At 66.0% G+C, this 54,867-nt stretch carries 53 protein-coding genes and 1 tRNA gene (2 of these 54 cut by a window edge); 33 read left to right on the top strand and 21 right to left on the bottom strand.

What is annotated here, in order from left to right; translation table 11 throughout:
* From ybaK to BLP96_RS05775, 4 genes are all read right to left on the bottom strand, one after another.
* Window positions 1-226 carry the 5' portion of a Cys-tRNA(Pro) deacylase gene (gene ybaK / locus BLP96_RS05790; protein ID WP_089684030.1) on the bottom strand. The gene continues 254 nt to the left of window position 1, outside the view, so the window shows 226 of its 480 coding nt (coding positions 1-226); it begins with the start codon at window positions 224-226; the stop codon falls past the left edge of the window.
* Window positions 223-636 (bottom strand): acyl-CoA thioesterase, encoded by a 414-nt coding sequence (locus tag BLP96_RS05785; protein ID WP_089684028.1) that lies wholly within the window; start codon window positions 634-636, stop codon window positions 223-225. The genes ybaK and BLP96_RS05785 overlap by 4 nt, the downstream gene beginning before the upstream one ends.
* Before the next feature lie 84 nt (window positions 637-720).
* A complete protein-coding gene (locus BLP96_RS05780; protein ID WP_089684026.1) occupies window positions 721-1,533 on the bottom strand; it encodes a hypothetical protein in 813 nt (270 codons plus the stop codon).
* Window positions 1,534-1,588: 55 nt separating this feature from the next.
* A complete protein-coding gene (locus BLP96_RS05775) occupies window positions 1,589-2,023 on the bottom strand; it encodes a hypothetical protein (protein ID WP_089684098.1) in 435 nt (144 codons plus the stop codon).
* Between the two features lie 43 nt (window positions 2,024-2,066).
* Here BLP96_RS05775 and BLP96_RS05770 point away from each other — a divergent pair, with 43 nt between their 5' ends.
* Window positions 2,067-3,245: a MalY/PatB family protein gene (locus BLP96_RS05770; protein ID WP_089684024.1), complete on the top strand. Its 1,179-nt coding sequence runs from the start codon at window positions 2,067-2,069 to the stop codon at window positions 3,243-3,245.
* 24 nt (window positions 3,246-3,269) lie between these two features.
* Here the strand turns inward: BLP96_RS05770 and BLP96_RS05765 are convergent, their stop codons facing one another.
* Window positions 3,270-4,205 carry a tetratricopeptide repeat protein gene (locus tag BLP96_RS05765; RefSeq protein WP_089684022.1) on the bottom strand — a complete coding sequence of 312 codons (936 nt, stop codon included), beginning with the start codon at window positions 4,203-4,205 and terminating at the stop codon, window positions 3,270-3,272.
* 174 nt (window positions 4,206-4,379) lie between these two features.
* On the opposite strand from BLP96_RS05765, the gene BLP96_RS05760 reads away from it, so the two are divergent.
* From BLP96_RS05760 to BLP96_RS05750, 3 genes are all read left to right on the top strand, one after another.
* Window positions 4,380-5,048 (top strand): vWA domain-containing protein, encoded by a 669-nt coding sequence (locus tag BLP96_RS05760; RefSeq protein WP_089684020.1) that lies wholly within the window; start codon window positions 4,380-4,382, stop codon window positions 5,046-5,048.
* 64 nt (window positions 5,049-5,112) lie between these two features.
* The gene (locus BLP96_RS05755; protein ID WP_176761466.1) at window positions 5,113-6,090 is read left to right on the top strand and encodes a kinase; all 978 of its coding nucleotides are present in this window, start codon (window positions 5,113-5,115) and stop codon (window positions 6,088-6,090) included.
* On the top strand, window positions 6,080-6,940 hold the full coding sequence (locus BLP96_RS05750; protein ID WP_176761465.1) for a protein phosphatase 2C domain-containing protein: 861 nt from the start codon (window positions 6,080-6,082) through the stop codon (window positions 6,938-6,940). Before BLP96_RS05755 ends, BLP96_RS05750 begins: the two co-directional genes overlap by 11 nt.
* 57 nt (window positions 6,941-6,997) lie before the next feature.
* Here BLP96_RS05750 and BLP96_RS05745 read toward each other — a convergent pair.
* Window positions 6,998-7,074: transfer RNA gene (locus tag BLP96_RS05745), tRNA-Met, on the bottom strand.
* Between the two features lie 204 nt (window positions 7,075-7,278).
* Here BLP96_RS05745 and phbB point away from each other — a divergent pair.
* Window positions 7,279-8,025, top strand: a complete 747-nt coding sequence (phbB, locus tag BLP96_RS05740; protein ID WP_089684017.1) for an acetoacetyl-CoA reductase — start codon at window positions 7,279-7,281, stop codon at window positions 8,023-8,025.
* Between the two features lie 80 nt (window positions 8,026-8,105).
* On the opposite strand, the gene BLP96_RS05735 is transcribed toward phbB, so the two are convergent.
* Window positions 8,106-10,889 (bottom strand): DUF349 domain-containing protein, encoded by a 2,784-nt coding sequence (locus BLP96_RS05735; RefSeq protein ID WP_089684015.1) that lies wholly within the window; start codon window positions 10,887-10,889, stop codon window positions 8,106-8,108.
* 245 nt (window positions 10,890-11,134) lie between these two features.
* On the opposite strand from BLP96_RS05735, the gene minC reads away from it, so the two are divergent.
* The 4 genes from minC to sbcB all read left to right on the top strand — a co-directional run bounded on the left by minC (window position 11,135) and on the right by sbcB (window position 14,576).
* A complete protein-coding gene (minC, locus tag BLP96_RS05730) occupies window positions 11,135-11,872 on the top strand; it encodes a septum site-determining protein MinC (RefSeq protein ID WP_089684013.1) in 738 nt (245 codons plus the stop codon).
* A 61-nt stretch (window positions 11,873-11,933) separates the two neighbouring features.
* Window positions 11,934-12,752: a septum site-determining protein MinD gene (minD, locus tag BLP96_RS05725; RefSeq protein ID WP_089684011.1), complete on the top strand. Its 819-nt coding sequence runs from the start codon at window positions 11,934-11,936 to the stop codon at window positions 12,750-12,752.
* A complete protein-coding gene (minE, locus tag BLP96_RS05720; RefSeq protein WP_089684009.1) occupies window positions 12,749-13,000 on the top strand; it encodes a cell division topological specificity factor MinE in 252 nt (83 codons plus the stop codon). The genes minD and minE overlap by 4 nt, the downstream gene beginning before the upstream one ends.
* Before the next feature lie 85 nt (window positions 13,001-13,085).
* Window positions 13,086-14,576, top strand: a complete 1,491-nt coding sequence (gene sbcB, locus BLP96_RS05715) for an exodeoxyribonuclease I (RefSeq protein WP_089684007.1) — start codon at window positions 13,086-13,088, stop codon at window positions 14,574-14,576.
* Between the two features lie 60 nt (window positions 14,577-14,636).
* Here the strand turns inward: sbcB and BLP96_RS05710 are convergent, their stop codons facing one another.
* A complete protein-coding gene (locus tag BLP96_RS05710; protein WP_089684005.1) occupies window positions 14,637-17,495 on the bottom strand; it encodes an insulinase family protein in 2,859 nt (952 codons plus the stop codon).
* The gene (locus tag BLP96_RS05705; RefSeq protein WP_089684003.1) at window positions 17,495-18,181 is read right to left on the bottom strand and encodes an SOS response-associated peptidase; all 687 of its coding nucleotides are present in this window, start codon (window positions 18,179-18,181) and stop codon (window positions 17,495-17,497) included. Before BLP96_RS05705 ends, BLP96_RS05710 begins: the two co-directional genes overlap by 1 nt.
* A gap of 160 nt (window positions 18,182-18,341) precedes the next feature.
* Between BLP96_RS05705 and BLP96_RS05700 the strand changes: the two genes are divergently transcribed.
* The gene (locus BLP96_RS05700) at window positions 18,342-18,947 is read left to right on the top strand and encodes a TetR/AcrR family transcriptional regulator (RefSeq protein WP_089684001.1); all 606 of its coding nucleotides are present in this window, start codon (window positions 18,342-18,344) and stop codon (window positions 18,945-18,947) included.
* 19 nt (window positions 18,948-18,966) lie between these two features.
* Here the strand turns inward: BLP96_RS05700 and BLP96_RS05695 are convergent, their stop codons facing one another.
* Window positions 18,967-20,250 (bottom strand): HlyC/CorC family transporter, encoded by a 1,284-nt coding sequence (locus tag BLP96_RS05695; protein ID WP_089683999.1) that lies wholly within the window; start codon window positions 20,248-20,250, stop codon window positions 18,967-18,969.
* Window positions 20,251-20,363: 113 nt separating this feature from the next.
* The gene (locus BLP96_RS05690; protein ID WP_089683997.1) at window positions 20,364-21,161 is read right to left on the bottom strand and encodes a cytochrome C assembly family protein; all 798 of its coding nucleotides are present in this window, start codon (window positions 21,159-21,161) and stop codon (window positions 20,364-20,366) included.
* A 290-nt stretch (window positions 21,162-21,451) separates the two neighbouring features.
* On the opposite strand from BLP96_RS05690, the gene ffh reads away from it, so the two are divergent.
* From ffh to BLP96_RS05635, 11 genes are all read left to right on the top strand, one after another.
* The gene (ffh, locus tag BLP96_RS05685) at window positions 21,452-22,861 is read left to right on the top strand and encodes a signal recognition particle protein (protein WP_089683996.1); all 1,410 of its coding nucleotides are present in this window, start codon (window positions 21,452-21,454) and stop codon (window positions 22,859-22,861) included.
* A 228-nt stretch (window positions 22,862-23,089) separates the two neighbouring features.
* Window positions 23,090-23,338: a 30S ribosomal protein S16 gene (rpsP, locus tag BLP96_RS05680; protein ID WP_089683994.1), complete on the top strand. Its 249-nt coding sequence runs from the start codon at window positions 23,090-23,092 to the stop codon at window positions 23,336-23,338.
* Between the two features lie 23 nt (window positions 23,339-23,361).
* The gene (gene rimM, locus BLP96_RS05675) at window positions 23,362-23,919 is read left to right on the top strand and encodes a ribosome maturation factor RimM (RefSeq protein ID WP_089683992.1); all 558 of its coding nucleotides are present in this window, start codon (window positions 23,362-23,364) and stop codon (window positions 23,917-23,919) included.
* 20 nt (window positions 23,920-23,939) lie between these two features.
* Entirely contained in the window at window positions 23,940-24,722 is a 783-nt protein-coding gene (gene trmD / locus BLP96_RS05670) for a tRNA (guanosine(37)-N1)-methyltransferase TrmD (RefSeq protein ID WP_089684096.1), read from the top strand.
* Window positions 24,723-24,843: 121 nt separating this feature from the next.
* Window positions 24,844-25,200 (top strand): 50S ribosomal protein L19, encoded by a 357-nt coding sequence (gene rplS, locus BLP96_RS05665; protein WP_089683990.1) that lies wholly within the window; start codon window positions 24,844-24,846, stop codon window positions 25,198-25,200.
* Window positions 25,201-25,293: 93 nt separating this feature from the next.
* A complete protein-coding gene (gene xerD / locus BLP96_RS05660; protein WP_089683988.1) occupies window positions 25,294-26,187 on the top strand; it encodes a site-specific tyrosine recombinase XerD in 894 nt (297 codons plus the stop codon).
* A gap of 2 nt (window positions 26,188-26,189) precedes the next feature.
* On the top strand, window positions 26,190-26,930 hold the full coding sequence (locus tag BLP96_RS05655) for a DsbC family protein (RefSeq protein ID WP_089683986.1): 741 nt from the start codon (window positions 26,190-26,192) through the stop codon (window positions 26,928-26,930).
* A 101-nt stretch (window positions 26,931-27,031) separates the two neighbouring features.
* Window positions 27,032-28,348 (top strand): homoserine dehydrogenase, encoded by a 1,317-nt coding sequence (locus BLP96_RS05650; RefSeq protein WP_089683985.1) that lies wholly within the window; start codon window positions 27,032-27,034, stop codon window positions 28,346-28,348.
* 86 nt (window positions 28,349-28,434) lie between these two features.
* Window positions 28,435-29,823, top strand: a complete 1,389-nt coding sequence (thrC, locus tag BLP96_RS05645) for a threonine synthase (RefSeq protein WP_089683983.1) — start codon at window positions 28,435-28,437, stop codon at window positions 29,821-29,823.
* A 242-nt stretch (window positions 29,824-30,065) separates the two neighbouring features.
* On the top strand, window positions 30,066-31,862 hold the full coding sequence (locus BLP96_RS05640) for a single-stranded-DNA-specific exonuclease RecJ (RefSeq protein ID WP_422666804.1): 1,797 nt from the start codon (window positions 30,066-30,068) through the stop codon (window positions 31,860-31,862).
* 329 nt (window positions 31,863-32,191) lie between these two features.
* Window positions 32,192-32,809 (top strand): YitT family protein, encoded by a 618-nt coding sequence (locus BLP96_RS05635; protein ID WP_089683978.1) that lies wholly within the window; start codon window positions 32,192-32,194, stop codon window positions 32,807-32,809.
* A 48-nt stretch (window positions 32,810-32,857) separates the two neighbouring features.
* Here the strand turns inward: BLP96_RS05635 and BLP96_RS05630 are convergent, their stop codons facing one another.
* From BLP96_RS05630 to BLP96_RS05620, 3 genes are all read right to left on the bottom strand, one after another.
* A complete protein-coding gene (locus BLP96_RS05630; RefSeq protein ID WP_089683977.1) occupies window positions 32,858-33,277 on the bottom strand; it encodes a VOC family protein in 420 nt (139 codons plus the stop codon).
* A 119-nt stretch (window positions 33,278-33,396) separates the two neighbouring features.
* Window positions 33,397-36,192 carry a heavy metal translocating P-type ATPase gene (locus tag BLP96_RS05625; protein ID WP_422666802.1) on the bottom strand — a complete coding sequence of 932 codons (2,796 nt, stop codon included), beginning with the start codon at window positions 36,190-36,192 and terminating at the stop codon, window positions 33,397-33,399.
* Entirely contained in the window at window positions 36,189-36,635 is a 447-nt protein-coding gene (locus tag BLP96_RS05620; RefSeq protein WP_089683975.1) for a MerR family transcriptional regulator, read from the bottom strand. The genes BLP96_RS05625 and BLP96_RS05620 overlap by 4 nt, the downstream gene beginning before the upstream one ends.
* Window positions 36,636-36,903: 268 nt before the next feature.
* On the opposite strand from BLP96_RS05620, the gene BLP96_RS05615 reads away from it, so the two are divergent.
* From BLP96_RS05615 to BLP96_RS05580, 8 genes are all read left to right on the top strand, one after another.
* Window positions 36,904-38,238 carry an OmpP1/FadL family transporter gene (locus BLP96_RS05615; protein WP_089683973.1) on the top strand — a complete coding sequence of 445 codons (1,335 nt, stop codon included), beginning with the start codon at window positions 36,904-36,906 and terminating at the stop codon, window positions 38,236-38,238.
* Between the two features lie 189 nt (window positions 38,239-38,427).
* Window positions 38,428-39,526 (top strand): peptide chain release factor 2 gene (prfB, locus tag BLP96_RS05610; RefSeq protein ID WP_143005074.1). Its coding sequence is split into 2 segments (ribosomal slippage): window positions 38,428-38,502 and window positions 38,504-39,526, totalling 1,098 coding nucleotides; the frame shifts between segments, so codons are not numbered across the junction.
* 79 nt (window positions 39,527-39,605) lie between these two features.
* Window positions 39,606-41,156, top strand: coding sequence for a lysine--tRNA ligase (lysS, locus tag BLP96_RS05605; RefSeq protein ID WP_089683971.1), 1,551 nt, complete (start codon window positions 39,606-39,608; stop codon window positions 41,154-41,156).
* A gap of 232 nt (window positions 41,157-41,388) precedes the next feature.
* Window positions 41,389-41,775: a hypothetical protein gene (locus BLP96_RS05600; protein ID WP_089683969.1), complete on the top strand. Its 387-nt coding sequence runs from the start codon at window positions 41,389-41,391 to the stop codon at window positions 41,773-41,775.
* Window positions 41,776-41,856: 81 nt separating this feature from the next.
* Window positions 41,857-43,326: an MFS transporter gene (locus BLP96_RS05595; protein ID WP_089683968.1), complete on the top strand. Its 1,470-nt coding sequence runs from the start codon at window positions 41,857-41,859 to the stop codon at window positions 43,324-43,326.
* Window positions 43,304-43,612: a BolA family protein gene (locus tag BLP96_RS05590; protein ID WP_089683966.1), complete on the top strand. Its 309-nt coding sequence runs from the start codon at window positions 43,304-43,306 to the stop codon at window positions 43,610-43,612. Before BLP96_RS05595 ends, BLP96_RS05590 begins: the two co-directional genes overlap by 23 nt.
* Window positions 43,613-43,647: 35 nt before the next feature.
* Complete coding sequence (locus BLP96_RS05585; RefSeq protein ID WP_143005073.1) at window positions 43,648-44,457, top strand: hypothetical protein; 810 nt, start codon at window positions 43,648-43,650, stop codon at window positions 44,455-44,457.
* Window positions 44,450-44,908, top strand: a complete 459-nt coding sequence (locus tag BLP96_RS05580) for a GNAT family N-acetyltransferase (RefSeq protein WP_089683962.1) — start codon at window positions 44,450-44,452, stop codon at window positions 44,906-44,908. The genes BLP96_RS05585 and BLP96_RS05580 overlap by 8 nt, the downstream gene beginning before the upstream one ends.
* 10 nt (window positions 44,909-44,918) lie before the next feature.
* On the opposite strand, the gene BLP96_RS05575 is transcribed toward BLP96_RS05580, so the two are convergent.
* Both BLP96_RS05575 and rsmD read right to left on the bottom strand, forming a co-directional pair.
* The gene (locus tag BLP96_RS05575) at window positions 44,919-45,122 is read right to left on the bottom strand and encodes a cell division protein ZapB (RefSeq protein WP_089683960.1); all 204 of its coding nucleotides are present in this window, start codon (window positions 45,120-45,122) and stop codon (window positions 44,919-44,921) included.
* A gap of 90 nt (window positions 45,123-45,212) precedes the next feature.
* The gene (gene rsmD, locus BLP96_RS05570) at window positions 45,213-45,845 is read right to left on the bottom strand and encodes a 16S rRNA (guanine(966)-N(2))-methyltransferase RsmD (RefSeq protein ID WP_089683958.1); all 633 of its coding nucleotides are present in this window, start codon (window positions 45,843-45,845) and stop codon (window positions 45,213-45,215) included.
* A gap of 90 nt (window positions 45,846-45,935) precedes the next feature.
* On the opposite strand from rsmD, the gene ftsY reads away from it, so the two are divergent.
* The 4 genes from ftsY (at window position 45,936) to rpoH (ending at window position 49,905) form a co-directional block, all read left to right on the top strand.
* Window positions 45,936-47,195: a signal recognition particle-docking protein FtsY gene (ftsY, locus tag BLP96_RS05565; RefSeq protein WP_089683956.1), complete on the top strand. Its 1,260-nt coding sequence runs from the start codon at window positions 45,936-45,938 to the stop codon at window positions 47,193-47,195.
* Window positions 47,192-47,860: a cell division ATP-binding protein FtsE gene (ftsE, locus tag BLP96_RS05560; RefSeq protein WP_089683954.1), complete on the top strand. Its 669-nt coding sequence runs from the start codon at window positions 47,192-47,194 to the stop codon at window positions 47,858-47,860. The genes ftsY and ftsE overlap by 4 nt, the downstream gene beginning before the upstream one ends.
* A complete protein-coding gene (ftsX, locus tag BLP96_RS05555) occupies window positions 47,857-48,831 on the top strand; it encodes a permease-like cell division protein FtsX (RefSeq protein ID WP_089683952.1) in 975 nt (324 codons plus the stop codon). The genes ftsE and ftsX overlap by 4 nt, the downstream gene beginning before the upstream one ends.
* 207 nt (window positions 48,832-49,038) lie before the next feature.
* Window positions 49,039-49,905: an RNA polymerase sigma factor RpoH gene (rpoH, locus tag BLP96_RS05550; protein ID WP_089684092.1), complete on the top strand. Its 867-nt coding sequence runs from the start codon at window positions 49,039-49,041 to the stop codon at window positions 49,903-49,905.
* 131 nt (window positions 49,906-50,036) lie between these two features.
* Here rpoH and slmA read toward each other — a convergent pair whose 3' ends face one another.
* From slmA to coaBC, 5 genes are all read right to left on the bottom strand, one after another.
* Entirely contained in the window at window positions 50,037-50,648 is a 612-nt protein-coding gene (gene slmA / locus BLP96_RS05545; protein WP_089683950.1) for a nucleoid occlusion factor SlmA, read from the bottom strand.
* 83 nt (window positions 50,649-50,731) lie between these two features.
* Window positions 50,732-51,649: an acetylglutamate kinase gene (gene argB / locus BLP96_RS05540; RefSeq protein ID WP_089683948.1), complete on the bottom strand. Its 918-nt coding sequence runs from the start codon at window positions 51,647-51,649 to the stop codon at window positions 50,732-50,734.
* A 60-nt stretch (window positions 51,650-51,709) separates the two neighbouring features.
* Window positions 51,710-53,092, bottom strand: coding sequence for a phosphomannomutase/phosphoglucomutase (locus tag BLP96_RS05535; protein ID WP_089683947.1), 1,383 nt, complete (start codon window positions 53,090-53,092; stop codon window positions 51,710-51,712).
* Window positions 53,093-53,140: 48 nt separating this feature from the next.
* The gene (gene dut, locus BLP96_RS05530; protein WP_089683945.1) at window positions 53,141-53,617 is read right to left on the bottom strand and encodes a dUTP diphosphatase; all 477 of its coding nucleotides are present in this window, start codon (window positions 53,615-53,617) and stop codon (window positions 53,141-53,143) included.
* A gap of 33 nt (window positions 53,618-53,650) precedes the next feature.
* A protein-coding gene (gene coaBC, locus BLP96_RS05525) for a bifunctional phosphopantothenoylcysteine decarboxylase/phosphopantothenate--cysteine ligase CoaBC (protein WP_089683944.1) crosses the window boundary here: on the bottom strand, window positions 53,651-54,867 show its 3' portion. Its footprint extends 40 nt past the window's final position; only the last 1,217 of its 1,257 coding nucleotides appear in the window; the start codon falls outside the window, past its right edge; the stop codon is at window positions 53,651-53,653.

The raw sequence follows: 54,867 nt of genomic DNA, 5'->3' as shown, positions 1-54,867 counted from the left end.
CTCGTGCCAGTGCCTTGAGGTCCAGCCGAGTGCATACCGGCACCATGGCGACCGCCAGACGGCCATCGTCGAGTCGGGCGACGAGCGTCTTGAAAACGCTCGCTGGGTCGAGTCCCAGTGCGTCGATGGCTTCCTCGCCGTAAGCCTGGGTGCGTGGGTCGTGGTCGTAGCGCAGCACGGTGAAGTCGGCCCCATCGTGCTCCAGTCGTCGTACAGCCGGTGTCATGCCTGCTCCGCTTCCTCGACGGGTTGCAAGTGCGCTTCCAGGGCGGCACGCAGCTCGCCTTCGATGGGCACCGCTCGCTTCGTGGCGTGATCGAAGTGCACCAGCACGGTGTGGCCAAGATTGGTCATTTCCCCTTTCTGCCAGGCTTCCTGCGCCACCGTGAAGGAGCTGTTGCCTAGCCGTGACAGGTAGGTGCGCAGCTCGATCTCGTGGCCGTAGTGCAGCTCGGCGCGGTAGTCGATCTCCATGCGGGCCATGATCAGCCGCCAGCGGCGCGGATCGAGGTCCGGGGTGAACAGTTTGAACAGGTCGTTGCGAGCCAGTTCGAACCAGGCCGGCAGCCGGGTGTTGTTGACGTGGCCGAGGGCGTCGGTGTCGTAGAAGGCGGGCTCGATGGTGCGCACGAACATGGGCGTATCCTGTCAGATCATTGTCGTTGAGAGTGGCACGGGACGATGGGCCGGTTGTTAGCATTGCCCCGAGCAAACGCTAGGTCAAGTTCCGGCCAGGGCGCGCCGAGCATGCCAAGTCTGCAGTCTCGTCCAGCCGAGCAGCCACAGAGTGGCGACGCCGAATCCGGCCAAGGTCCCCGTGGCGAGCCCCAGGGAGGGATAGGTGAGCGATACGCACAGGGTATAACAGAGCAAAGCCCCGAGCCCCGCCGGATAGTGCTTGATCACCGTGGCGGCCGGCGCGGCACCATGCGTTAGGTGCAGGATTACCAGCAGCGGGTACATGGAAATGGGGAAGGCGGCCAGCATGCCTGACCAGGAAGCCGGCAGCAGATGCGCCAGCGCCGTGATGAGAAAGACGATGGCGGTGGCCAGGCCCGCGCGCAAGGCCAGCGCCGGCCAGCGAAAGCCGCCGCGTGCTGCTGCCCGGGTATCGGGCAGGTGGCGGTAGAGCCAGGTGAAGGCGCCGATGGCCACCAGGGTGGTGAGGGTGCCGGAGAGTCGCGTGAAGTCGACACGCGTCAGCAGCAGGCTGGCCAACAGCCATGCCGTCATACCGCATGCCGTACCGCCGAGTATCCCGCGCAGCCCATCACGGCGGCCGCCGATCAGATAGCCCGCGCCGAGTGCCAGGGTAGCGGTGAAGCCGGCCAGGCTGAAGACGGCGCTGTCGGCGGCGAAGCCTGGCGATATCTCCAGGCCAATGAAGAACAGCGCAATGGCGGTGCCCAGCGGATAGCCAGCGAGCAACCCCGCGATACGGGTACTGACCCGCTCGGCAATCACCGATAGGCCGAGCACGATAGCGATGGAGACCAGCAGCTTGGCCAGTTGCCAGCTCAGGGGAACGTCCATGTGTCATCCTTGCGTAGGGGGGAGGTGCCGACGGGCGCTGCCTCACCGGTGCTTGTCAGATCAGGCGCAGCCCCTGGCGGTCGGCCCAGGCGGCACCGACCGCGTGAACGAGGCGCTCGCGCAGATGCTCCGGCAACGCTTCTCGAGCCGCTTCCACGCTGTCGAAATCGCGATTGAGCAGCCAGCAGTAGGCCCAGGAACAGGCCTCTTGCTCGCTCTGCGGCATCGGACGAGCGGGCATCTGCACGAGCAGGAAGGTGGCGGTGCGTGCCGCCCAGAGGGGGATGTCATTCTGCGCGCCTGGCTGACTCCAGGCCTTGAGCGTGGCGCCGTCGGGAGTCGCTTCGGGGTCTCCGAGGTGCGCCACTCGCGCCGTCTCCGCGAGGATCAGCGCGAGGCGGTCGGCATCGCCGCGGCCGAGTCGGCGCCACTGGTCGATCAGCCCCGGCATCCCTTGGCGTGCCTTGGCATAGAAGCCGCTTTGCGGCATCGTCTCGGTCATCATTGGCGGTTCCCTGAGTCGAGGAAAGGACATGGAGTTCGATTTTGCCACGCCCATCGAGCGTCGCCACCCCTGCGAAAGAGCCTGGCCCTCGCAGAAATGGCATCGCTACGGCGATGACGTGCTGCCGCTGTGGGTGGCCGACATGGACTTCCGCTCCCCGCCGGCGGTGGTCGAGGCACTGCGCGCACGGGTCGACCATGCAGTCTTCGGCTACGGGCTGGTACCCGATAGCTTGCGTCACACCCTTTGCCAGTGGAGTCAGGAGCACTACGGCTGGGCCATCGAACCCGGCTGGCAGCGTTGGCTGCCTGGCGTGGTGCCGGCCTTGCATCTCGTGAGTCTGACGCTGACCGAGCCGGGTGACGGGATACTGACCATGACGCCCATCTACCCGCCGTTCCTCAAGGTGGCCGAACGTACCGGCCGTTTGCCGCAGCGGGCGGCGCTGGCCGAGCCGGCCGAGCCAGGTGCGCCCTGGCGGCTCGACCTGGACGCCCTGGAAGCAGCGATCACTCCCGAGACTCGGCTGCTGTTGTGGTGCCACCCTCACAATCCCACCGGCCGGGTGTGGCGCCATGACGAACTGGCCGGTCTGGCCGAGCTGGTCGAGCGTCATGACCTGCTGGTGGTCTCCGATGAGCTGCACTGCGATCTGCTGCTCGACGACGATGCATGCCACCGTCCGCTGGCGGCTGCCTTTCCCGGACTCGTCGAACGAACGTTGACGCTCTGGGCGCCCTCCAAGACCTTCAACCTGGCGGGATTGACCGCTGCCTGTGCGGTGATCCCCGATCGTCGGCTGCGCCACCGCTTCACTGCCGGGATTCAAGGACTGGTACCGGACGCCAACGTGCTCGGTCTGGTGGCCGCCGAAGCGGCCTATGCCCACGGCAACCCATGGCGCCATGCCCTGCTCGAGGTATTGCGTCAGCACCGGCGGACACTGCAGGCCCGTGTTGCCGACTGGCCTGGAGTGGCCATGAGCGCCCCCGAATCGACCTATCTGGCGTGGCTGGATCTGCGCTATGCCGAAGGCTTGGTCGACCACACGGCCTCGCCACAACGGGAACTGCTCCAACGGGCCGGGGTGGCGCTCTCCGACGGTGCCGATTTCGGTTGGCCAGGCTTCGTGAGGCTCAATTTCGGCACTACGGCACTGCAGCTCGAACAGGCACTGATGCGCCTGGATGACGTGCTGTGCGGCTGAGCCAGGGCTCGACCGCAGTGCGTTTCAATACAGCAGGGTGAACAGCTTGCGCCGATAGGTCACGGTCAGCGGATGGTCGGCACCCAGCGCATCGAAGACCCGCAGCAGGGTCTTGCGTGCGGCATCGTCGCCATAGGCCCGGTCGCGCCTGAGCAGCTCCAGCAGCCCTTCGAGCCCGCCTTCGTAGTCGCCGTCGGCTACTCGGCGCAGGGCCCGCTTGAAGAGCGCCTCGCTGTCGTCGCGCCCTTCCAAGGCGGCGATCTCCTCGCGGGAAGGCGCCTCTTCGGTGAACTCGATGCTGGCGCGCACGCCGCGCGCCAGAGGCGCATCGCGTTCTTCCGGGGGCAGGTCGTCAAGCAGACGACGCGCCGCATCGTGGTCTCCCTCGGCTACCCTGACGCGCGCCAGTTCCACCTGGTAGGCATGGTGCTGCGGGTACTGTTCGATCAACCGCTCGTAGAGCGTTCCCGCCGTTTCGGTGTCACCGGCGGCCAGCGCCTCGGCGGCCTGCTCTTCGGGACTCGCCGGGGCCTCTTCTGGAGCGGGGAAATAGCGCCCCAACCACTCGCGAATCTCCTTCTCGGGCAGTGCCCCCTGGAATTGGTCCACCAGGCCGCCTTGGCTGATCAGCTTGACGTCGGGTACCGAGCGAACGCCGAGCTGGGCGGCAATGTCCTGATTGTCGTCGATGTTGAGCTTGGCCAGCACGAAAGAGCCGCGGTATTCCCGAGCGAGCTTCTCCAGGACCGGCGTCAAGGTCTTGCACGGCTGGCACCAAGGGGCCCAGCAGTCGAGCAGAACCGGTACCTGCATGGAGAATTCCAGCACCCGCTGGATGCTGTTGCGGTCGACATCGATGATCAACTGTTCATCGGGGATATCCGCCTGTGCCGAAGATTCGCTGGACGTGTCCGGTTCCGGCGTCAGCGGCGCACCGCTATGAGGGTCGACGATGGCCATGGGCAATGCGTTCCGTGATGGTGGATGTACCGCGAAGATGCGGGTGATGACGCAGCGATTCAAGGTCTCGACAACGACTTTCGGCCCGTCCCGCGGCAACGGCAATGCCACCTGTGGTACGCTCGTTGCCGGCCGAAGGACAAGGGCACGGCGACCGGATACGAGGAACCGTCGATGGCAACATACCGACTCAACCGCGATAGCGACCTGATAGACAACCCTTCTCCGCGCTGCGCCTGCATGCTGGTGCTGGACACCTCCGCCTCGATGTTCGGCGAGCCGATGCGTGAATTGAATGCCGGCGTGCAGTCGTTCATCGCCGCCATTCAGGAAGACGACATGGCGGCCTGTTCGGTGGAACTGGGGGTGATCACGGCGGGTGGCCATGTCACCGAGCAGTTGCCGTTCACCACGGCCATGAACATCTCGCAGTGTCGGCAGTTCACCGCTTCCGGCATGACGCCGCTGGGCGAGGCCATGGAGCTGGCATTGGATCGGCTCGATGCACGAACCGCGGCGTATCGCCAGGCCGGCGTCGCCTACTATCAGCCGTGGCTGGTGGTGATCAGCGACGGCGTGCCCACCGATGCCTGGGAGCGAGTGGCCGCTCGCTCGCGTGCTCTGGCCCAGCAGCGCAAAACGGTGGTGATACCGGTGGGCGTCGAGGAGGCGGACCTGGAAGCGCTCAGCGCTTTCTCTTCGCGTCCCGCCAAGCGGCTCGACGGGCTCAAGTTCCGCGAGTTCTTCCAGTGGTTGTCGGCCAGCATGAGTCGCGTGTCGGCGTCGGCCTCGACCACCGAGCAGGTGAGGCTGCCGCCGACCGACAGCTGGGACAGCATCTGACATGGACGTCGGGTTGCAGACGAGGGCCAGGTCGTCGTGGACTCGGCCGAAAGGGGACTCAGCGTTGCGCAGCAAGGTAGTGATGGATTCGCTGGGCAAGGCGCGCCAGCTGGGACAGCGATTGGCCAGTGGTGGTGAAGGCGAGATATTCGCCCTGCGGGGACGTGCCGACGTCATCGTGAAGTGGTACTACCCCGAGGTGCTGGAAAAACGCGGCGAGCTGTTGCACCGCAAGGTGGAAGCCATGCGCGAACTGCGCGATAGCCAGACCACCCAGGACGTGTGCTGGCCGTTGATTCGTGTCTTCGACCATCAGCATCGCTGGATCGGTTTCGCCATGTATCGTGCCCAGGGCGTCAAGATGGGGTGTCTGGCCCATACGCTGCTCTATGCCCGCCACTTTCCGAACCTCGATCGTCGCCAGATCGTCGGCTACCTGCTGCGCTACATCGAGATCGTCCAGCAGTTGCATCGCGCCGGCATCTGCATCGGCGACTACAATCTCAACAACGTGTTCTGCGTACCGCGCAGCGATAGCGTGACGCTCATCGACTGCGACAGCTACCAGCTGCGCGTGGGCGGTACCTTCTATCCCTGTCCGGTGGGCAGCCCCGACATGACGCCCAAGGAACACCAGGGCAAGGCCTTTCGCGACATCGTTCGTACGCCGCGCAGCGAGGCTTTCTCGCTTGCCATCGTGCTCTTCAAGTGCCTCATGCTGGGGCGCCACCCCTACGACATCGTGGGTGGTGGCGATCCGGTGCGAAACTTGCGGCGCGGCAACTTCGCCTATGGGCGTGGTCAGCGCAGCGTACCCCAGGGCGACTGGTACGCGCTGTGGCAAGCATTGCCCAACGAGGTTCAGGAACACTTCATCACCACCTTCATCGACGGGGCCGACAACCCCGGCCAGCGCACCACGCTGTCACAATGGCATGAAGCATTGACTGCCTATCGGGAGCAGCTCGAGAGCGGCGAGTGCCGGCGTGAACTGATCGTGGCCAGTGGCAAGGTCGGGGGGAGGGCGCAGAGTGTGCGTTGATCGCCGCCAGCCGTGCCTCGACGATACCAAGGATGGCTGGCATAGCCTGGCCGTTGCCGTGGCTGGGCTCGCGCACCTGGAGACCGAGCCTGCCGTGCCGTGTCAGGATGCCGCCCTGGCCACCGTGTCCCCGCGTCCGCTGCTGGTGTTGGCCGACGGTGCTGGCAGTGCCGCTGCCTCCGAGCAGGGGGCCCAGACGGTCACCGGCGCACTGCGCCGTTTGCTCGTCACGTTGGAAAGCCAAGTGGCACCCCTGCTCGATACCACCGAGCCACCCGACGATGATGCCTGCCGTGATCTTGCGCGGCTGATGGTCAGGCATGCCCAGGGGGTGCTGGCAGATGCGGCGCAGGCGCAGCGCCGCGAAGTGCGCGACCTGCGCTGCACGCTGCTCATGGCCGCGGTGGGGCGCGCGCGTCTGCTGTGGCTAAAGGTCGGGGATGGCGCCATCGTCGTCGAACAAGCCGAACCGGACCCGCAGGCCGAGACTTTGGAGGAGCCGGTGCTCATGCCGGTGCTGAGTCTGCTCGGCGAGTCGGGACGCGGGGAATTCGCCAACCAGACGACCTTCGTGGATGAGCGCTTGACGTTCGACGAGGTGCAGTCGGGCTGCTGTGACATGGAAGGCGTGACGGGCATTGCGCTGATGAGCGACGGTGCCGCCGAGAAGTTGGTCGCCCATGACGGCAGTCGGGTGGCCGGACAGCTCAGCCACTGGCTCGACGATCTGCGCGGCGGTCGGTTGCGGGAGCGCCAACTGGTTCGACGCTTCTACAGCGAAGCCTTCTGTCGAGGCACGGCCGGTGACGACCGCGCCATCGCACTGGCGGCCCGGGAACTTTTCGACTGAGTCGTCGGAGAAAGAGCACGAAAAAGCCGACTCCAGAAGAGTCGGCTTTTCGGAATTTGGTAGCGGGGGCCGGATTCGAACCGACGACCTTCGGGTTATGAGCCCGACGAGCTACCAGGCTGCTCCACCCCGCATCGACGTGCCGTTATTCTACGCGATAGCGGTGTCGTGTCAAGTGGAGTGTCAACGTTCACGCTTCGTGCAGCTTGCGCCTAAGCGTCCATAATCAGTAAGGAGCCTTGCAGGGGCTGCGCTTCGGGTCCCATCCTGTCGAGGCGGGCTTGTTTCACGCTGCATCAGGCTATTACGTAAGAACGTCATGATCAGGGAGGTTTACTATGGCTCAATCAGCACCCGTTGCCTGGGTCACCGGGGGAACCGGTGGCATCGGCTCGGCGATCTGTCGTGCGCTTGCTGCGGCGGGGTATCAGGTCGTGGCGGGCTATCACAACCCGGAAAAGGCGAAGAACTGGCTCGAGGCCCAGAAGGCCGACGGCTTCGACAACATCGCGCTCTCCGGGGTCGATCTAACCAGCTACGATGCCTGCGTTGCCGGCGTCAAGGAGATCGAAGAGACGCATGGTCCCATCAGCGTGCTCGTCAACTGCGCAGGCATCACGCGTGATGGCACCTTGAAGAAGATGACCCCCGATCAGTGGAACGAGGTCATCGACACCAACCTCAACAGTGTCTTCAATACGTGCCGAAGCGTCATCGAGGGGATGCTCGAGCACGGCTATGGCCGGATCATCAACATCTCGTCCATCAACGGTCGCAAGGGCCAGTTCGGCCAGGTCAACTATGCTGCGGCCAAGGCCGGCATGCATGGCCTGACCATGTCGCTGGCCCAAGAGACGGCAACCAAGGGGATCACCGTCAATACCGTGTCGCCGGGCTACATCGCCACGGACATGATCATGAAAGTGCCGGAAAAAGTGCGTGAAGCGATTCGTGAGACGATCCCGGTTAAACGGTTCGGCACGCCGGAAGAGATCGCTCGCCTGGTGGTGTTTCTGGCCGACAAGGAGTCAGGCTTCATTACCGGCGCCAATATCGACATCAACGGGGGGCAGTTCATGGGCTGAAACCCATCGAAAGTCACGCCGCTACCAAGCGAATGGACACGGGAGGCCCTTGCCTCCCGTTTCCGTGTCCGCTCCTTGGTTCAAGGCGGTGGCAGGTGGGTGAGGTGCGTCAGCAAGGCATCGAGCTCTCCGACTTCCCGGCTCCACTGGTCTGCCGAGACGGGGCCGGTGGCCAGCAGACTGCGCAGAATGGCGCGAACTTCCTCGGCACGATTCAACTCGCGCCCCAGCCCTTCGTTGAGCCGTTCGACCTGGATGGCCAGGCGCAACGGCTCGTCGCGCTGATCGATGCGTCCCATGGCGAGCAACGACAGGTGTACGCGTAGTCGCGCCAGGCGTTCGGCAACGTCATCGGCGTTGGGTGGGTCATGGCGGGCCGCGTTACGTGCCTCGTGGGCGCTCCGCATGTCGTCTGGCAGAGGCAGGCCGGGGTCCGGCATGACGTTACGTGGCTCATCGCCATCCAGTCTGGCGGCATCGGCGGCCAGGTGGGCGTCGAGCAGGGGGCGCAGTGTCTGCCAGTGCTGGATTTCGTCGGCCACGGCCAGTCTGGTCAAGCGCTCGCGTCGAGCACGGACGATGCCACTCCAGCGACGCCGCATGCCTTCGCTGCGCCGTCCCGAGGGCAGTGGCTCCAGGGTAGCCGCTTCGTCGATGGCGTGTTCCAGCACGTCTTGTTCGCTGGCGCTGGTTGGCTGCCAGGCATCGAGACGGTCGATCAATTCCTGCATCGCCTCCAGGCGTTGGTGCGCTCTCTGGGCACGATCGTCGCGTCGTGCCTCGCGGGCTGCAAAGATGCGATCGCACAATTCGCGAAACTCGCGCCATAGGGCCTGTTCCTCGCCGCGCGGCGCGCGTCCCAGCGCCCGCCAGCGCCGTTGGAGCGCCTTGGCGGCCTCGGCACGGCGTTCTGCGGGGATGTCCTGATCCAGCAGTTCGCGAGCCTCATCGATCAGCGCCTGCTTGGCATCGGCGACTTCACGAGCGCGCTGGTCGATGAGCGCCTGCAGGTCATGACGGATCTTGCCGAAACGGCGACCGATGGACTGAGCCTGGTCGCGGGGTACGGGGGCGTGGCGGCGCCACTCCTCTCGGGCCTGATCGCGTATCTGGCGCAGGGCGTCGGGATCGGCATCGCCGGCCGGAGAGCTGAGCAGCGCTTCGAGTTGTTCGCACAGTGCGGTGCGGGCCGCTAGGTTGCGAGCCCGCTCCGCAGCGCGTTTCTCGCGCCAGGGGGTCAGTCGCTCATGAATGCGCTCGGAAGCGGTACGAAACTGGTCGGAAAATGTCTGGTTGGCGGCGGCATCGCCCAGGCTCCGCCACTCCTTGATCAGTTGACGGTGGCGACGGTCGAGTTCGGCGTCGCTGAGTCCTTGCTCCTCGGCCAGGGCGGCGATGGCCTGGCACAGCTGCTCACGCTTGGGACCGGCGACGAAACTGCGCCAGTCGCGCAGCTCGGCGAGCTGGGCGCCGAGCCGTTTCAAGGCGGCAAGATGGCCGCCGAGGCGTTCACGGGGCAGGGCCTCGGATCGATGGCGCAGGCTCTGGTATAGACGGCTGGCGCCTTTGAAGGCACCCCGTTCGAGGAGCGTCTCCAACTGCTCCAAGTCGCTGGCGAAGCGTGTCAGCTGGGTGTCGAGGTCGTTTTTCCGGTCGGGCTCGGCGTTGGCCAGCGCATTCCGGGCGCGTTGCAGCAGGGGCGTCGGGGGGAGGTCGTCGGGCCAAGCGGCGCGCTCGAGAGAAGTTGCCAGGGACTCGTGGTCCTGCTCCTTGAGGGCCGTGCCGATGGTCGGGGCTTCGGCTTCGAGGCGCTCCCAGGCGGTCAGCAGGCGGTCGTAGTCGGTGAGTGCGGCGGCATAGCGTTCGCTGAGTGCAGCATCGATTACGTGGCGGTCGGAAAGAGCCTGCCAGCGATTGGCCAGCAGCTGCTTTTGAGCACGCAGACTGGCAATGTCCTGAGCCGTTATTCGGTCTCCCTTGGGCAGGGCGGTCAGGCTCTCCTCCAGTGCCTCGAGCAGTGATTCGCGGGCCTGAGTGGCCAGCTCGCGGCGGTGGTCCATCTCGGCATCGGCATGGGCACGCGCTTCGTGGTCGGTGATCACCTTGCGGCAGCGCTGGCTGGCATCCTGGAAGCGTCGTTCCTGGTGCTTGTCCGGCAGGTCGGAGAGCGCTTCCCATTCGCGCACCAGGTGGCGGTAGCGGCCGGCATAGAGCGGTTCCCAGGGCGCATGGGCATGCGCCTCCAGGTCGCGAAGCAGTGCCTCGCGCCGCTCCCGGACGGCAGCGAGCTCGGCCGCATCGGCGCGTCGTCGGTTGAGGCGTTCGCGGGCGCGGCGCACGACCTGACGGTCGCGGCGTGCTTCTCGAGTCAGCCGCTGCAGGCCAGCCTCGCTCTCCACGCGGGCGGCGGCTGCATGGCGCACGGCGGCGATGCCGTTCTCACAGGCCTGGCGAATCAGTTCCTCCTCGTCTTTCAGGCGCTCCACGGCGGCCAGGCGCAGCAGTTGATTGTCGCCTTGCAGTGCCACGGCGCCGAGCAGCACCGGATCGTCGAGGGTTTCGACGATCGCCTGGCGATGGGCGAGGTCGCCGCTGGCGGTCGCTCCGGACAGCAGGTCGGTCAGGCGTCGGCGCAGCTCCAGGTCGCCAGGGCGAGAGCGGTATAGATGCAGCAGGATTTCGACGTCATCGATGCGTGCCAGAGCCGCTTGGCGTACCTCACGCACGGGATCCTGGCAGAGCCGTTCCAGAGCCTCTCGCTGCTCAGCGTCGGCAGGATCGAGCCGAGCAATGGCCTGGCGACGCTTGTCGGCGTCGGGGTGTTGCCAGCGTGGGGCGAAAAGATGGCGAAGAAATCCGGGCATGGGCTGTCCTGATCGAGCGCGGGATGCCGGCCCGGACGCGTCGGCATGTCGCGGTGGGCTCGGCAGTGGTCATCATGGCTATCTAAGCATGCGTTACGTCGGCAGAAAAGTCGCAGGAATGGCAGCCTGTGGCCAAATGGCGACAATGTCATTGGGCCGGCGTTGGACGTATCATCGGTTGCAGGGGCCAGAGGAGTCGCTTAGCTTTAGACCCACGACCCGATATCACCGACTGGAGTCCGGCAATGAGTCTCAATGTGGATAGGGCGAGCATGGCGTTCACCTTCAAGGGGGGCATGCTGCCGATGACGGTCATGGAGCTGACTAGCGCTGACCCCGAGCGCATTCGTGAGCAGCTTGCCGGCAAGCTCAGCCAGTCGCCGGCCTTCTTTCAGCATACGCCGGTGGTGCTGAGCGTCGAACGGCTCGATGAGCCGCATCTGGCGCTCGAGCGGATCTGTGCGGTGTGTCGGGCTCACAAACTGCTGCCCGTGGCAGTCCGGGGTGGCCAGGATCCGGTCAAGCAGTCGGCGTGGGCGCTGGGGCTGGGGTGGTTTCCGCCCAGCGACGGCAGCCGAGTGCGCCCCCTCGAGAGCGTGGCGCCGGCGGTGGAACCTGCTGCCGAGACCGACTCATCCGCCGAGGCCACCGCCGGGAGCGGGCGCATTTACCGAGGTACGGTGCGCTCCGGTCAACAGGTAACGGCCCCCGAGGGCGATCTGGTGGTCATCGGTGCCGTGAATGCCGGCGCCGAGGTGCTCGCAGCGGGAAGCGTGCACGTCTACGGCGCTCTGCGTGGTCGTGCGCTGGCCGGCATTCACGGCGACGCCCGGGCCGGAATCTTCTGTCGCGAGCTGCATGCCGAGCTGCTGTCCGTGGCTGGCAACTACAAGCGGCTCGAGGACATCGATCCGCAGTTGCTGGGGACGTCGGTTCAGGTCGTGCTGGACGATGCCCAGCTCGAGATTACCCCGCTGACATAGGTCGCCATCGCCGAGCAGGCGCGATATCCCCATTTTCGAACCGTTCGAAAGGAAGCACAACTTGGCCAAGATCATCGTAGTGACCTCCGGCAAGGGAGGGGTCGGCAAGACAACCAGTGCAGCGGCCATTGCCACCGGCTTGGCGCTGCGAGGCAACAAGACAGTGGTCATCGATTTCGACGTGGGGCTGCGCAACCTCGACCTGATCATGGGGTGCGAGCGACGCGTGGTCTACGACCTGGTCAACGTCATCCAGGGGGAAGCCGGGTTGAACCAGGCGCTGATTCGCGACAAGCGAGTCGACAACCTGCACATCCTTCCCGCTTCTCAAACTCGCGACAAGGACGCATTGACGGCGGAAGGCGTGGAACAGGTGCTGGAGAGCTTGAGCGGTGACTTCGACTACATCCTGTGCGACTCGCCGGCAGGTATCGAGCGCGGCGCCCAGTTGGCCATGTACCACGCCGACGAGGCCATCGTGGTGACCAACCCCGAGGTCTCCTCGGTTCGCGATTCCGACCGCATTCTGGGGCTGCTTGCCTCCAAGACGCGCCGTGCCGAGAACAACCAGAGCCCCATCAAGGAGCATCTGTTGATCACGCGCTACAACGCCTCGCGGGTCGACGACGGCGACATGCTCAATCTCGAAGACATCCGCGAGATCCTGGCCATTGATCTGGTTGGTCTGATCCCCGAGTCCGAAGCGGTGTTGCGCGCCTCCAACCATGGCGTTCCCGTGATCCACGACGACGACAGCGACGCTGGCCAGGCCTATGCCGACACGGTGTCGCGCCTGCTGGGCGAGGACGTGCCGCTGCGTTTCCACGAAATGCAGAAAAAGAGCCTGCTGAGTCGCATGTTCGGAGGAGGTCGCCGGTGAAGTTGCTGGAATTCCTCAAGCGCGAGCGCAAGAAATCGGCATCGGTCGCCAAGGAGCGGCTGCAGATTATCGTCGCCCACCAGCGTAGCCAGCGCGGCCAGCCCGACTACATGCCGATGCTGGAAAAGGAGCTGCTGGAGGTGATCCGCCGCTACGTGCAAGTGGACGACGACGCCATCAACATCACTCTGGACAGCGAGGACAACTGCTCGGTGCTGGAACTCAACGTCACCCTGCCGCGTAGCTGACGCCCGGCGGCACGGCTTCGCTGTGTCGCCGGCGGGGCTGTGCTAGGCTGGGCGGCCCAGCGAGCCGAGTCAGGAGAGCCTTCGCATGGCGAAGCCCGATGCCGCCCCCATGACCTTCCTGTGGCACGACTACGAGACCTTCGGGGCCGACCCGCGGCGCGACCGCCCGGCCCAGTTCGCGGCCATCCGCACCGACAGCGAGTTTCACGAGATCGGCGAGCCGGTGGAATGGTTCTGCCAGCCGGCGGACGACTACCTGCCGCACCCCCAGGCATGCCTGATCACCGGTATCACCCCGCAACAGGCTCGCCGCCGCGGCATGCCCGAAGCCGAATTCGCCGGTGCAGTGCATGACCTGATGAGCGAACCCGGTACCTGTGCCCTGGGCTACAACAGCCTGCGCTTCGACGACGAGGTGAGCCGTCACCTCTTCTACCGCAACCTGCTCGATCCCTACTCGCGAGAGTGGCAGAACGGCAACTCGCGCTGGGATCTGATCGATGCGGTGCGTGCCTTTCATGCCCTGCGTCCCGAGGGCATCGAATGGCCGAAGCGCGATGATGGAACGCCGAGCTTCCGTCTCGAGGATCTGACCGCCGCCAACGACATCGAGCATGCCGGCGCTCACGATGCCCTGGCCGACGTGCGAGCCACCATCGCCCTGGCGCGGCTGTTGCACAGCCGCAACGCCAAGCTCTTCGACCACCTCCTGGGCTTGCGGCGCAAGCGCGCAGTCGCCAAACGGCTCGACCTGATGTCGCGCAAGCCGGTGCTGCATGTCTCGCGGCGCTATCCGGCAAGCCGTGGCTGCAGCGCCTTGGTGATGCCGCTGGCCGAACATCCTACCAATCCCAATGGCGTGATCGTCTACGACCTGTCGGTGGATCCCGAGCCCCTTCTGACGCTCGATGCCGAGCAGATTCGCCAGCGCGTCTTCGTCAGCGGTGACGACCTGGCCGAGGGCGAGGTGCGGGTGCCGCTCAAGGTCATTCACATCAATCGCAGCCCGGTGGTACTGCCTTCGGCGGCGCTGAAGGACGTGGCCGGGCCGCACCAGGGCGAATATGGCGAGGTCGTTGCACGGCTGGGGCTCGATCTCGACGCCTGTCGCCGCCACTGGCAAGCGCTCAGCCGTGACGGCGAGGTTGGCCGCAAGGCGGCGGCGGTGTTCGCCGAGCCGCCGCCGGAGGGGCCACGGGATCCGGACCTGATGCTCTATTCGGGCGGCTTCTTCTCGCCGGCCGACCGCAAGCAGATGCAGCGCGTGCGCGATAGCGACCCCTGGGAACTGGTCGAGGCGCGTTTCGCCTTCCAGGATCCGCGACTCGAAGAGATGCTCTTCCGCTATCGGGCGCGCAGCTATCCGGAGACTCTCACCGACGAAGAGCGGGCTCGCTGGGAAGCCTATCGCTGGGAACGAATGAACGATCCGGTGCTCGCCGGCTTCACGCTCAAGGACTTCGCGCGCGAAATCGAGCGCCTCAATGAACTTTCGCTCGGGGAGCGCGACCGGCAACTGCTCGAGGAGTTGGTGATGCACGTGGAGTCGATGCTGCCGCCCCAGGCATTCGATTGAGGATCGGTTTCTCCCCGACGACGCCCGGTCAGCAGGCCGGGCGTCGTCGCATTCGGCCGTTCACTCACGGCTTTCGGGCAAGGGGTCCAGCCGTCGGGATAGGGCTGCGGTATCGCTGGGTTCATCGCCCGGGTCGAAGGTCACGTTCACGGCATGGCCGCTGCGCAGTGCCGTCCAGCTCTCGCGGAGAGCCTCGGGCGACACCGTGAGCACGCGTTCGGCCAGCCGTTCGCGGCGATCGAAGTCGGTGTCGCCGTAGGCGAGGGAGCGCCACAGGCGGTCGGCGCGGCCGGAAAGGCTGGTGTCGCGCTTGAGCAGCTCGTCGTGTACGGCCTGGCGGTGGGTCGCCAGTTGCCCCTCGTCCAGTGCGGCGAGCTGGTCGCCGAAGTCGTCGATGAAGGCCTGGACGTGTTCGGCAATGGTTTCGCTCGGAGTGTCGGGTGATTGCACGAGCAGGCTGATGCCGGGAGCGTCGAGCAGCGGCGTGTAGCTGGCGTTGACCACGTAGCCGAGCTGTTGCTGGGTACGCAGGCGGTGGTAGAAAGGGGTGTTGATCAGTTGCCCGATCATGGCGAGATGCGCCTGAGACTCCAGGGAGCGATCTTCGCCCTGAAGGTAGCTCAACACCAGCGACTCTTGGCGGCTGCTGTGGGGATGCAGATCAGGCAGATCGCTGGTGGCGCGCAGCGGCGTGAGTTCGGGGATCGCCTCGCTGTCGAGATTGGGGGTCAGCGTCTCGGCGACCCGGCTGCCCAGGCGCTGGGCCAGATCGGCATCGAGGTTGCCCACGGCCATGGCTTCCAGGCGCAGCTCGGATAGGAAGTCGTCTCGGAATGCCTGAAGGTCTTCCAGCTCGATCTCGCGGCTGGCCTCCAGCAGAGCCTGATTCGTCCAACTGGGACGCAGCAGCACGTCTCCCAGCATGCGATGTCCCTGACGGTAGAGTGCAGCCTGTGGCGCATTGCGCCATTCGCGCTGCAGACGATAGCGTACGCGCTCGAAGCTGGTGGAGCGTATCTCGCCGGATTGCAGTTGCGTGAGCGTGTCGGCGATCACGCGGTCTTGGCGGTCGCGCCAGCCCGAGAAGGCCAGGGTCAGGCCGCGGGCATGGGCATAAGGATCGAGATGGTGTCCGGCCAGTCGGGCCGGATAGAAGCGTTCGTTCAGGCTATCGGACAGCCAGCCAGCGAGCAGCTGTGAGAGTGCTGCCTGACGCGCAGTGCTGCTGGCGTTGGGATGGAGCAGTCCTAGGCGCCACTCCACCTTGGGCGTATCGAAGGTGCTGTCAGCCTTGTGCCACAGCGCGAAAGACGGCTCGTCGGCCAGCTGTCGAGGACGTTCGTCCTCGACGTCGAGCAGCGTCAGGTCCTCGGCGATGAACGGGTTGGGCTCGGGCAGTGCGAGACCGGCCAGGGGGGAGGCCCCGGACGTTGCCGCGTCGGTCACGTCGCGCCACGGGGCGTCGAACCAGGGAGAGCGCTGCTCACCGTCGACGTCGGGGCCGCTGTAGAGCCGGATCAAGCGGTCCGGGGTGAGCCGGGCCAGGTAGTCGGCGATGCGCTCGCGGTCGAAGTCATCCATCCGGTAGGGCGCGTACTGCACGTCTTCGATGGGGAAGTGAGCCAGGTTCATGGCCAGCCGCATGGCTTCCTGCAACGGCGAGCCATGCTGCTGGAAGCGGAACTCCTGTTCGGCGAGTTTGGCTTGCTCATCGTAACGCCAGGCATCGAGCCCCTCTTCGCGCAGCCGTTCGATGGCCTCGAACAGCGTGGACTCGATGATCGCGAGGCGCTTGGCGCCCTTCGGCGTCAGGCTCACGTTCACCTCGAATAGGGCGTGGCGGCCGTCGCCCCGCGTGACGCCTGCGGAGAGGCCGTCGGCCAGGCCCGCTTCACGCAGTACGGCGAGCACGCTGCCCTCTCCTTCGTGGCCCAGCAGGTTGGCCAGGTAATCGGCTGGCTTGAGACGGTATTCGTCCGTGGGGTCGGGGATGGGGAACAGGAAACGCACCTGACGGCTGTCGCGTACCGATTGCACCTCCAGGTAGCGGGGCAACTGGCTTTCCTCGACCAGCGGCGCCTCGATCACCGGACGTTCCGCGTCACGCCCCTCGATGGTGGCGAACCGTTCCGTCACCAGGGGCTCCAGCTCATCGAGCGGCTGCGGGCCGATGACCGTCAGGTGCATGACAGCGGCGTCGTAATGGCGCTCGTAGAAGTCGATGACCCGCTCGCGCAGTGACGGCTCGCCTTCCGGGCGGTCGGCGAGGGTCTCGCGACTTCCCACCGCGAAACCCGTGGTGGGATTGTCGGGGTTGAGCACCTGATTCAGGACGTCGTTCTCGCGGCGGCCGTCGTCGCGGATGCGGGCCATGTATTCGGAGTGCACGATGTTGCGTTCGCTCTCCAACTGGTCGGCGTTGAACAGTGGCGAGACGAAGAAGGCGCTGAAGCGGTCGAGGGCGCCAGGAAGCGCCTCGGGATCGATGTCGAAGAAGTAATTGGTGTCCTGCGGAGCCGTGAACGCATTGTGGTTGCCGCCATGGCTCCGCAGGTAGGACTGATAGGCGTCCGCTTCCGGGAAGGGCTCGGTGCCGAGAAACAGCATGTGCTCGAGAAAATGCGCCAGGCCAGACAGGTCGTCCGGATCCTGGGCGCTGCCCACGCCCACGTTCATCGAGGCGGCGGCGCGGTCGGCGTCGGGATCGCTGACCAGTAGTGCGGTGAGGCCGTTTTCCAGGGTCAGTACACGATAGTCGCGACTGTCGTGGGGGCTGACCCGCGGCGTGATGACGTCGGCGACCTCTTCGGGCTCGGCGGCCGCCGTGTCGGCAAGGCTCGACCACAATACGAGGGCGGCAAGGCTCAGTGTCAGGCCGAAGCCCTGACGGCGTGACACGTTACGGGTTGCGATGTGCATCATCTCTCCTGATCGCGAGGCCAGCGCAGCATGGGCCCTGTGGGGTGTGCGCAGGCGGGGTCCTGGTTCGCGGGATCGTTCACTCGTCTTGATACCGGAAAAGCGCCCAACAGTTCCTCGTCGGGGGGGGTGAGAAGGGCCCGGGCCTGCGCTTCCGGGGTGTCCGGGTCCAGCCAGCGGGAGGCTGCTTCAGGTGGAACGACGGCTGGGAGCCGGTCGCCGAGCGGGGCGAGCAGAGCGTTGGCAGGCACCGTGATCAGCGCCATGGAGTCGGCATGCTCGGTCAGGCTGGTGTGGTAGCGGCACCATAGACCCGCCAGCAGCAGCGGGCCGCGATCGGCTCGCACCACCAGGAAGGGTTGCTTGAAACGGAGCTGCGGCTTCCACAGGTAGACGCCGCCCGCCGGCACCAGGCAGCGCCGTGCACTGAATGCCTCGCGAAACATGTGCCGCGAGGTCAGCGATTCTGCCCGAGCACAGTGTGGGGCCCTGTCGAGCACCTCCAGCCATGGCGGCGTGAGCCCCCAGAAGGCATCCCGCAGGCAGGTTTCTCCCCGTTCGCTGCGCAGGATCGACAGGGAGCGGCGTGGCGCCATGTTGGGCGAACAGCGTAGCGCATCCCGGCAGCGCAGGTCGGGCAGCAGGCTGGAGGGATCGAATGCAGGAACGTACAGGCGACCGGGCATGGTGCCTCCAGGTGATGGCGCGTCCAGGATGGTTGACGTAGCAGGGTACGCGAAGGCATCCGGGGCTTGCAGCGCTCGAAAACAGTGTTCGATCTGCGCTATTCTACGCTTCTGGGTGACCGCGAGGCACCCGTTCACTCCCCTTACGGCGAGGAATCTCATGGCCCGTCCCCGACAGCATGCGCCCGAAGCGCTCCATGCCCAGGTCATGTCCGCCTGCGATGCATGGCTGCAGGACAACCCCGTCCACTCGCTGTCGCTGCGCGCGTTGGCTCGCGAGGTGGGCTGCGCTCCGAGCACCCTGCTCAAGCTTTATGGCAGTTTCGGCAATCTGCTCCAGCATGTGAACCTGGAGACGCTGGATCTGCTGCGGGGCGTGATAGCGCCGCTGGAAAATGCCGGTCCCGAGGCGCGCCTCAAGGGGTTGGCCCTGGCCTACTGGCAATTCGCCCAGCGCGAGCCTTATCGCTGGCAACTGCTGTTCGACTACCCGCTGGCCCAGGAGGGCGAACTGGATCGACGCCAGTCCGATATGATCGAGGCCCTGTTCGTGCGTGTCGAGGCTACGCTCAAGGAGTACCAGCCGGCGCTGGACGACCTCGAGGCGCGGCGTTTGAGTCGTACCTTGTGGGGAAGCGTGCACGGCCTGGTCCAGTTGGGCCTCAATGAACGCCTGGGGTATTGGCAGGGCCAGCAGCTCGAAGTGGGCGAGCTCATCGACCAGCTTCTCGTCACCATTCTCGCCGGGCTCAGCCAGCGCGCTTGAGGCGCGCTTCTCGTCCCGTTCAGTCGGGGCGTGCTCGACGCTGAGGTGCCTGCCAGCAGCGTGCCGCGGTGATGAGGTTGTCACGGACCTCGAGGATCTCCATGCGCACGCTGCCGATCTGCAGGCAGGCAGCGCCGTCGGGGAACGACTCCAGGTGCTCGAGGATCAGCCCGTTGAGGGTCTTGGGACCGTCGGTGGGAAGTTGCCAGCCAAGCAGGCGATTGATGTCGCGGATATTGGCGGTACCCTCGATGACGTGACTGCCGTCGTCCTGCCGATAGATCTCTTGGTCCTGGCTGGCCATGTCGGTCGTGAACTCGCCGACGATCTCCTCGAGGATGTCCTCCAGGGTCACCAGCCCTTCCACGTCGCCGTATTCGTCCACCACGATGCCGATGCGTCGCTTCTGTTTCTGGAAGTTGAGCAACTGCGTATGCAGCGGAGTCGACTCGGGAATGAAGTAGGGCTCGCGCGCTTCCTGAACGATCGCCGCCTTGGTCACTTCCGGCCGCGACAGGAAGCGCGCCGCATTGCGCAAATGCAGCATGCCGATGATGTTGTTGATGTCGCCCTTGAAGATCGGTACCCGGGTGTGCTGGCTGGTACGCAACTGGGCGAGGATGTCTTCGAGGTCATCGTCCAGGTCGATGCCCACCACTTCGTGCCGTGGCACCATGATGTCGTTCACGGTGACGTTTTCCAGATCGAGGATCGACAGCAGCATGGCTTGGTGGCGATGGGGAATCAGCGTGCCGGCCTCGTGCACCACGGTACGGAGCTCGTCGCGGGTCAGGTGGTCGGCGCTTCCGTCGATCTGTTTCACGCCTACCAGGCGCAACAGTCCGTTGGACAGCGTGCTGACCAGCCACACCAGCGGATAGAGCAGCTTCAGCAGCGGCTCGAGCACTAGTGAGGCAGGGTAGGCGATGCGCTCGGGTTTGATCGCCGCATAGGTCTTGGGACTCACTTCAGCGAAGATCAGGATCACGATGGTGAGAATCAGCGGAGCGATGGCCGGCCCCGATACCTCGCCGAAGAAGTGGATGGCGAGCACCGTGGCGATGGCCGCCGCCAGGTTGTTGACCAGGTTGTTGCCGATCAGGATCACGCCGATCAGGCGGTCGGGCCGGGCCAGCAGGCGCAGTACGCGACGGGCGGCGCGGTCACCGCTGCTCGCCTGATGGCTCAGGCGATAGCGGTTGATGGACATCATGCCGGTCTCGGAGCTGGAGAAGAAGGCGGACAGACAGATGAGAAGGACAAGCAGGCCGAATAGCAATCCCAAGGGGAAGTCGTCGCTCAAGTCGAAGGATCCTCACAGGCGTGTTAGCCCCGTGTTGTAGGGGTTCGCTCGGGGAGTGTCAAGGCGACTTCCGCGGCAGGCCGTGTCGCGAGTCCGCCCCGTTCGGAGGCAGCCTAGCCGCGCAGCAGGACTTCCAGCACGAACTTGGTGCCGAAGTAGGCGATCAGCAGCACGGCGCAGCCGCCCAGCGTCCAGCGCACCGCGCGCATGCCGCGCCAGCCCAGGATGTGGTGACTGATCAACAGGATGGCAAAGATCACCCAGGCCGCCAACGACAGGATGGTCTTGTGGGCCAGGTGCTGGGCGAACATGCTGTCGAGAAACACGAAGCCGCTGACGATCGACAGCGTGAGCAGAATCATGCCGGCCCAGATCAGCTCGAAGAGCAAGCGCTCCATGGTGGTCAGCGGGGGCAGGGCCTGCACCACGCCGCGGGTGTGATGGTGGCGCAGCGCCTGGTTCTGCACGCCCAGCAGCACCGCCTGCATGGCGGCAATCACCAGCACGCCGAAGGCCAGCGCCGAACTGATGGCATGCAGGGCGATACCCGGCGTCATGCCGCCGCTGCCCGCGGGGCTTGGCAGCCCTACCGCGATCAGCAGAGCCACCCCGGAGAGGGGGAACAGCCCCACCGCAATGTTGAGCACTGGCTTGGCCAGGCTTACCGTGAGCAGCAGGAAGACCATGACCGCCGTGACGATCACGGCACTGGCCGACAGGCCGGGCAGCAGGCCGGGGGTCTGGCCGAGCAGCTTGGCCGCCACCGGCACGTGGAACAGCAGCCCCATGAGCCCCAGCATGCGCACGAGGGCGGCCCGGGGCGGTACCCGCCGCATTAGCGTGAGCCCCTGCCAGGAGGCGGCACCCAAGTAGAGAACGAAAGCCATGATGGCCAGTGGAAGCGCCTGCATCAGTTGCCGTCCGTGCGCCGTTGCCGGCGTCAATGCATCTCGAAAGTGAATTGCGACGTCACTATACCCAATACGCGCTCGGTCGCACAGCGATGACGTTCGTCATGCATGGAGACTGGCGGTCACTGTGCGTATAATCTTCGCTCAAAGGACAGTCGGATGGCTGCTGCCAGCCGGCCCGTCACCGCTTTGCGCACGGGTAGACACGGTTTCTGCGGTGGATCGTCGCAGCCGTCCCGTCAGTCACCGGTCAGGATCGACGTCTACCCGTTTCGTCGCCGGAGAGCCCCATGTTCCAGAACCTCAGTGAGCGGCTGTCGCAGACGCTCAAGTCCATCAAGGGTCAGGCGCGCCTGACCGAGGACAATGTCAAGGAAACCCTGCGCGAGGTGCGGCGTGCGCTGCTCGAGGCCGACGTCGCCCTGCCGGTGGTCAAGACCTTCATCGAGCGCGTGCGCGAACGTGCCGTGGGGCAGGAAGTTTCCAAGAGCCTCTCGCCGGGCCAGCAGTTCGTCAAGATCGTCCAGCAGGAGCTGGAAGCGGTCATGGGCGAGGCCAATGACGGCTTCGCGCTCAAGGGCTCGCCTGCCGTCGTGCTGATGGCCGGTCTACAGGGCGCGGGCAAGACCACTTCCGTGGCCAAGCTGGCTCGTTACCTACGCGAGCGCGAGAAGAAAAAGGTCCTGGTGGTTTCCGCCGACGTGTACCGCCCGGCGGCCATCGACCAGCTCGAGACGCTGGCCAGGGAGGTCCAAGTCGACTTCTTCCCGTCGCGCAGCGATCAGCAGCCGGTGGACATCGCCAAGGCAGCGATCCAGCACGCCAAGATCCAGTTTCACGACGTGGTGCTCGTCGACACCGCGGGCCGCCTGGCCATCGACGAAGCCATGATGGCGGAGATCCAGGCGTTGCACGAAGCCGTCGCGCCCCAGGAGACGCTGTTCGTGGTCGACGCCATGACCGGCCAGGATGCCGCCAATACGGCCAAGGCCTTCAGCGAAGCGTTGCCGCTGACCGGGGTGATTCTCACCAAGGCGGATGGCGACGCTCGCGGCGGCGCAGCGCTTTCGGTGCGCCACATCACCGGCAAGCCGATCAAGTTCATGGGCGTGGGCGAAAAGGTCGATGCTCTGGAACCCTTCCACCCCGATCGCGTGGCGTCGCGCATTCTCGGCATGGGCGATGTGCTGTCGCTCATCGAAGAGGCCGAGCGCACCGTCGACAAGGGCAAGGCCGAGAGGCTCGCCAAGAAGGTCAAGAAGGGGCAGGGCTTCGATCTCGAGGACTTCCGCGACCAGCTCCAGCAGCTCAAGAAGATGGGCGGCATGGGGGGGCTGATGGGCAAGCTGCCGGGCATGGGTCAGATGGCCGAGATGGCACAGGGTCCGGGCCCAGAGAAGGAGCTCGGCAAGCTCGAGGCGCTGATCAACTCGATGACTCCTCAGGAGCGTCGCCGTCCGGAAATCATCAACGGTTCGCGCAAGCGGCGCATCGCCTCCGGTGCCGGGCTGCAGGTACCCGACCTCAATCGCCTGCTCAAGCAGCACAAGCAGATGCAGAAGATGATGAAGAAGGCCGGCAAGAAGGGCGGCATGCAGAAGATGATGCGCGGCATGTCCGGCATGATGGGCGGCGGCGGACCGGGAGGCCCTGGCGGGCCAGGAGGCATGGGCGGCCCCGGCGGGATGCCCTGGCGGTAGGCGCCTGGCTCGTCGAATGGCGCGTCATTCGCCTCGTCGGGTCGATGAACCTGTCTCGAACCCCGAGCTTCTCGCGACGATCGGTCAAGTCCAGCAGGCTTCTGGGCCCGAAAAAGGTTCCCAAGCGGGGCTGTTTTCCGTAGAATGCTGCGTCTTCACTGGCAGGACCGCGAATGCCGCGGCCATCGTCGTGACCGAATCCAACACAACCGAAGGACAGACTAGGCCATGGTTACCATTCGTCTGGCACGTGGTGGCGCCAAGAAGCGTCCCTTCTATCATCTCACCGTGACCGACTCGCGCAAGTCGCGGGACGGCCGCTTCATCGAGCGCCTGGGTTTCTTCAACCCCATTGCGCGCGGCGGTGAAGAGCGCCTGCGCGTCGATCTGGATCGCATCGCTCACTGGCAGGAGCATGGCGCCCAGCTTTCGGCTCGCGTGGCCGAGCTGGTCAAGGAAGCCCGCAAGCAGGCCTGAGCCTGCCCGCCGGGGGTGGCATCATGAACGCGCAGGCCGAACGCCATGAGGCGGGCGACCATGTGGTGCTGGGCAAGTTGACCAGCCCCTACGGCGTCAAGGGGTGGCTCAAGGTTTACTCCTACACCAGCCCAATGGACGGCATCCTCGACTACGGCGAGTGGGTGGTGCGTCAGGGTGATGTACTGAGCCGCTATCGCCTGGTTCAAGGGCGGCGTCACGGCAAGGGGTTGGTGGCGCAACTCGAAGGCTGCGGCACCCGCGAGGCGGCCGAGGCGCTGGCCGGTGCCGAGATCCTGCTGCCCAAGTCGGCACTGCCGTCGCTGCCGCGCGGTGATTACTACTGGTACGAGCTCGAGGGGCTCACGGTGGTGACCCGCGAAGGCCAGGTTCTCGGTCGGGTCCAGTACCTGTTCGAGACCGGCGCCAACGATGTTCTCGTGGTCCGGGGGGATCCCCTTGGCGAACCGGCAGCCATCGACGATCGCGAACGACTGCTGCCCTTTCTGCCCGATGAAGTGATCGTTGCCGTGGATCGCGAAGCGGGTCGGATGACGGTCGACTGGGATCCGACGTTTTGACCGAGCGAGCTGCAGCCGGGCTGTGGGTCGGCGTCGTCTCGCTGTTTCCGGAAATGTTCGAGGCGATCGCTCGCCATGGCATCACCGGACGGGCGGTGGCCACGGGGCGCGTTGCGCTGGAGTTCTGGAATCCGCGCGACCATGCTACCGACCGCCATCGCACCGTGGATGATCGCCCCTATGGCGGCGGCCCCGGCATGCTGATGAAGGTCGATACGCTGCGGGCAGCCATTCACGCCGCCAGGCAGCGGGCCGTCGAGGCCACCGGCCAGCGCCCGCGAGTGATCTATCTGTCGCCCCAGGGGCGGCGACTGGATCAGCGGGGCGTGCAGGAACTGGCATCCGGCCCACCTCTGGTGGTGGTGGCCGGGCGCTACGAAGGCATCGATGAGCGGGTCGTGGAAGCCGACATCGATGAGGAGTGGTCGATCGGCGACTATGTGCTCAGCGGCGGCGAGCTGCCGGCCATGGTGCTGATCGATGCCGCGGCCAGGCTGGTGCCGGGTGTTCTCGGACATCAGGATTCCGCGGTCGAGGACTCCTTCAACGCAGGGTTGCTGGATTGCCCGCACTATACGCGGCCGGAAGAAATCGACGGCCGGCGGGTACCGCAGGTGCTGCTCAGCGGCAATCACGGTGCCATTCGGCGCTGGCGAATCAAGCAGTCGCTGGGGCGGACCTGGCTAAGGCGCCCCGACCTGCTGGAGGGCAGGGCGTTGAGCGACGAGCAGCGGGAGCTGCTCGCGGAGTTCATCGAAGAATACGCCGACAAGGCGGAGGTGCAGGGCACGGCACAGCACTAGTCACCGTGCACCTGTGTCACCAACCAAGCACCCGCGCTCTCGAGCTCGCTCGAGCGCCGGGGTCACGATCCGCCGGCAATTCAAGCCGTCCGGTGGGTCAAGTTATCGAGGAGTCAATGTCATGAGCAGCAAGAACAAGGTGATCCAGGCGCTCGAAGCCGAGCAGATGAGCAAAGAGGTGCCGGCGTTTGCCCCCGGCGATACCGTGGTCGTCCAGGTCAAGGTCAAGGAAGGCAACCGCGAGCGTCTTCAGGCCTTCGAAGGCGTCGTCATCGGCAAGCGCAATCGCGGTCTCAACTCTGCCTTTACCGTGCGTAAGATCTCCCACGGCGTGGGCGTCGAGCGGACCTTCCAGACCTACAGTCCGTTGGTCGACTCCATCGAGGTGAAGCGTCGGGGCGACGTGCGCCAGGCCAAGCTCTACTACCTCCGCGAGCGCAGCGGCAAGTCTGCCCGCATCAAGGAGAAGCTGTCGTAACGAACCGTTGCATGGACTCGTTGCACAGACTGGAAACCCCGCCACCGCATTCGCGGGGCGGGGTTTCGTGATTTCGGCCTGGAGGAAGGGGCCATGAGTCGAGACACTCCTCTGCTCGAGACGTTTCTGGATGCGCTGTGGCTCGAGCAGGGGGCCAGCGACCACACCCTGGCGGCATATCGCCGTGACCTGGAAGCTTGGTCCGCCCAGTTGGAGGCCGCGGGCGACAGCCTGCTCGCCCCCCAGCCGGAGACGCTGCCGGCGTGGTTCGAAGAACGCCGCGCGGCCGGCTACCGGCTGGCCAGCAACGCCCGGCTGTTGTCGAGCCTGCGGCGTTTCTATCGCTGGGCGTTGATCGAAGGGCACATTGCCAGTGACCCGCTGACCGAGGTACGTCTGCCACGAGTGCGACCGGGCCTGCCGAACACCCTGGACGAAGCCGAGGTCGAGCGATTGTTGGCCGCGCCTGACGTCGCCACCGACCTGGGGGTACGCGACCGAGCCATGCTCGAGGTGCTTTACGGCTGTGGGCTGCGCGTTTCGGAGTTGGTCGGCCTGACCACCGATGCCGTCAACCTGCGCCAGGGAGTGGTGCGGGTGCGTGGCAAGGGCGACAAGGATCGGCTGGTCCCGCTGGGCGAGGAAGCCGTACACTGGCTCACGCGCTATCTGCGTACGGCGCGAGGGGGCCTGATGCGGGATCCGGCGCGACCGGCGCTGTTTCCCGGTCGGGGCGATGCCTGCATGACCCGGCAGGCGTTCTGGCATCGCATCAAGGCACATGCGCGTGCTGCCGATATTCAGAGACCCTTGTCACCGCACACCTTGCGCCACGCTTTTGCCACGCACCTGTTGAATCATGGTGCCAACTTGCGTGTCGTACAGCTGCTGCTGGGTCACAGCGATCTCTCGACGACCCAGATCTACACCCATGTGGCGCAGGCGCGCCTCGAAGCCCTGCACTCCGCCCATCACCCCAGAGGTTGATCATGTTCGAAACGTCCTTGCGTCGTACCGGTGTTCTGTTGGCCCTGAGCTTGACTCTGTCCGTCACCGCACACGCCAGCGAGACCGAACGGCTGGCCGAGCGTCTCGAAGTGCGCGGTCAGTCGATGCCGGTGGAAAGCGTTCGCGAGACGCCGCTGGAAGGTTTCTTCGAAGTTCTCCTGGAAAACGGCGAGACCTTCTACAGCGATGCCGATGGCGAGTACTTTCTGGTAGGGGATCTCTACGAGAACGGCGAGCAGGGGCTGGTCAATCTCAGCGAGCGGACCCGCAACGGCGAGCGTGCCGAGCGGTTGGCCGAGGTGCCCGAAGAGGAGCGGGTTGTCTATCGGGACACGACCGAAACCCAGGCCGAGGTGGTGGTGTTCACCGACACGACCTGTCCTTACTGCCGCCAGTTCCATGAAGAAGTGCCGCGCCTCAACGAACTGGGGATCGAGGTACACTACCTGGCTTTTCCGCGCACCGGCATGAATGCCAAGGGCGCGCGGCTGCTCGAGCAGGTGTGGTGTGCCGACAACCCGGCAGTCGCCATGACGGCGGCCAAGCGCGGCGAGTCGCTCGAAAACGGCACGGACTGCGACAATCCGGTCGAGGCGCAGTATCATCTGGGGCAGGCGCTCGGCGTCAAGGGCACGCCGGCCATCGTGCTGCCGGACGGCCGTCTGGTGCCAGGCTACGTGCCTGCGGAGCGATTGGCCGGCATGCTCGGGTTGAACGACTGACAGCAGCGGCGACATCCTCGCCGTCGATGAAAGGGCGGCCGGTGCCAGGCACCGTCACGCCCTTCACAATCTGGACACACAACGATCAGGGGAGCAGGACATTGAAACCGGTGAGAGTGGGAATCTGTGGTCTGGGGACCGTCGGTGGCGGCACCTTCAACGTGCTGATGCGCAATGCCGACGACATCGCCCGGCGGGCCGGCCGCCCGATCGTCGTCGAACAGGTCGCGCATCGCAGCCTCAACCCTGAGTGCGACCTCACCGGCATCAAGACCACCACCGACGTCTACGAGGTGGCGCGCAATCCCGACGTCGACGTGCTGGTCGAGCTGTTGGGTGGCTACGAGGTGGCTCGCGAACTGGTGCTCACGGCCATCGCCAACGGCAAGCACGTGGTGACCGCCAACAAGGCGTTGATCGCCGTGCACGGCAACGAGATCTTCAAGGCCGCTCACGAGCAGGGCGTGATCGTCGCCTTCGAGGCCGCCGTGGCCGGCGGCATTCCGGTGATCAAGTCGCTGCGCGAGGGGCTCGGCGCCAACCGCATCGAGTGGGTGGCCGGCATCATCAACGGCACCGGCAACTACATTCTCACCCACATGCGCAGCGAAGGGCGCGCCTTCGAGGACGTGTTGGCCGAAGCTCAGGCATTGGGCTATGCCGAGGCGGACCCGACCTTCGACGTCGAAGGCATCGACGCCGCCCACAAGCTCACGATTCTGGCATCCATCGCCTACGGCGTGCCGCTGCAGTTCGAGAAGGCCTACACCGAGGGGATCTCGCGGGTCACCTTCGACGACGTCGAACAGGCCGACAACCTGGGCTACGTCATCAAGCACCTGGGCATCTCCAAGCGTACCGACGCCGGGCTCGAGCTGCGCGTGCACCCCACCTTGATTCCCAAGGATCGCCTGCTGGCCAATGTGCACGGCGTCAAGAACGCCATCGCCATCATGGGCGATGCCGTGGGGCCGACCCTCTACTACGGTGCCGGTGCCGGTGCCGAGCCGACCGCCTCGGCGGTGGTCGCCGATCTGCTCGACGTGGCCCGCGACATCGCCACCGATCACCACTATCGGGTGCCCTATCTCGCTTTCAGCGGCATCGGCGAGGGCGACGGCAACCAGCCGATCCTGCCCATGGAGGACATCGTCACCGCCTACTACCTGCGGCTGCTGGCGGTGGATCGCCCCGGGGTGCTGGCGCGAGTGGCCACCATTCTCTCCGAGCAGGGCATCTCCATCGAGGCGCTGGTGCAGAAGGAGGCCACCGAAGGCGAACTGGTGCCGATCATCCTGCTGACTCACAGCTGTCGCGAGAAGCACATGAACGAGGCGATCCGCCAGATCGAGTCGATGGCCGATATCGCCGGTTCGGTCACCCGCATTCGGGTGGAAAGCCTCGACGAGCAGGAATGATTTCGGCTTCGAGCCGCGAGCTTCGGGCTTCGAGCACAGACAGCTCGTAGCTCGAGGCTCGAAGCTCGTCACTCACGGAGTGAAGCATGCGTTATATCAGTACCCGCGGGCAGGCGCCCGCGCTCAGTTTCGAGGAGGTCGTGCTCACCGGGATGGCCAGCGATGGCGGCCTCTATGTTCCGGAGACCGTTCCCCGGCTGTCCCATGAGAACCTGGCCGCCATGGCCGGGCTGTCGTATGCCGAGATCGCCTTTCGCGTCATGCAGCCCTACGTGGGCGGCGAGATCGACGATGAGACGTTTCGTGGCATCGTACGCGACGCCTATGCCACCTTCAGCCACGATGCCGTGGTGCCGCTCAACCAGCTCGATGCCAACCATTTCCTGCTCGAGCTCTTCCACGGTCCGACGCTCGCCTTCAAGGACGTAGCCCTGCAACTGCTCGGCCGCATCCTCGACCACTTCCTGGCCAAGCGCGGCGAGCGCGCGGTGATCATGGGCGCCACCTCGGGGGATACCGGCTCGGCGGCGATCGAAGGGTGCCGCCACTGCGACAACCTCGACATCTTCATCCTCCACCCGCACAACCGCGTCTCGGAAGTGCAGCGCCGCCAGATGACCACGGTGCTCGCCGACAACGTCTTCAACATCGCCATCGAGGGCAACTTCGACGACGCCCAGGCGATGGTCAAGGCGAGCTTCGCCGACCAGGCGTTCCTGAACGGCACGCGCCTGGTGGCGGTGAACTCGATCAACTGGGCGCGCATCATGGCCCAGATCGTCTACTACGTGGCCTCGGCCGTGGCGCTGGGTGCGCCGCACCGCGCGGTGAGCTTCTGCGTGCCCTCGGCCAACTTCGGCAACGTCTTCGCCGGTTACATGGCGTATCGCTCTGGGCTGCCGGTGAAGCAGTTCATCGTCGCCACCAATGCCAACGACATCCTGCACCGCACGCTGGCCGCCAATGACTTCTCCAAGCGGGAGCTGGTAGCGACGCTCGCTCCCTCCATGGACATCGTGGTGTCGTCCAACTTCGAGCGCCTGCTGTTCGAGGCCTACGGGCGCGACGGCGCCGCCGTGGCGGCGTTGCTCGAGCGCTTCCAGGTCGAGCCCACCGCTTTGGCCGAGGCGCCGCTGGCCAGCCTGCGCGAGCGCTTCGCCAGCCACAGCGTGGACGACGCCACCATCCTCGAGGCGATCCGCGAAGCGCACCACCGCACCCAGGAGATCCTCGACCCGCACACCGCCACCGGCTACCGCGCCGCCGAGCGGGCGCGCGCCGACGCCGAGACGCCGATGATCACCCTGGCCACGGCCCACCCGGCCAAGTTCGCCGAGGCGGTGGTCAAGGCCGGCTTCCCGGGCGTGCCGCTGCCGCCGCACATGGAGGACCTGCTGGAGCGCGAGGAACGCTATGTCGTGCTGCCGGCGGAGCTGACCGAGGTGCAGAAGTTCGTCGCCGAGAATCGTCGCTAAAGCTGAAAGCTAGAAGCGAGGGGCGCAGGGGACAGACCGAAGAGGAGGTCCGATTCCAGGGAAGGAATCGGTAGCGTACAGGGACGTATTTACAGCGCCTCCTCATAGGTCTGTCGCCGGATCAGCCCGGAGCGGGCATCTGCCACCAGCGGTGTACAGAGTGCCTTAATGTCCCCGGCACCCTGGCGCTCCCGCCGACGTGTACCAATGGATGCAAACCATAGGAGCCAGGCTTGGACGCCGTGACCGAATCCGCCGACCTTCACGCACGCCTGCGCCCGCGTTTGGTGCCCCGCCCGCGCAATGCGGCGCTCTATGCCCAGGCCCAGCGCGAGGGGCTCTCCGAGCTGCAGGCCCGCATCCTGGCCGGACGCCTGGGAGACTATGCGGGCGAGCTGGCGCCGCTGGTGTCGCCCAGCCTGCGCTATCTCGAGCACCCCGAGCGGCTTGCCGACGGGCGCCGGGCCGCCGAGCGCATCGCCCAGGCGGTGGTCGACGGCGAGCACATCGGCATTCTCACCGACTACGACGTCGATGGCATCACCTCCCACGTGGTGATCCGGCGCACCCTGGTGGAGCTGTTCGGGGTGCCGGAATCGCGCCTGCACAGCCTGATCGGCCACCGCATCCACGACGGCTACGGCATCAGCCTGCCGCTGGTGGAGCGCACGCTCGCGCTCAAACCGCAGCCGAGCCTGGTGATCACTGCCGACTGCGGCAGCAGCGACGAGCCGCGCATCGCCCGGCTCGCCACTGCAGGCATCGACGTGGTGGTGAGCGACCACCACGCCCTGCCGCAGGAAGGGCCGCCGGCCTCGGCACATGCCGTGGTCAACCCCACCCGCGACGACTGTCCCTATCCCGACCCGACCATCGCCGGTTGCATGGTCGCCTGGCTGGTCATGTCGCTGTCACGCAGCGTGCTGATCGAGTGGGGCGTGCTGCCTGAGGCCACGCCCAAGCTCTCGCCCTGGCTTTCCTACGTGGCCCTGGGGACCGTGGCGGACTGTGTGTCGCTGGGGGCCAGCCCTGCCAATCGGGCCGTGGTGAGCCATGGGCTCACGCTGATCAACCGCATGGATGCCGCCTGTTGGCGCGCCATGGCGACGCGTCTCGGCGAAGACAGCGTACCCTTCGACGCCGAGACGCTGGCCTTCCAGATGGGGCCGCGCATCAATGCCCGCTCGCGGCTCGACGATCCCTACGCGGCATTGCATTACATGCTCGCGGAAGACGACGCCACGGCGGAGCGTCACCTGGCCACGCTGGATCAGGACAATCGGTCGCGCAAGGCCATCGAGGCCGAGATGGTGGAAGAGGCCAAGGCCCTGGCTCTGCCGGCGCTATCCGCCGATCAACCGGCCATTCTGGTGTTTCTGGAGAGTGGCCACCCCGGGGTTCAGGGCATCGTCGCCTCGCGGTTGGTACAGGCCTATGGCCGGCCGACCTTGGTGCTCACCCCGGCTGCCCAGCCGGGTATGTTGACCGGCTCGGGGCGCTCCATCGACGCGCTGCACCTGCGCGATGCCCTGCAGCGCGCTCATGAGCTCGCCCCCGCGGCACTGCCGCGCTTCGGTGGCCACCGCGGCGCCGCCGGCGTCGGCGTGCCGCACGAACGGCTGGATGAGTTCCGTGCCGCCTTTCTGCAGGCGGTGACCGAGCGGCTCGGCAATGTCGAGTTGGGGCCGCGCATCTTCACCGACGGCGAGCTCAGCGCCGCCCAACTCGACCTGGCGACCCTGACCGAGCTCGATGCCCTGGGCCCTTACGGTCGCGAATTCGATGCGCCGCTGTTCGAAGGCGAATTCCTGGTCGAGAATCTGCGCGTGGTCGGTGCCGATGGCACGCACCTGATGCTCGAGCTCTCTGCCGGTGTCGTCAGCCATCGTGCCATCTGGTTCCGCGCCCTCACTCCCGGCGAGCTGCCCGACTTCTCGGTGGGCGACAGGCTACGTTGCGTCTACAAGCTCAGTCGCAACCGCTGGCGGGGGAGGGAGAGTCTGCAACTGATGGTGGAGCATGCCGAGCGTGACCCCTGATTTCCTCAGCTTTGTCCGAAACGTCGTCGAGCGATGGTCAGACAAGGCAAAAATCGGTGAAAAGACGGACGGGGCTCGCACGCGACTTTACGTGGTGTCAATGAGTACTTAGATCGGACTCGCGCACGAGCCGATTTTTCAACGCCGTATGACCGAGCGCAGGCAGTTTTCAGACAAGCGTAGCGCGCTCGATAGCCTGGCCGTTGGCGGAATGGCGCAAGCCTCATTGAGCGGCCAGTCAACTCCGGTCGCTTCGCTCCGGCGGCGGCCAACCTCCCTTCGCTCATGACGTAAATCAGTGCTCACGCAGCCGATATAAGGACATCACCATGGATCCACAGGACTTGCCGAAAGATCCCCATCGTCCCTACGAGGACGTGATGGCGATGCTGGTGGGGACGCTGTTCGTGGCACTCGGCGTCACTTTCTATACTCAGGCGCTGCTGCTCACTGGCAGCACCGCCGGCCTCGCCTTCCTGCTGCAGTACGCCACCGGTTGGCGCTTCGGGGTGTGGTTCTTTCTGATCAACGTGCCGTTCTACTGGTTGGCGATCCGGCGCATGGGGTGGTCGTTCACCTTGCGCACTTTCGCCGCCATCGGGCTCGTTTCGCTGTTTTCGGAACTGACCGGGCAGTGGGTCGTCATCGATGAGCTACAGCCGCTCTACGCGGCGCTGATGGGCGGCTGTCTGATCGGGCTGGGCATGCTGATCCTGTTTCGTCACCGGGCAAGCCTTGGCGGGGTGAACATATTGGTGCTTTTCCTCCAGGATCGCTACGGCTGGCGGGCGGGTTACGTTCAGCTTGGCATCGACGCCGCCATCATGCTCGCCGCCCTGTTGGTTCTACCGCCGGAGCGGGTGGGTCTCTCGGTGCTGGGCGCGGTGGCGCTCAACCTGATCATTGCCCTGAATCACAAGCCCGGCCGTTACATGGGAGTGAGTTGAAAAGTGGCTGCGCTCGCTGACGTTTCAGTGGCGTGGGCACGTCTCCTGTCAATAGTTGGGCCAGACGCCGGGCGTGGCGAGTTCCAATAGGTGTCCGTCCGGGTCGCGAAAGTAGACGCTCTCGCCACCACGCGGCCAGTGGGTGCGACCCTCGATGGCGATGCCGTGATCGTCGAGCTGGCGCTCCCAGGCGGGCAGTTCGCTGGCGACGACGGCGAAGGCCACGTGCACGCGTCCTTTACCGTCGTGGGGCGGGATGGTGCCCATGCCGTCGGGCAAGTGAACGGTTTCCAGCGTCTCGCCCTGGCGAAACAACAGCAGGACCGTGCTGGCTCCGACGTCGTAGGCGGTGAAACGGTGGTCGGCATTGAACGGTTCCAGCCCCATCACCCCTTCGAAGAAGATCCGCGCCCGGTCCATGTCCTCCACGTAGAGCGCGGTTTCCAGCACGCCGTTTAGCTTGGGCATGGCAAAGCTCCTGACACGATTGCCTCTATAGCCTAGCAGGTCGGCTCGTCAGCTCGGCTTCCAGAACCACCAGGCGATGGCGGCGATCAGGGCGAGTCCGGCAAGATTGACGATCCAGCTCATGCGTTGGCCTCCTGGGTTGCGCGAGCGGTGGACGGGGCATGGGCGGTGCCCTGCGGGCGCTTGAGCCGCAGCCGATTGGCATTGCTGACCACGGTGATCGACGACAGCGACATGGCGGCTCCGGCGATCATGGGCGAAAGCAGCATGCCGGTGAGCGGGTAGAGCACGCCGGCAGCGATGGGGATGCACAATGCGTTGTACCCGAAGGCGCCGACCAGATTCTGCTTGATGTTGGCAAGCGTCATGCGGCTGATCTCGATGGCATCGGCAATGCCGTGAAGCGAGCCGCGCATCAGCGTGATGCCAGCACTTTCGATGGCTACGTCAGTACCCTGGCCGATGGCGAAGCCGACGTTGGCGCGGGCCAGCGCCGGGGCGTCGTTGATGCCGTCGCCCACCATGCCGACGACCTCGCCAGCGTTCTGCAGGCGCTCGATCTCGGCGTGCTTGTCCTCGGGCTTGAGGCCGGCGCGGTAGTCGTCGATGCCCACTTCCCGAGCAATGGCGGCGGCAGTGTGGGCGTTGTCGCCGGTGAGCATCACCACCTTGAGGCCATCGGCCTGCAGACGCTTCACGGCAGCCACGGTATCGTTGCGCAGGGGGTCACTGACGCCGAAGATGGCGGCCAACCGACCGTCGATGGCGAAGTACACTACCGTGCGCGCCTTCTCCTCCAGCGTTTCCGCCTTCTGGCGACCGCTGCCAAGGTCGATGCCGGCGTCCTCCAGGAGCCGGGCATTGCCCAGCAGCAGTCGTTCGTCGTCGGCAGTGCGCGCCGTCACGCCGCCGCCGGTGATGCTGTCGAAGTCGTGGATGTCGGCGACCTCGGCGTCGGCCGCTTCGGCATGTGCCAGCAGCGCCGCGGCCAGCGGATGCTCGGACCCTCGCTCCAGGGCGGCCACCCATCCCAGCACCGTGCGCTCATCGCCGTCGAGGCCTACGCCAGAGAAAAAGTGCGCCTCGGTGACACGCGGCTTGCCCTCGGTGAGAGTGCCGGTCTTGTCCACCACCAGGGTGGTGAGCTTGCTCGCCGTCTGCAGTGCCTCGCCGCTTCTCACCAGCACGCCGTGTTCGGCCGCCTTGCCCACACCGATCATCGTGGAGATCGGCGTGGCCAGGCCCAGGGCGCAGGGGCAGGCGATGATCAGCACCGTGGTGGCGGTCACCAGCATGTGGATCACCCGCGGCTCGGCGCCGAAGTTGAACCAGGCCAGCGCCGTGATCACGGCAACGATCATCACCGAGGGCACGAACACGCTCGATACCTTGTCAGCCAGCTCGCCGATCGGTGGACGGGAGTTCTGGGCGCGGGCCACCTGTTCGGTGATCTGCCCCAGGCGCGTGTCGCTGCCCACTCGGGTCGCGCGGTAGACCAGGCCACCCTTGCCGTTGACGGTGCCGGCGCTCACCTCGTCGCCTTCGCCCTTGGCCACGGGCACCGGCTCGCCGGTGAGCATGGACTCGTCGATGTGGCTCGAGCCCTCGGTGACCTGGCCGTCCACCGGCAGGCGCTCCCCGGGCCGCACGCGGATATGGTCTCCCTCGCGTACCGCATCGATATCGACCTCCTGCTCCTGGCCGTCGCGGATCACTCGTGCAGTGCGGCTTTGCAGGTCGAGCAGGCGCTTGAGTGCCTCGCTGGTGCGGCCGCGCGCCTTGAGCTCCATGGCGTTGCCGAGCAGGACCAGGCCGATGACCATCGCCGAGGCCTCGAAGTAGATCCCCTGGGCCACTTCGGGCAGCCAGGGAGCGAAGGCCACCACTGCCATGGAGTAGAGCCAGGCGGTGCCGGTGCCCATGGCCACCAGGGTGTCCATGTTGGCCTGATGGTGCTTGAAGTTCTTCCAGGCGTTGACGAAGAAGTGGCGGCCGGGAAAGGCCATGATGGCCAGCGTCAGCAGGCCGACCACCAGCCAGTAGAGGCGCCCGCCCCCCATCGGATGCGGATGGTAGACGAACATGCTGGCCATCAGCGGCACCGCGAGTGCCAGCGACCAGGCGCTGCCGCGCAGACGCTGGCGGTAGGTTTTTTCGTCCTTCTCGGCACGGGTCGCTTCGGCCTGGCGCAGGTCGACGATGGGTTCGGCGCCGTAGCCCACGGACTCTACCGCCGCCACCAGGGCATCGGTCTCGGCCGTACCGTGCACCTGGGCGGCGTGGGTGCCGAAGTTGACGCTGGCCGTGGCCACTCCGGGCGTGCGCTCCAGCGCCTGCTGTACGCTCTTCACGCAACTGGCGCAGGTCATGCCGCTGATCGACAGCCGCTGGGTGGTGGCCCCTTCCATGGGCGCATCGCTGGCGGTCGTGGACGAACGGTCCTCCTCGCTCGCACTTTCCGGTGTACCGTCGGTTTGCGGCTCCGCCGCTTCGCCGGGCGGGTAGCCCGCCTCGTGCAGGATCTCGTCCAGGGCATCGTCATCGAGTGTGGTGGTCACTTCCAGGCGCTGCTTTTCCGGCATGCCGGTCACCTCGGCATGCGGATCGCGGGCCTGGATCGCCTCGCGCATGCGTTTCACGCAGCCCTGGCAGCTCATGCCCGGCACGTTACGGGTGCGCCGGCGTCGCTCGTCGGCGTCGCCGGATCCTGTCTCGGGAGGATAGCCGGCATCTTCCAGTACACCGTCCAGTGTCTCGGCGTCGAGAGCGGCCGTGACCTCCAGGCGCTTCTCGGCTGGCGTACCGGTCACTTCGGCCTCTGGATCACGCGCCAGAATGGCGCGGCGCATGTTGGCCACACAGCCCTGGCAGCTCATGCCGGGCACGGTGCGAACCAGCGTTCGTCTAGCGTTCATCGGGCCTCCTTGGCGGGCTGCTCCTCGTCGCCTAGCAGCGGTTCGGGAAAACTCTCGATCAGCCGGCACAGGCTATGACCGTCGGGCGTGCCGTCGGGCATGTCGGCCCAGGCGTCGAGTGCTTGCTCCATGCGCGCGGCCAGCGCTTGCAGCTCGGCGATGCGGCGGTGGATTTCCGGCAGCCGGGCGGCGAGCAGGTCGCGCACCATGGGGCAGGGTGAGTCGCCGTGGTCGGCATGGGCGAGGATGTCGCGCACCTCGGCCACGCTGAAGCCCAGGGTGCGGGCGCGCTGGATGAAGCGCAGCCGTTCCAGGTCGGTCTCGTCGTAGCGGTGGTAGCCGTTGCTGGGTTCGCGGTCGGGGCTCAACAGACCCTCGCGGGTGTAGTGACGCACCGTCTCGGCGGTGACTCCGGCGTGTCGGGCCAGTTCGCTGACTTTCATGACGACTCTCGTGGTTGTCGATACATCGACAGTGTAAAACCTTTGGGTAACACAAGGGTCAAGTCGTTTTTGGCGCCTCGGCCAGGCATTGCGATCAAACGTATGTTCAATGGCTTAGACGGATCTGCCACTAAAGTATGAGCGTTTTACGCATTAAAACGAACGTTTGCCCTTGATCCGTGAAGATCGATAAGCGACAACTGAACGCAGAGCGCCCCGTCGAGGGCCCGACAACAACGTCAGCGTCCGAGCAAGAGGAATCGAGACCATGTACAACAAGTTCAACAAGCTGTCCTGGGCCGTGGCCATTGCCGCTGCCGCCATCGCCGGCCAGGCACACGCCGGCGGCTACCAGGTCAACGAGCAGAGCGTCAGCGGTCAGGGCTACGGCCACGCCGGACGCAGTTCCAACGTCAACGACGCCACCATCGTGTTCGGCAACCCGGCGGGGATGTCGTTCCTCGATCGCGCCCAGGTGACGGCGGGTGGCACCTATCTCAACGTCAGTAGCGATATCGATAATGCCACCGCTACCCGTAATGGTGCTCCGGTTCACACTGATGGGTCTGCTGATGGCGATATGGTGCCTGGGAAATTCATTCCCTTCGCCTTCTATGCCCAACCGGTGACCGACAAGCTGGCCTTCGGCTTCGGTGTCTATGCGCCTTTTGGTTCGGAGACGGACTACGAAGACGGCTTCATCGGCCGCAACCTGGGCAACTACACCCAGCTCACGGTAATGAGTGCCCAGCCGACCGTTTCTTATCGCTTCAACGACCAATGGTCGGTAGGGGCGGGTCTTACCTATAACCGCGTGGATGGGGAGCTGCATCGACAGGTACCTACACCAACATTTTCCGGGATGCCACCGTCAGTCACTGGAACGCAAGAGCTAGATGCGCGAGTAGAGGGTGATGATGATGGCTGGGGATACAATCTTGGGGTGGTCTTCCAGCCAGTACCAGAAACCACGCTGGGCCTGACCTATCGCTCCAAGGTGAGCTACACCTTGGAAGGCGACTATCGAGCACGAGATGCGAGTGGCAATATCTACGTCAATCCACTGACTGGTGAACAGCAAGAGAAGGATGCTCAGCTTGATCTGACCACCCCTGAGACCATCAACTTTTCCATTACCCAGCAGATGAGCGACAACCTCAAGTTGATGTTCGGGGCTTCCTGGACGCGCTGGAGCCAGTTCGATGAAATTCGCGTGGTCGATCCAAATGACCCGAATGGACCTCCCATTACTTATGAGGAACAGGACTACTCCAATGCCTGGGCCTTTGCCGCGGGTGGTGAATACCAGCTCAATCCGCAATGGGTGCTGCGGGCCGGCGTCACCATCGACAATACGCCGACCAGCGACGAGTTCCGCAGTGCCCGAATTCCCTCGGACGATCGCCGCATCTTCTCGCTGGGGGCCGGCTGGACGCCCACCGAGAATCTGACGCTGGACTTCGCGTATTCCTATCTGACCGAGCGCAGCACGAAGGTAGATCAGGATAGAGAGGATGCCAGTGGCTTGATCACTTCTACCTACACCGCTGACTACAAGAACGAGGCTCATGGTTTCGGCGCACAGCTGACCTACCGCTTCTGACGGCGATTTCGTCCATCGCGATGCAGGCGACCCGGCTTCGGCCGGGTCGCCTGCATCGGGTCGATGCCGCCATGATGCGATGGCGCGGCACATTCGCTACAATGGCCGTCTTTTCCGTGCCGCCGGGGCCTGGTGTTCGACCAGTGCCGCGGCGGCCGTTTTGCCACTGACGATTCAGGTGAGCGATCCATGCTGGAAACCAACGCCATCCACAACCGCATCAAGGACCTGTCTGAGCGGACAGACGTCCTGAGGGGGTATCTTTGACTATGCCGAGAAGAAGGATCGGCTAGAGGAAGTCACCCGCGAGCTCGAGGACCCTGACGTCTGGAACGATCCGGACTACGCCCAGAAACTCGGCAAGGAGCGCGCCACGCTCGAGGACATCGTCGCCACCATCGACGAGCTGGAGCAGGGGCTCGGCGACAGCCGCGACCTGCTCGAGCTGGCCGAGATGGAAGCGGACGAAGGCACCGTCGCCGAGGTCGAAAAGGAGCTCGAAGGCTTCGAGACGAACCTTCAGAAGCTCGAGTTTCGGCGCATGTTTTCCGGCGAGATGGACGCCAACAACGCCTACCTGGACATCCAGGCCGGTTCCGGTGGCACCGAGGCCCAGGACTGGGCCAACATGCTGCTGCGCATGTACCTGCGCTGGTGCGAGCACCACGGCTTCAAGGCGGAAATCATCGAGCTTTCCGGCGGCGAGGTGGCCGGCATCAAGTCGGCGACCCTGCACGTGCAGGGCGATTATGCCTTCGGCTGGCTGCGTACCGAGACCGGCGTGCATCGCCTGGTGCGCAAGAGTCCCTTCGATTCCGGTGGGCGTCGCCACACCTCCTTTGCCTCGGTGTTCCTGTCGCCGGAGGTGGACGACAGCTTCGAGGTCGAGATCAACCCGGCGGACCTGCGCGTCGACACCTACCGCTCCAGCGGGGCGGGCGGCCAGCACGTCAACACCACCGACTCCGCCGTGCGCATCACCCACGAGCCGACCGGCATCGTGGTGGCGTGCCAGAGCCAGCGCAGCCAGCATGCCAACCGCGACTTCGCCATGAAGCAGCTCAAGGCGAAGCTGTGGGAGCACGAGATGGACAAGCGCAACGCCGCCAAGCAGCAGGCCGAGGAGGCCAAGGCGGACATCGGCTGGGGCAGTCAGATCCGCTCCTACGTGCTCGACGACCAGCGCATCAAGGATCTGCGCACCGGCGTGCAGACGAGCAACTGCGAGAAGGTATTGGACGGCGACCTGGATCAGTTCATCGAAGCCAGCCTCAAGCAGGGCCTGTAGCCACGGGCGGCGAGCTGCGAGCGGCACCTTCTCGCGCGTAGCTCGAAGCCCGAAGCCCAACTTCTTCACAGGTAACGACATGGCCAACCAGAGCTCTTCACCGGATAGCCCGCAAACCGACGAGAATCGCCTGATCGCCGAGCGTCGCGCCAAGCTCGCCGTTCGGCGTGAGCAGGCGGCGGCGCGTGGCGCGAGCGCCTTTCCCAATCACGTGCGCCGCGACAGCCATGCCGCCGAGCTGATCGATGAACTGGGCGACAAGGACAAGGCCGAGCTCGAGGAATTGGATCGCCAGGCCTGCGTGGCCGGGCGAATCCTGCGCAAGCGCGGTCCCTTCATCGTCATCCAGGACGTCAGTGGCCAGATCCAGCTCTACGTCGACAAGAAGGGGTTGCCGGTCGAGACGCTCGAGGACATCAAGGGCTGGGACATCGGCGACATCGTCGCCGGCAGGGGGCCGGTGCACAAGTCCGGCAAGGGCGATCTCTACGTGAAGATGGACGAGGCGACGCTGCTCACCAAGAGTCTGCGGCCGCTGCCGGACAAGTTCCATGGCCTCACCGACATGGAGGCACGCTACCGTCAACGCTACGTGGACTTGATCATGAACCCCGACTCGCGGCGGGTATTCGAGACCCGTGCCGGGGTGATCAGCGCCATGCGACGTTTCTTCGAAGCACGCGGCTTCATGGAGGTGGAAACCCCCATGCTGCAGCCGATTCCCGGTGGCGCCACGGCGCGGCCCTTCGTCACCCACCACAATGCGCTCGACCTCGACATGTACCTGCGCATCGCCCCGGAACTCTACCTCAAGCGCCTGGTGGTGGGCGGCTTCGAGAAGGTCTTCGAGATCAATCGCAACTTCCGCAACGAAGGCCTCTCCACGCGCCACAATCCCGAGTTCACCATGGTCGAGTTCTATCAGGCCTACGCGGACTATCACGAGCTGATGGACCTTACAGAGGAGATGCTGCGCACGATCACCCGTGAGGTGCTGGGCACCACCACCGTGGTCAACACCGTGCGCAACAGCGACGGCGAGGTGCTCGAGCACTACGAGTACGACTTCGGTCGGCCGCTGCGCCGTCTGAGCGTCTTCGACTCGATTCTCGAATACAACCCGGACATCCATGCCGAGGCGCTGGCCGACGAGAGTGCCGCCCGCCAGATCGCCGAGCGCCTGGACATCGACGTCAAGGACGGCTGGGGCCTGGGCAAGGTCCAGATCGAGATCTTCGAGAAGACCGTGGAGCATCGTCTCCAGCAGCCCACCTTCATCACCGACTATCCCACCGAGGTGAGCCCGCTGGCACGGCGCAAGGATTCGAACCCCTTCGTCACCGAGCGCTTCGAGTTCTTCGTCGGCGGCCGCGAGATCGCCAACGGTTTCTCGGAGCTCAACGATGCCGAGGACCAGGCCGAGCGCTTCCGCGAGCAGGTGGCCGAGAAGGAGGCCGGCGACGACGAGGCGATGTACTACGATGCGGACTACGTGCGCGCGCTGGAGTACGGGCTGCCTCCCACCGCTGGCGAGGGCATCGGCATCGACCGCCTGGTGATGCTGCTGACCGACAGCGCCTCGATTCGCGATGTGCTGCTGTTCCCGGCGATGCGTCCCGAAGTGGACTGAAGGCTGTGCCGCCAAGCGAGTAAGATCGCCGGGGGAGGGCCTACGAGGAGGCGCTGTGAACCCTTCCCTGGGCGCTACATTCGACATCCCTGTCGAATGACCTCCTCTTCGGCCTCCCCCGGCGTCTCGCCGTCCGCAGTGACAACTGCATTGACGGTATAAGCGGGAAGTGTTGGTAAGGGGAGCCCCGAGCGCCCATAATGGTCAGCGTTTCGACGTCGAGGAGACCCCGATGAAACTGCTCAACCGCTCCGCCCTGAGCGTCCGGCCGACCCGCCACTTCGTGGAATGGATCAATGCGCTGGAGCCCACCGTGGGCGATGACGACCTGACGCTTGGCGATGTCGAACGTGAAAGCACCGTCTACCTGATTCCCGAGATGGACACGCCCGAGGCTCTGGAGGCCTTCGTGCGCGAACGTTATCTCGAGATTCTCGAGACCGAGCTGCGTGCTTGGGAAGAGGACGAACGACAGTGGCCCGAGACCCTCGATTGGGCGCTCTTCCAGCGCTTCCTGCAGTTCGAGCACAGCTATCTGGCCATCGACCTCGATGACGAGGCGGCGCTGGAGATCTCCGAGGTGGACGATAGCTTGCTGATGGACGTCGATCAGGATTGAGCCTTTAACGGGCCCTGCCTGCATAGCGAAACCGGCTGCGGCCGGTTTCGTCATTGATGGCCCCGCAACGATGGAAACGGCATGAGTCGACTCTTCGAGAGCCGTCCCGGCGACGATGGCCTACCGGGGCCCGAACGACGCCTGGCCGTGCTGGCTCTGATATTGGGTACCCTGATGGCGGTGGTGGACACCACCATGGTCAATCTGGCGCTGCCCAGCATCGCCCGCGACCTGGACGTGGCCGAGTCGCGCGCCGTGTGGGTGACCAATCTCTTCCAGGTCACCTGTGCGGCCTTCCTGCTGGTGTGCGCGGCGCTCAGCGAACTGATCACCCGGCGTCGCCTCTACGTAGCAGGGCTGGCGCTGTTCGTCTGCGCCTCCCTGGGGGCGGCCCTGTCGCGCAGCCTGGAATGGTTGCTGGTCTTTCGTGCCCTGCAGGGGCTAGGGGCGGCGGCGACGCTCTCCATCGGCCCTTCGCTGTACCGGGCGATCTTCCCCTCTCGGCTGCTGGGCAGCGCACTGGGGCTCAGTGCCCTGGTGGTGGCGGGCGGCTATGCTTCCGGCCCGGCACTGGGCGGGTTGGTGCTCTCCGTGGCGAGTTGGCCGTGGCTTTTCGCCCTGCACCTGCCTCTCGGGCTCTGTGCGCTATGGTTGGCGCGCCGTGCGCTGCCTCGCGAGTCGGGTCGACGGAGCGGCTTCGATGCCGCCGGGGCGTTGCTCTCGATCACCATGCTGGCCAGCGTCTTCATCGCCATGGATACCCTGGGTCATGGCGCGCCGGCCTGGCAGGCGCTGATCTGGCTGGCGCTTGGGGTGGGTGCCGGAGTTTTCTTCGTGCGTCGCCAGCGCCACGCTGCGCATCCGCTCCTGCCGCTCTCGCTGTTCGACGAACCACGCTTCAGTCTGGCGGTCTCCGCTTCGGGGCTGGCCTTCATCGGACAGGGGCTCGCCTTCGTGGCGCTCTCCTTCCTCTACCAGCAGGAAATGGGCTTCTCGCCGCTGCAGACGGCGTGGCTGTTCACTCCCTGGCCGCTGGCGATCATGCTGGTGGGGCCGTTGGCGGGGCGGCTGGCCGACCGAGTCAATCCCAGCGTGCTCTCCAGCGCCGGCTTGGTGTTGTTGATCGGCGGGCTCATCGCCCTGGCCAGGCTCGAGGCGCAAGCGGGCATCGTCGATGGCCTGTGGCGCACGGCGCTGTGCGGTCTCGGCTTCGGACTCTTCCAGCCCCCCAACAACCGCGAAATGATGGCCAGCGTGCCACACGAGCGCAGCGCCAACGCTTCTGGGGTGATGAGCACCACGCGCACCGTCGGGCAGTCGCTGGGAGTCGCCCTGGTGGGCGCCTTCCTGGCTGCGGGCGCGCCCGTGCAGGCCACGCTGTGGGTGGGAGGGGCCGCCTGCTCGCTCTCCCTCATCGCCAGCCTGGCACGAATGCCGTTGGCCGGCGCCGCCCTGGCTCGTCGGTCGCCATCGTCGCCGTCCGGGCAAGGGAGTACAATGGTGCCAAACTCATCATCGAGGAGCCCTCATGAGCATTCAGGCCGCCATTGAAGAGAAGCTGCAGGCCCTCGAGCCGAACGTGCTGACGGTGGAGAACGAAAGCCACCGACACGCCGTGCCCCGCGATTCGGAGACCCATTTCAAGGTGACGCTGGTTTCCGAATGCTTCGAGGGTCTGATGCCGGTCAAGCGCCACCAGCGCATCTATGCGCTGCTCGCCGACGAGCTCTCCGGTCCGGTGCATGCCCTGGCCCTGCACCTCTATACCCCCAGGGAGTGGGAGGCGAGCGGCCAGACGCGTCCCGACTCGCCCAACTGCCGCGGCGCCGGGGCGTGACCGGCGAGCCACACCGCCTCCAGTATCTGGAGGCCATGGGTCTGACGGCTTGGGTGCCGCGCTATCGGTTGCCCAATGCGCGGGAGAGTGCGGCCTGCGACTGGTCGCCTGCGACGCCGGAACCCGACGCTGCACCGGCTCAGCGCCTCCACGAACTGCTCGACGAGGCCGAACGGGCGGCGCAACGGCGGCCCGCAGTCCCGCTTCGGGAGAGTGAGCCGGCGCCGTCGGTGTCGTCCGAGGCTGCCGCCCCGGGGAGGACGCGGCAGTTGCTGGAACCGACGCCGATGGCGAACGAAGGGGAGGCAGCGCCCAGCGTACCGGTTCGCGATGCCGTGACGCAGGCCTCCCATGAGCCGCTGCGCTTCACCGTGCAGATTGCTTGTCTGGAAGGGCGCTGGCTCGTTCTGCTGCCCGGTGACCGGCATCCCGGTGCAGTCGGCGTGCGCCTGCTCGGCAGTATCCTTGCTGCGGCCGGCATCGACCTGCCCGAGGCACCGACGTTCGAGGCGTTCGGCTGGCCGCTGGAGGAGGGGTTGTCGGTCGTCGAGCCGCAGGAGGAAGCGCGGCAGGGGCTGCAGGCCTTCATCGAGGGTGCCGAGCGGCGGGGTTGGTCGCCTGAGCGAGTGCTGCTCTTCGGCCATGATGACACTCTGGTGCCGCTGCTGGGCATGACGGAAGAGCGCTGTACGCTGCTCGATCTGCCGGGCTGGCAGGGGCCTTCCCTCGATGAGCTGGCCGCCAGCGCGGACGCCAAGCGGGCACTGTGGCCGCGGCTGGCCGGCTGGCGAGAGGCCTGGTACGGCCAGTTCGTCCCCGGCCATGGCGAAGACGAGCATGACTGAGCGGCGGTTACGTCGGTTGGGCGTGAGAGATGCGGTGGCGCTGGTGGAGCTGGAAGCGACACAGCCGCCGACATTGCGTTCGCGGCAGTTGGCAGCGGCGCTGAGCGACCCGGCCATGGTCGTGCTGGGCGTGGAAGACCGGGACGTGCTGGTGGGGCATGCCGTGGTGGCGCGGCTGCCCTTCGATGCGGAGCTTCAGGCGCTGCTGGTGGCGCCGCAGTGGCGTCGTCAGGGGCTGGCCGGGTGGCTGCTCGACGCCGCAATGGACCAGGCGCGGGCCTGGGGAAGCGAGCGACTGTTGCTCGAAGTGCGTGCCGGCAACGCGCCGGCTCGGGCGCTCTATGCGCGCGCGGGCTTCGTCGAGGACGGACGTCGTCGCGGCTACTATCCGCCGCAAGCCGGGGGCGAACAGCGGGAGGATGCGATGCTGCTCTCCCTCCCGCTAGGCTGAGCGGTTCGGGTCAGCGCGCGTTGGCCGTGGTTTCCGTCTCGACATCGTCGAACTTGCCCAGCAGATCGCTGAGGCGGCGCTCCCACTCATCGCGTTCCTGCTTGAGGCGACGGTTCTCCTCGCGCAGCTCCTCGGCTTCCATCTTGTAAAGCTCCAAGGCCTCCACGGCGCTGGCGACTTTCTGCTCGAGCCGGTTGAAGAGTTCGCTGCTCATCCTTTTCTCCTGACGTTTTCCTGGCGATCCGGGCCGGCCATCATGATGGGGCGGGAATTGGAGCTGGCAGCGTAACGCCGCGACGAGAGCTCAGCAAGCGTCGCCGGTCGGCGACTCGATGTGGCGCCGGTACAGGCGGGCGGTGGTGTCGCCGGCGCGCACCTCACGGTGCAGTGCCCAGTTGGCCGGCACTTCCGGTCGTGCTTCCGACTCCATCTCGACGTAGATCAAGGCGTCGGCGGCGAGCCATCCCCGTTCCAGCTGCATGCAGCAGGGTGCGACCAGCCCCTGGCGGAAGGGCGGGTCGAGAAACGCCAGCGAGCAGAGGCGCGGCTGCCCGGCGAGAAAACTCAGCGCATCGGCAGCGGTCACCCGGCCGCGTGCGGCGGCATCCAGCGTGGCGAGGTTGTCCGTCAGTTGGCGAGCCACTCGCGGGTCGCGCTCCACGAAATGCGCCTCGGCGGCGCCGCGCGAGAGGGCTTCCAGCCCCAGTGCGCCGGTGCCGGCGAACAGGTCCAGCACGCGGGCGCCGGGGGTGGCCGCGGCCAGCCAGTTGAACAGCGTCTCGCGTATCCGGTCGGGGGTCGGCCTGAGGCCGGGGCTGTCGAGCACCGGCAGCCGGCGGCGCTTGAAGTCGCCGCCGATCAGGCGCAGTTGGCCGCCGCGACGGGACGCGTGGCGCGGCGGGTGACGCTGGCGGGAAGACGGGTGGCGGCGACTCATGAGAGGGAATTGTACCTGCCGCTTTATCCACAGTCATGATGCGCGGTGGTAGGATGTGGCGATCATTCACCCGCGAGGCTGAATTCCCCCATGTTCGGTTTTTTCAAGCGCAAGAAGCAGCACGACGAGCAGGAAGACCGGGAGCGGCAGGCACCGGAGGCGGAAGAGGAAACGAAAGCGCCGACAGAGTCGGAGCCCGAGACGGACGAAGCGGACCGCGAGGCGGCGGCTGATGGCGCCGTGTCGGCACCGCCCGAGACTGTTGCCGAACCCGAACCCGAACCCGAACCCGAACCCGAACCCGAACCCGAACCCGAACCCGAACCCGAACCCGAACCCGAACCCGAGCCCGAACCAGCGCCTGCGCGCCCGGCGCTGCAGGAGAAGCCGGGCGGCGAGAAGAAGGGGTGGTTCGCGCGCATCCGTGCCGGGCTCGGCAAGACCCGCGCCAACCTCACCGATGGGCTCGCCGGACTCTTCCTTGGCAAGAAGCAGATCGACGACGAGCTGCTCGAGGATCTCGAAACCCAATTGCTGCTGGCCGACGTGGGCATCGAGGCCACCACCGCCATCGTCGATCGGCTCACCGAACGGGTGTCGCGCAAGGAACTGGCCGATCCCCAGGCGCTCTACCGCGCTCTGCAGGAGGAACTCACGGCCATGCTCGATCCAGTGGCCCAACCGCTGGAGCTGCCGCCCAAGGGCGAGGGGCCCTTCGTCATCCTGGTCGTCGGCGTCAACGGCGTGGGCAAGACGACCACCATCGGCAAACTCACCCAGCGCTTCCAGCGCGAGGGGCGCAGCGTGATGCTAGCCGCCGGCGACACCTTTCGGGCTGCCGCCGTGGAACAGCTCAAGGTGTGGGGCGAGCGCAACAGCGTGCCGGTGATCGCCCAGCATACCGGCGCCGACAGCGCCTCGGTGGTCTTTGATGCCCTGGCGGCGGCGCGGGCGCGCAAGGTCGATGTGCTGATCGCCGATACCGCCGGGCGACTGCACAACAAGGCGCACCTCATGGAAGAGCTCAAGAAGGTGCGCCGTGTGATGGGCAAGCTCGACGCTACCGCCCCCCACGAGGTGATGCTGGTGCTCGATGCCGGTACCGGGCAGAACGCGCTCTCCCAGGCCAACACCTTCAACGAGGCGGTGCCGGTCACCGGCATCACCCTGACCAAGCTCGACGGCACGGCCAAGGGCGGCATCATCTTCGCCCTTGCCAAGCAGCTGGGCACGCCGATCCGATTCATCGGCGTGGGCGAGTCGCTCGACGACCTGCGTCCCTTCGCGGCCAGGGACTTCGTCGATGCGCTCTTCGATCAGGGCGATGCACGAGACAGCGCCTCGGCATGATCGTCTTCGAGCACGTGGGAAAACGCTATGGCGGTCGCTTCGATGCGCTCGCCAACCTCGATTTTCGCGTGCATCGCGGCGAAATGGTTTTTCTGACCGGCCATTCCGGGGCCGGCAAGAGTTCGCTGCTGCGACTGATCATGCGTCTCGAACGGCCCTCCCGTGGGCGCATTCTGGTCGCCGGGCATGACATCGGCCGCCTGCATGCCAGCCAGGTTCCGTTCTACCGCCGTCAGATCGGCGTGGTCTTCCAGGATCACCAACTGCTCTTCGATCGCTCGATCTATCACAACGTGGCCTTGCCGCTGGAGATCCGCGGCATGGATCCGCGCGAGGCGTCGCGTCGCGTGCGCGCCGCGCTCGACAAGGTGGGGCTCCTGCATCGCGAGCGTGCTCTGCCCATCGAGCTTTCCGGCGGCGAGCAGCAGCGCGTGGGCATCGCCCGGGCGGTGGTCAACAAACCATCGTTGTTACTGGCCGACGAGCCCACCGGCAACCTCGACCCGCAGCTCTCCGCCGACATCATGGCGCTGTTCGAGGACTTCAACCGCATCGGTACCACGGTGATGATCGCCAGCCATGACCTGGCGCTGATCGCCCGGCTGCGCCACCGGACCCTGCGCCTGCGCGAAGGGCGGTTGGTCGCCGACGAGGAGGCCGCATGAGTCGTCGGCCTGCCGCGCCGCCTCGCGGTGCCCGTACCCAGCGCACCCGCTCCTCGAGCCAACTGCGTGCCTGGCTGCGTCATCACCGGGCGATGAGCGCCGACAGCGCTCGGCGCCTGCTGCGCCACCCCATCGCCAGCCTGCTGACCATGTTGGCCATCGCCATCGCCCTGGTGCTGCCAGCGGCGCTGTGGCTCGCTCTGGACAGCGCCCGACTGCTCGATGCCGAACTCGACGCGAGCGCGACGCTGACCGCTTACCTGGAGTCCGCGGTGGACGCCGGCGAGGCGGGACGCATCGACGAGGCGATCGCCGCCCAGCCAGGGGTCGCGGCGACGCGCCTGATCACCGCTGCCGAGGGCATGGCCGAATTCCAGCAGGCCCTGGGGCTGGACGATGCACTGGCGCGGCTCGAGGACAATCCCCTGCCGGCGAGCATCGTGATCACTCCGGACGAGCCCTCGCCCGAGGCGGTGCGCTCCCTTGCCGGTGAACTCGAGGCGATGGCCGGCATCGACGAGGTGCGTCTCGACCTCGCCTGGCTCGAGCGGCTGCGCCAGCTGGCCGAGCTGGGGCAGCGCGTGGCCCTGGCACTTGCCGTGCTGTTCGGGCTCGGCGTGCTGCTGGTGGTGGGCAATACCATCCGCCTGGCGGTCGAGAGCCGCCGCCAGGAGATCGAGGTGGTGATGCTGATCGGCGCCACCCATGCTTTCGTTCGCCGTCCCTTTCTCTACAGCGGTGCCTGGTACGGCCTGGGCGGCGGTCTGCTGGCCTGGGGGCTGCTGGCGCTCGGTAACCAGTGGCTGGCCGCTCCGGTACGTGCCTTGGCGGCGAGCTATGGCGCGAATTTCTCGATGCCGCACCTGGGGCTGATAGGGTCGGCAACGCTATTGATCTGCAGTATACTATTGGGCTGGCTCGGCGCCTGGATCGCCGTTAGCCGCCACTTGTCAGAAGTGCGTCCACGATAGCGGGATCGCCCGCTTTCTCAGTGGATACTCGGCATGGATGGGAGCGCTGGCGGCAGGATCCGCCGAACGAGCCGGCAATGACGGAACATTTTCCGGTCCTGGCCGTCAAACTTGGCGACGACGGCCATAACGTGCGACCGATACGCTATGGTGGTGAACGCGGTTTACGTGAACAGCACATTGGGCTTCGAGGGAGACAACCTGCATATGAGCACCAGTCTTCTGCCGGTGGGTCAGTTATCGCCGGGACATGACCTCAACGGGTACATCCAGGCGGTCAACGGCATCCCCATGCTTTCCGCTGACGAGGAGCGTGACCTGGCCTTTCGTCTGCACGACGAAGGCGACCTGGAAGCGGCACGTCGCCTGGTGCTGTCGCACCTGCGTTTCGTCGTGCACATCGCCCGCAGCTACTCCGGCTACGGCCTGCCCCAGGCCGATCTGATCCAGGAGGGCAATGTGGGCCTGATGAAGGCGGTCAAGCGCTTCGACCCCAATCAGGGCGTGCGCCTGGTTTCCTTCGCCGTGCACTGGATCAAGGCCGAGATCCACGAATTCGTGCTGCGCAACTGGCGCATCGTCAAGATCGCCACCACCAAGGCTCAGCGGAAGCTGTTCTTCAATCTGCGCAGTGCCAAGAAGCGCCTCGCCTGGCTCAACGGCGACGAAGTCGAGGCCATCGCCAAGGATCTCGACGTCAAACCCGAGGTGGTGCGCGAGATGGAAGGGCGCCTGGCCGCCCACGACGCCGGTTTCGACGCGGCTCCGAGCGATGACGAGGAATCGGCCTATCAGGCGCCGGTACACTATCTCGACGATGCCGCCGCCGACCCGGCCACCCAGCTCGAAGACAGCGACTGGGAAGACGATGCCAGCCGTCGGCTTCAGCTAGCGCTCGAGGCGCTCGATGAACGTTCCCGAGACATTCTGCAGCGACGCTGGCTGGCCGAGGACAAGGCCACTCTGCACGAGCTGGCCGATGTCTACGGCGTTTCCGCCGAGCGGATACGCCAGCTCGAGAAGAATGCCATGAAGAAGATTCGCCAGCAGCTGGGCGATACGCTGGCTGCCTGAGCGGTGGCGCTCATCGCCTCCGCCACACGACGACGCCCCGGCCAAGGCCGGGGCGTCGTGCGTTGAAGGCGTTTACCAGCGACGCTCGCGAACAGGATGCACGCTCTTCGTCGGCAGTACCTTTGCGTGCTTCAGGCGGTCTGGGCGGCGGGGCGCAGAAGCTGGGCCGAGAGCAGAGCCCACTGGTCGTCCCAGTGCTCGGTGGGGCGGCGTTGGAAGTCGCTGCGCACGTACTGGGCGATACGCCCCTCGGCCTGGGCCATCAGCAGGTTGGCCGTCGCCGAGACGGGCAGGGTGGGGCGACGCCCTTCGCGCAGCTCGGCCTCGCGCAGCACCTGCTTGAGCTGGGTCTCCAGGCGCTCGAAGAGCTGGTGGATGCGTTGGCGCAGTCGCGCCGTCTCGCCGGTCAGCACGTCGCCATCGAGCAGTCTCGACAGGCCGGGGTTCTTCTCGGCGAAGGCGAGGAGCAGGGTGAGAATCTGGCCGCAGCGCGACACGGCATCGGGGGCCTCCTCGAGAATGCGCGTGATGCGCTCGAACAGGGTCTCCTCGATGAAGGCGATCAACCCTTCGAACATGCGTGCCTTGCTGGGAAAATGGCGATAGAGCGCGGCCTCGGAAACGCCCACCTGGCGGGCCAGTGCCGCGATGGTGATGCGTTTGCCGCTGTCTTCCTCCAGCATCAGCGCGAGCGCCTGAAGGATCTGCTCGCGGCGGCTGGGTGGGTGAGTTTCCTGCGTCATGTCGTTCGGTTCTTTTATGGGTATCGTTGCATCCTAATGGGCGCCCGGCGGCAGCGCAAAAAAGCGGCTCCGGGAGCGGCGGCTCAATCGGGGAGGTCCTCGCGACGCTCGTCGGTAATCAGAGTGCCTACCCCGGCATTGGTGAATATTTCCAGCAGGGTGGCGTGAGGCACGCGCCCATCGATGATGTGGGCGCTCGCCACACCGCCTTTCACGGCCTCCAGGGCGCAGCGGATCTTGGGCAGCATGCCGCCGTGGATGGTGCCGTCGGCGATCAGGGCATCCACCTGGGCGGTGGTGAGCCCGGTGAGCACCTGGCCGGCGGCATTCATCAAACCGGCCACGTTGGTCAGCAGCATCAGCTTCTCGGCGCCGAGCGCCTCGGCCACCTTGCCGGCCACCAGGTCGGCGTTGATGTTGTAGCTGCGGCCGTCGGCATCGACGCCGATGGGGGCGATCACCGGAATGAAGTCGCGCGCGGCGAGCATCTCGATCAGCTCGGTGGAGATATGCTCGACCTCGCCGACGTGGCCGATGTCGATGATCTCGGGGGCGGTCATTTCCGGGGTCTGGTGCTCCACACGGAGCTGGCGGGCACGGATCTGGGCGCCGTCCTTGCCGGTCAGGCCGATGGCCTTGCCGCCGCACTGGTTGATCAGGTTGACGATGCCCTTGTTGACCAGCCCGCCGAGCACCATCTCGACGACATCCATGGTCTCGGCGTCGGTGACGCGCATGCCGCCCACGAAGCGCGACTCGATCTTGAGCTTCTCCAGCAGTTCGCCGATCTGCGGGCCGCCGCCGTGCACCACTACCGGATTGATGCCCACTTCCTTCATCAGCACCATGTTGCGGGCGAAGGAGTCGATCAGGGTGTCTTCGGTCATGGCGTTGCCGCCGTACTTGACGACCACGGTCTTGCCGGAGAAGCGCTGGATGTAGGGCAGTGCCTCGGAGAGTACCTCCACCACCAGCCGGGGGTCGCGGGTCTGTTCGGTCATCGGGTTTCCTCGTCTCTTGCCACCGCAGTGGGACTGCGGCGGGCGGTCGATCCCGGCGCTTCAGAGCGCCACATCGAGTTCCGGTGCCGCTGCCGTCAGGGCGGCGACGAAGCGGCTGCGCACGCGCTCGAGCGCTGCCTCGTCCTTGCCCTCGAAACGCAGTACCAGCACCGGAGTGGTGTTGGAGGCGCGGCACAGCCCCCAGCCGTCGGGGTAGTCGACGCGGATGCCGTCGAGAGTGGTCTTCACGCCGGTTTCGCCGAAGTCGCCCTCGCGGGCGAGCTTGTCCACCAGCTCGAACTTGGTCTCGTCGCTGACCGGCACGTTGATTTCGGGGGTGCCGATGTCCTGCGGGAAGCGCGCGAAGAAGGCGTCGGCGTCGACGGTCTGCTTCGACAGGATTTCCAGCAACCTGGCCGCAGCGTAGAGCCCGTCGTCGAAGCCGTACCAGCGCTCCTGAAAGAAGATGTGGCCGCTCATCTCGCCGGCAAGGGCCGCGCCGGTTTCCTTCATGCGTGCCTTGATCAGCGAGTGGCCGGTACGCCACATCTCGGGCTCGCCGCCGGCTGCATCGATCACCTGGGCCAGGTTGCCGGTGCACTTGACGTCGAAGATCACTCGAGCGCCGGGGTTGCGTGCCAGCATGTCCTCGGCGAAGGCCATCAGTAGGTGGTCGGGGTAGATCAGTGCACCGCTCGGGGTGACCACGCCCAGGCGGTCGCCGTCGCCATCGAAGGCCAGGCCGATGTCGGCATCGCTCTCCTGCACCGTGCGGATGAGGTCCTGGAGGTTCTCGGGCTTTCCCGGGTCCGGGTGGTGGTTGGGGAAGGTGCCGTCGATCTCGGCGAACAGCGGTATCGTTTCGGCGCCGAGCGCCGCGATGAGTCGTGGACCCAACTCGCCGGCCACGCCGTTGCCGCAGTCAACCACCGCCTTGAGGGGGCGGGTCAGCTTGACGTCGCCGAGGATGCGTTCGAGGTAGGCGTCGCGCACGTCCTCCTGGCGCACCTCGCCTTCGCCCTCGGCCAGGTCGCCTTCCTCGAGCCGGCGATGCAGGTCGGTGATCGCCGCGCCGGAGAGCGTCTCGCCATCCAGCACGATCTTGAATCCGTTGTAGTCCGGCGGGTTGTGGCTGCCGGTGACCATCACCCCCGAGGTGGTTCCCTCGAGCCAATGCGTGGCGAAGTAGAGCACTGGGGTGGGGACCCTGCCGATGTCGATGACGTCGCGCCCGGCGGCTGTGAGGCCGCGCACCAGGGCGTCTTCGAGTCGCGGGCCGGAGAGGCGGCCGTCGCGGGCCACGACGACGGTGGATTCGCCGCGGGCGGCGGCTTCGCTGCCGATGGCGCGGCCGATTCGCTCGACCCCTGCCTCGGTCAGAGTGTCGTCGACGATGCCGCGAATGTCATAGGCGCGAAAGATGGAAGCCGGAACCTGACTCATGGCGTTTCCTTGGCGATCGATGGTGATGAGAAACCGGGGCGAAGGGCGTCAACGGCGTCCCGAGCTGCCGAAGCCGCCGGCACCGCGCCGGCTGGCGTCGAAGTCCTCGACGACCCGGAGTTCGGCCTGGACCACCGGAACCAGCACATACTGCGCCAGGCGTTCGAAGGGTTCCAGTACGAAGGGGCGGTCGCCGCGGTTCCAGGTGGAGATCATCAGCTCGCCCTGGTAGTCGGAATCGATCAGTCCCACCAGATTGCCGAGCACGATGCCGTGCTTGTGGCCGAGGCCCGAGCGCGGCAGGATCATGCCGGCCAGGCCCGGGTCGCCGATGTGCACGGCGAGCCCCGTGCGCACCAGCTCGCACTGTCCGGGCTGCAGCGTCAGCGGAGCATCGAGCAGGGCGTGTAGATCCATGCCGGCGGAACCGGTCGTGGCATAGCGTGGCAGGAAGTCGGCCATGCGCTCGTCGAGCAGCTTGACGGCGAGCAGTGGAGTGGGCACGACGGCATGTGAGTCGGGCATTGGCGGCTCCAGACAAGGAGGGTGGGAAGGTGGCTAGTGGGCGGCAGTGGCTCGGCGCCGTTCCAGGGCGCGTTCGATGACGGCACGGGCGAGCGCTGACTTGGGCTGGGGCGGCAGGACCTCGCCTCCGTCGCCGTCGGCGTCGCGCCACAGCAGCAGGGCGGCATTGTCGTCGGCACCGAAGCCCAGCCCCGCGGCGGAGACGTCGTTGGCGACGATCATGTCGAGGCCCTTGCGGTTCAGCTTGTCCCGCGCGTAAGCCTCGAGGTCGCGGGTCTCGGCAGCGAAGCCGACCACGAAGGGACGGTCGGGGCGCGCCGCCACCTCGGCGACGATGTCGGGATTCTCGATCAGCCGCAGAGTCAGGCCCGTTTCGCCATCACGCTTCTTGAGCTTGTGCTCGGCCGGGCTTTCGGCGCGGTAGTCGGCCACGGCGGCACAGCCGATGAACAGATCGCACTCGCCGGCCAACCGCTGGGCGGCCTCGTGCATCTCGCGGGCCGTCTCCACGTCGAGGCGTTCCACCCCTGGGGGAGTGGCCAGCGCCACCGGGCCGCTGATCAGGGTGACGCGAGCCCCTTGGGCGGCAGCGGCCGTGGCCAGCGCATAGCCCATCTTGCCGGAGCTGTGATTGGAGAGGTAGCGCACCGGATCGAGCGGTTCGCGGGTCGGGCCGGCAGTGATCACCACGTGGAAACCCGCAGCGGCATGCGAACCCGTCGTCGGATCGAGATCGCCGAGCGCCGATACGATGGCTTCGGGTTCGAGCATGCGCCCGGGGCCGGTGTCGCCGCAGGCTTGGTCGCCGCTGTCAGGGCCCAGCAGTCGCCAGCCGTCGGCAATGAGCTGGTCGGCGTTGCGCTGGGTCGCCGGATGGCGCCACATCGCCTGGTTCATGGCCGGTGCCATGATCCGCTCTGCGTCGCTTGCCAGGCATAGGGTGGTGAGGAGGTCGTCGGCCTGGCCGGTGGCCAGCCGCGCCATCAGGTCGGCGGTGGCCGGAGCGATCAGGATGGTGTCGGCCCAGCGTGCCAGCTCGATGTGTCCCATGCCGGCTTCGGCGTCGGGGTCGAGCAGCGAAGTACGAACCGCCTCACCGGTGAGCGCCTGAAGGGTCAAGGGGGTGATGAAGGCCTGGGCGCCTTCGGTCATGACCACGCGGACTTCGGCACCCGCCTGCCTGAGCAGGCGAGCGAGCATGGCACTCTTGTAGGCGGCGATGCCGGCGCTGATGCCGAGCAGGTAACGCC

The organism is Billgrantia gudaonensis (assembly GCF_900100195.1).
Lineage (GTDB): Bacteria > Pseudomonadota > Gammaproteobacteria > Pseudomonadales > Halomonadaceae > Halomonas > Halomonas gudaonensis.
This window is presented reverse-complemented; position numbering and strand designations above follow the sequence as displayed.

What these genes read in the sequence shown, in the direction of transcription:
- BLP96_RS05785 (WP_089684028.1), bottom strand. Translation starts at nt 636, where the DNA reads ATGTTCGTGCGCACCATCGAGCCCGCCTTCTACGACACCGACGCCCTC.
- BLP96_RS05780 (WP_089684026.1), bottom strand. Translation starts at nt 1,533, where the DNA reads ATGGACGTTCCCCTGAGCTGGCAACTGGCCAAGCTGCTGGTCTCCATC.
- BLP96_RS05775 (WP_089684098.1), bottom strand. Translation starts at nt 2,023, where the DNA reads ATGCCGCAAAGCGGCTTCTATGCCAAGGCACGCCAAGGGATGCCGGGG.
- BLP96_RS05770 (WP_089684024.1), top strand. Translation starts at nt 2,067, where the DNA reads ATGGAGTTCGATTTTGCCACGCCCATCGAGCGTCGCCACCCCTGCGAA.
- BLP96_RS05765 (WP_089684022.1), bottom strand. Translation starts at nt 4,205, where the DNA reads ATGGCCATCGTCGACCCTCATAGCGGTGCGCCGCTGACGCCGGAACCG.
- BLP96_RS05760 (WP_089684020.1), top strand. Translation starts at nt 4,380, where the DNA reads ATGGCAACATACCGACTCAACCGCGATAGCGACCTGATAGACAACCCT.
- phbB (WP_089684017.1), top strand. Translation starts at nt 7,279, where the DNA reads ATGGCTCAATCAGCACCCGTTGCCTGGGTCACCGGGGGAACCGGTGGC.
- BLP96_RS05735 (WP_089684015.1), bottom strand. Translation starts at nt 10,889, where the DNA reads ATGCCCGGATTTCTTCGCCATCTTTTCGCCCCACGCTGGCAACACCCC.
- minC (WP_089684013.1), top strand. Translation starts at nt 11,135, where the DNA reads ATGAGTCTCAATGTGGATAGGGCGAGCATGGCGTTCACCTTCAAGGGG.
- sbcB (WP_089684007.1), top strand. Translation starts at nt 13,086, where the DNA reads ATGGCGAAGCCCGATGCCGCCCCCATGACCTTCCTGTGGCACGACTAC.
- BLP96_RS05710 (WP_089684005.1), bottom strand. Translation starts at nt 17,495, where the DNA reads ATGCACATCGCAACCCGTAACGTGTCACGCCGTCAGGGCTTCGGCCTG.
- BLP96_RS05705 (WP_089684003.1), bottom strand. Translation starts at nt 18,181, where the DNA reads ATGCCCGGTCGCCTGTACGTTCCTGCATTCGATCCCTCCAGCCTGCTG.
- BLP96_RS05700 (WP_089684001.1), top strand. Translation starts at nt 18,342, where the DNA reads ATGGCCCGTCCCCGACAGCATGCGCCCGAAGCGCTCCATGCCCAGGTC.
- BLP96_RS05690 (WP_089683997.1), bottom strand. Translation starts at nt 21,161, where the DNA reads ATGCAGGCGCTTCCACTGGCCATCATGGCTTTCGTTCTCTACTTGGGT.
- ffh (WP_089683996.1), top strand. Translation starts at nt 21,452, where the DNA reads ATGTTCCAGAACCTCAGTGAGCGGCTGTCGCAGACGCTCAAGTCCATC.
- rpsP (WP_089683994.1), top strand. Translation starts at nt 23,090, where the DNA reads ATGGTTACCATTCGTCTGGCACGTGGTGGCGCCAAGAAGCGTCCCTTC.
- rimM (WP_089683992.1), top strand. Translation starts at nt 23,362, where the DNA reads ATGAACGCGCAGGCCGAACGCCATGAGGCGGGCGACCATGTGGTGCTG.
- rplS (WP_089683990.1), top strand. Translation starts at nt 24,844, where the DNA reads ATGAGCAGCAAGAACAAGGTGATCCAGGCGCTCGAAGCCGAGCAGATG.
- xerD (WP_089683988.1), top strand. Translation starts at nt 25,294, where the DNA reads ATGAGTCGAGACACTCCTCTGCTCGAGACGTTTCTGGATGCGCTGTGG.
- BLP96_RS05655 (WP_089683986.1), top strand. Translation starts at nt 26,190, where the DNA reads ATGTTCGAAACGTCCTTGCGTCGTACCGGTGTTCTGTTGGCCCTGAGC.
- thrC (WP_089683983.1), top strand. Translation starts at nt 28,435, where the DNA reads ATGCGTTATATCAGTACCCGCGGGCAGGCGCCCGCGCTCAGTTTCGAG.
- BLP96_RS05635 (WP_089683978.1), top strand. Translation starts at nt 32,192, where the DNA reads ATGGATCCACAGGACTTGCCGAAAGATCCCCATCGTCCCTACGAGGAC.
- BLP96_RS05630 (WP_089683977.1), bottom strand. Translation starts at nt 33,277, where the DNA reads ATGCCCAAGCTAAACGGCGTGCTGGAAACCGCGCTCTACGTGGAGGAC.
- BLP96_RS05625 (WP_422666802.1), bottom strand. Translation starts at nt 36,192, where the DNA reads ATGAACGCTAGACGAACGCTGGTTCGCACCGTGCCCGGCATGAGCTGC.
- BLP96_RS05620 (WP_089683975.1), bottom strand. Translation starts at nt 36,635, where the DNA reads ATGAAAGTCAGCGAACTGGCCCGACACGCCGGAGTCACCGCCGAGACG.
- BLP96_RS05615 (WP_089683973.1), top strand. Translation starts at nt 36,904, where the DNA reads ATGTACAACAAGTTCAACAAGCTGTCCTGGGCCGTGGCCATTGCCGCT.
- lysS (WP_089683971.1), top strand. Translation starts at nt 39,606, where the DNA reads ATGGCCAACCAGAGCTCTTCACCGGATAGCCCGCAAACCGACGAGAAT.
- BLP96_RS05600 (WP_089683969.1), top strand. Translation starts at nt 41,389, where the DNA reads ATGAAACTGCTCAACCGCTCCGCCCTGAGCGTCCGGCCGACCCGCCAC.
- BLP96_RS05595 (WP_089683968.1), top strand. Translation starts at nt 41,857, where the DNA reads ATGAGTCGACTCTTCGAGAGCCGTCCCGGCGACGATGGCCTACCGGGG.
- BLP96_RS05590 (WP_089683966.1), top strand. Translation starts at nt 43,304, where the DNA reads ATGAGCATTCAGGCCGCCATTGAAGAGAAGCTGCAGGCCCTCGAGCCG.
- BLP96_RS05585 (WP_143005073.1), top strand. Translation starts at nt 43,648, where the DNA reads ATGGGTCTGACGGCTTGGGTGCCGCGCTATCGGTTGCCCAATGCGCGG.
- BLP96_RS05580 (WP_089683962.1), top strand. Translation starts at nt 44,450, where the DNA reads ATGACTGAGCGGCGGTTACGTCGGTTGGGCGTGAGAGATGCGGTGGCG.
- BLP96_RS05575 (WP_089683960.1), bottom strand. Translation starts at nt 45,122, where the DNA reads ATGAGCAGCGAACTCTTCAACCGGCTCGAGCAGAAAGTCGCCAGCGCC.
- rsmD (WP_089683958.1), bottom strand. Translation starts at nt 45,845, where the DNA reads ATGAGTCGCCGCCACCCGTCTTCCCGCCAGCGTCACCCGCCGCGCCAC.
- ftsY (WP_089683956.1), top strand. Translation starts at nt 45,936, where the DNA reads ATGTTCGGTTTTTTCAAGCGCAAGAAGCAGCACGACGAGCAGGAAGAC.
- ftsE (WP_089683954.1), top strand. Translation starts at nt 47,192, where the DNA reads ATGATCGTCTTCGAGCACGTGGGAAAACGCTATGGCGGTCGCTTCGAT.
- ftsX (WP_089683952.1), top strand. Translation starts at nt 47,857, where the DNA reads ATGAGTCGTCGGCCTGCCGCGCCGCCTCGCGGTGCCCGTACCCAGCGC.
- rpoH (WP_089684092.1), top strand. Translation starts at nt 49,039, where the DNA reads ATGAGCACCAGTCTTCTGCCGGTGGGTCAGTTATCGCCGGGACATGAC.
- slmA (WP_089683950.1), bottom strand. Translation starts at nt 50,648, where the DNA reads ATGACGCAGGAAACTCACCCACCCAGCCGCCGCGAGCAGATCCTTCAG.
- argB (WP_089683948.1), bottom strand. Translation starts at nt 51,649, where the DNA reads ATGACCGAACAGACCCGCGACCCCCGGCTGGTGGTGGAGGTACTCTCC.
- BLP96_RS05535 (WP_089683947.1), bottom strand. Translation starts at nt 53,092, where the DNA reads ATGAGTCAGGTTCCGGCTTCCATCTTTCGCGCCTATGACATTCGCGGC.
- dut (WP_089683945.1), bottom strand. Translation starts at nt 53,617, where the DNA reads ATGCCCGACTCACATGCCGTCGTGCCCACTCCACTGCTCGCCGTCAAG.